The organism is Labilibaculum manganireducens (assembly GCF_002843385.1).
Lineage (GTDB): Bacteria > Bacteroidota > Bacteroidia > Bacteroidales > Marinifilaceae > Labilibaculum > Labilibaculum manganireducens.
The window spans coordinates 115,344-166,402 of the sequence record NZ_MVDE01000009.1 but is presented as its reverse complement, the minus strand read 5'-3'; the positions used below and the strand labels follow the sequence as shown (position 1 = coordinate 166,402).

Genomic DNA, 51,059 nt, shown 5'->3' with positions numbered 1-51,059 from the left:
GGATTTAGGTTTGTTTAATATGTCGAATAAATATGTACTGTTACAAAATTAATTTGAAATCGCCGTATACGAGAGTACGTACGGTGGTGTGAGAGGGCGAGGGAGTAATCCCTCTACCTACTCGATTAAAAGTGGAGAGTCCGACCTTAAAAATAAATTTGATTCCCGATCACATTCACATCTTATAAATTTTCACACAAAAAAAGGACACGCCATGGCGTGTCCCTGCGGTAAGGTATATTGTATTTTATATCCCCAACAACAATGAATCCGGATCTTTGCCTCCGAACAACATTTTCTGAGGATTCTCAATCATCTCTTTAATCTTCACCAAAAAACCAACCGAATCTTTTCCATCAATTACCCGGTGATCGTAGGATAGGGCGATGTACATCATGGGGCGGATTTCTACCTTGCCGTTTACAGCAACAGGTCGTTCCACAATATTGTGCATGCCCAGAATACCCGATTGCGGCGGATTGATAATTGGAGTACTCAACAGCGAACCAAACACGCCGCCGTTGGTAATGGTAAAAGTGCCGCCGGTCATTTCGTCCAGACTAATTTTACCCGAACGGGCTTTGTTGGCCAAATTCATCAGTTCCTTTTCTATTTCGGCTAAGCCCAGGGTTTCGATGTTTCGGATGACCGGAACCATCAAACCTTTTGGTGTTTGCACCGCAATGGCAATATCTGTGTATTCCGGACTTACAATTTCCTCACCATCCATCATCGAATTTACCGCAGGGTGCAGTTGTAATGCCTCCGAAGCTGCTTTGGTAAAGAAGGACATAAAACCCAGTTTAATATCGTGGGTTTCTACAAATTTCTTTTGATACTTGCTGCGCAGTGCCATTACTGCACTCATGTCAACTTCATTAAAAGTAGTCAGCATGGCCGTTTCATTTTTTACGGAAACCAAACGGGTGGCCAGCTTTTTCCGAAGATTCGACATTTTTGTGCGTTTCACTTCTCTCGAAATGCTTTTGCTTTGCGCCGGAATTACTGCCTGACTGCCCGGATTACTGACCACGGCCTGAATGTCTTTTTTCGACAAACGTTGAATGCCGGCAATTACATCATCAACCGAAAGGTGATTTTCTTCCATTAGTTTTTTAGCAATGGGCGAAATCTTAACATCCTTGTACGTTTCAGAATTTGCTGACTTAGATGCAGCAACAACTGCAGAAGCCGTTTTTTCAGCAGGAACTTCTTCTTTTTTAGCTTCCTTAGGAGCAGAGGAAGCAGATGCTTCTCCGGCAAAGCTGGTGTCTATGCTGCAGGCAACCGATCCAACAGCAACAGTATCGCCTTCCTGCGCCATAATCTGAATTTTACCACCTTCATCAGCAATAAGAGTCAGAGTGGCTTTATCCGATTCAATTTCTGCAATTTCCTGATCCTTTTCAACAATGTCACCATCTGCTACAAACCAGTTGGCTATTTCTACTTCGGAAATGGATTCTCCGGGACTAGGTATTTTTATTTCGATCATCTTTATTGTGTTATTGTTTTGTCATCGGGTAAGAGCAACTAAACCTGTTGCATGTCTTTATATTTTGTACTTTTTTCTTTGATCCTTTGTACTTTAATCCTTTTTACTTTTCACTTGGGTCTTTTGTACTTGGGTCTTTTGATTTACATCAGCAGCTTACTTTTCTTCTCTTCGAAATATTCGTGCTGAACAAGGATGTCTGCATGAGAACTGCCTTCCACACATTGTAATCCGCAATATTTCAATTTTAGATCGCAATTGCATTTTCGAAATACTTTGTTAATGATTTCGTTTTGCCCTGCCAGGTGAATTTTATTCAATCCGGTTGCCGGACTGCCGCTGGCCTGACGTGCTACAGGAACCAATTTAATATCTTTGTTTTTAAAGTTGTAGTTGATAAACTGCCAGGCGCCCATGTTTTCCGGTTCTTCCTGAACCCATAAATGAAGAAGAGCATTTGGATATCGATTCAAAATCTGATCAATCTGTTTATCAGGAAACGGATACAGCTGTTCCACCCGAACCAAGGCAATATCCTGAGCAAACAGTTCCTCTTTTCGGGCCAGCAAATCGTAATAGATCTTTCCGGAACAGAATACAACACGGCGAACTTCCTCAGCAATTATATTGTTGTCGTCAATCACTTCCTGAAACTGACCATTGGCCATGTCATCCATTTTCGAAACACATTTTGCATGGCGAAGCAGACTTTTTGGCGTAAAGCAAATTAACGGAACCCGTATGTCGCGTTTCACTTGTCTTCGTAACATGTGAAACAGGTTTGCAGGTGTAGTCGGGTTGATAATCTGCATGTTGTTGTTGGCGCATAGAGTAAGAAACCGCTCCATTCTTGCGCTCGAATGTTCTGCACCTTGTCCTTCATATCCATGAGGCAGATACATCACCAAGCCATTTTTTATGCCCCACTTGTCTTCGGCAGCACTAATGTACTGGTCGATAACCGCCTGAGCCACATTGTGGAAATCGCCAAACTGAGCTTCCCAAATGGTCAAGCCGGAAGGGTGTGCCAAGGCATATCCGTATTCAAATGCAAGTACACCATATTCGCTAAGCAATGAATTGTAGATATGGAAAGGGGCTTGCTTGCCGCTGATGTTTTTCAGAGGGAAATACTTCTCGTCTGAGTTCTCAATCACCAAAGCTGCATGCCGGTGCGAAAAAGTACCTCTTTCCGAATCCTGTCCGCTTACACGAACACTGTTTCCTTCTTCCAGCAGACTGGAATAGGCAAGCAGTTCTCCCATGGCCCAATCCAATTCATCATTCGCGATCATGTTTTTGCGATCGGTCATTAACTTCCCAATCTTTTTGAAGAAAGTAAGGTCGCCGGGCAAATTGGTAATGTTTCCGGCCAGCTCAAGCAAAGTCTTTTTCGCAACTCCTGTTTTAGGAGAAGATTCAAAATCTTCCTGGGTTGAGTATCGGATGTTTTTATAATAATCCTCCAAAAAAGGCTGTATAATTACCTTCTTAAATGTTTTGGATAATTCAAAATCTTTATCTAAAAGTTCGTTGTATTCGGAGTTAATCGTTGTAATTTCTTCTTTGGTATAAATTCCTTTTCCAATCAGGAATTCGGCATAAATATCCCGTGGGTTTTTGTGTTTGGCGATTTCTTTGTACAGAATTGGTTGGGTAAAACGGGGTTCATCCCCTTCGTTATGGCCAAATTTCCGGTACGAAAGAATATCTATGAAAACATCAGAATTAAATTCCTGACGGTATTCCATAGCCAGCTTGATTGTGAAAATCAAAGCTTCCACATCATCACCATTTACATGAAACACAGGAGAACGGGTTACTTTTGCCACGTCGGTGCAATAAGTGCTCGATCGGGCATCCAGATAATTGGTTGTGAAACCTACCTGATTGTTAATGACCAAATGGATGGTTCCTCCGGTTTTATATCCGGTTAACTGCGACATCTGAACTGTTTCGTACACAATTCCCTGTGCGGCAATCGCTGCATCTCCATGAATGATAACAGGAACCAATTTGTCCTGATCGCCGGCGTAGTCGTTGTCAATTTTCGAGCGAGAAATTCCTTCAACAACAGCACCAACGGTCTCCAAATGAGAAGGGTTGGGTGCCAAATGAAGTTTCACGTTACTGCCATCATCTGTTTTTACCGTATTTCCATATCCCAGATGATATTTTACATCCCCCAAAGCAATGTCTTCTTCGAATTCTTCGCCCATAAATTCTTTGAAAATATTGGCGTAAGGTTTCTCTAAAATATTGGCCAGTACATTTAATCTTCCCCGGTGAGCCATTCCGAAAATGAACTCCTGAACACCAAGCTCAGCACCACGTTCAATCATGGCATCCAAAGCAGGAATTAAGGTTTCTGTTCCTTCGAGGGAAAAGCGTTTTTGACCGACAAATTTTTTGTGGATATAGTTTTCGAAACCAACGGCAAGCTTTAAATGATAGTAGATGTGTTTGCGTTGCTCATGGTTAAAATCCGGAGTGTTTTTAGTGCCTTCCATCTTGTTCTGCAGCCATCGCATCATTTGAGGATGACGTACAAAAACATATTCTGCACCTATCGATTTGCAGTACGTTTCCTGCAAATGGGAGACAATATCTTTTAATTTGGAAGCACCCAATCCTATTTCAGTGCCGGCATGGAAAACAGTTTCTAAATCTGATTCTGACAGATCAAAGTTTTCGACGTCGAGTGTTGGGAAATATTTCCGTCGGGTCCGAACCGGATTTGTCTTGGTAAAAAGATGTCCGCGCTGACGATAGGCATGAATCAGATTCATAACATTGAATTCTTTACTCGTCGTATTTGCGGCAGGAATATTTTCGTTGGCCGTTTGTTCCTTAATTGGAAATTTGGCTGTTGCAAAATCAAATCCCCGAAAAAATTGTCTCCAGCTTTCTTCAACAGATTCAGGATCATTCTTATAGGATTGGTAAAGTTGGTCGATAGATTCGATTTCACTGTTACCTAAAAAGCTAAATTTATCCATGTAATTGTTCGTTGTACTTAGTCTGATTATCGTTGTTACTTAAACAAATGTATTAATTTTTAAGCCTTATGGTGATATCAAAAACGAATAAAAGATAAAAAGATCATTTTTTTTACAGATATCGATATAGAGTTTTTCTATAAGATGTTTTGGTTTAACATGACTAAAAATAAACAGCACAATTCTTTTATTTGATGCCTGTTCGAATTACTTTAGTTTTTTTAAGACAAACATGTAAAATCTCACAAATGTATTTTCTCCGTATTTTAATTGTTTTGGCACTTGGTGCTCAATTCACGGCCTGTAATAATTTACAAAAAAAACCTCGGTTTACTCTCGAAAAAGGAGATCTTCTTTTTCAGGATCTGGATGCTGATTCTATTTCAGATGCGATAGAATCAGTAACAGGAGGAGCTAAGAATTTGAGCTTTTCGCATGTTGGGATTGTGGATATTCATTCAAACGGCGATACTATGGTTTTAGAAGCCATCTCAAAAGGAGTTACCTACACCAAACTCACTGATTTTTTGCAGCGAAGCACAACTGCTGACCAAAAGCCAAAAGTTGAGGTGGGAAGGCTGAAGCCTGAATTTACTGCTTTTATTGACAAAGCTTTGGAGTTGGGAGAGAAGTTGATTGGAAAACCATACGATGATATTTACATCATGGGAGACTCAACTTACTATTGCTCTGAGCTGATTTATGACCTATTTGCAACTGCCGGAGATTCTATTGAAATCTTCCGGCTAAACCCGATGACTTTTAAGGATGATAAAACCGGTGGTTTTCTTCCTTTTTGGATTGAATATTACAAAAACTTAGGTGTGGATATCCCGGAAGGAAAACCGGGTTTGAATCCTAATGGGATGCACGAGTCTCCGAATATCGAGATTGTATTTTCCTACCTGCGGCAATAATTTCACATCTTTCATCTCATATCACAAATCTTACTTAAACAATGAACTCATTCTTACGCGAATTAACCAGCGAGCTGTACGAAAAATACGGCAGTAATTTATCCAATTGCATGTTGGTGTTTCCAAATCGCCGCGCCGGTTTATTCTTCTCAAAATATTTAAATGAATTGATTGAAAAACCAGTTTGGGCACCCAGGATTCTAACCATTAATGATTTTTTTAAAACTCATTCTCAGTTGCAGACAGAGGACAACCTGGGCTTGCTTTTTCGCTTGTATAAAATCTACATTCAAAAAATGGATGTGTCGGAAAGTTTCGATGAGTTTTACCATTGGGGAGAAATGCTTTTGGGCGATTTCGACGATTTGGACAAATACCGGGTGAATGCAAAGCATTTGTTTCAGAATTTAGCGGAGGAAAAAGAGATTGATAATCTGTTCGATTACTTAACGGAAGAACAGATTGCTGCGATACAATCATTTTGGAGTTCATTCCGTCCCGAGAAATATTCGGAGCATCAAAAGGAGTTTGTGAAGCTCTGGGAAAATTTGTATCCTATTTATTCTGATTTTCGGGATGTATTACAATCTGAAGGATTGGCATACGAAGGAATGGCTTCCCGAAAACTGGTTGATGAGTTGGAATCGGGGAAGATTACGATTAAAGAGGAGCGGATTATTTTTATCGGTTTTAATGCATTAAACCGTTGCGAACAGAATTTGTTTGATGAGTTGAAAAAGCAGGATAAAGCAGATTTTTATTGGGATTACGATGAATCCTATCTTCAGAATCCTTTTCATGAGGCGGGTTTGTTTTTACGCGAAAATATCAAGCGGTTTCCGTCGCCAAAAACGAATATTCGGTTCGATAATATCAAGAATAATCAAACCAAAGTTGAATTTGTTTCACTTTCCTCGGAAGTGGGACAGGCGAAGTATGCCCACGCTGTGGTTGAGGAATTCTGCAGGAATTCGGAGGATGCCTTAGAGGAAACGGCTATTGTTTTGGCTGATGAGGAGTTGCTTCTTCCGGTATTGCATTCCATTCCTAAAATTGCAGAGAATGTGAATGTAACCATGGGATATCCTGCCAAAAACACGCCTGTTGCCAGTTTGCTGCGTTTGGTGATCGATCTGCAGAAAAGTGTGAAAAAATCAAATGGAGAGGTATCGTTTCATCACAAACAGGTATTGTCTCTTCTTAATCACCAATATTTGAATTCTGTTAATCCTGAATTGGCACATTCCATAACACAGGATATTCTCACAACCAATAGAATTGAGGTTCCACAACGTTTAATTCAAGGTGATTCCGTTTTGGAAAAGCTTTTTTCTCCGGTGAGTAGTGTGGAGCAGTTTTCAATATATCTGCTTGAATTGCTTCAGGGAATTTATCAGAAATTAGAAACGACTGACGAGGAAAAAACCTTGGTTGATAAAATTGAACAGGAATACATCTATCATTTGTTTTTGGCAATAAAACGTCTCAATTCTTTACTGAATCAGCACAAAATTGAATTAAAACAGGATACTTTTTATAAGATTCTGGATAAAATGATTCAGAGTTTGAGTATTCCATTCGAAGGAGAACCTTTGGCAGGTTTGCAGGTAATGGGAATTTTGGAAACACGATTGCTCGATTTCAAAAAGATTGTGGTGCTTTCGATGAACGAAGGGAAATTGCCAAAAACAGGAGCTGCAAATTCGTTTGTTCCCTATCATTTGCGGAAAGGCTTTGGAATGCCGACAATCGACCATCAGGATGCAATTTTCGCCTACTATTTTTACCGGTTGATTCAGCGTGTTGAAGATCTTAAATTGCTGTACAGCACTCAAAGTGATGGGATTCGCACTGGTGAAATGAGTCGTTTTTTGTATCAGCTGAAATACGAATCAGATTTTGAGATTGTTGAGAACAGTCCGTCCTACAATATTTCTTTGCAGGAAACCAAGCCGGTTAGTGTGGCCAAAAACGAACGAATTCAAACCTGCCTAAGCGAATATTGTGGTGATGGGATAAAGAGTTTTTCGCCGTCAGCCTTAAATACTTATATGAATTGCAGCCTAAGCTTTTATTTTAAATATTTGGCTGGTTTAAAAGAACCCGATGTGGTTTTGGAAGAGATCGATCCGCCGACTTTCGGGAATTTATTTCACTCGGTTTTGGAAGAATTGTACAAGCCTTTTAGTGGCAAAACGATTCGGAAAGAAGATTTGGAGGGATTGCGGAAAAATAAAGTTTTACTGGATCAGGTTTTGAAAGATGCTTTTCGAAGCATCTACTTTCAGCTGAAAAAGGAGCAGCCAATGGAAATTGGCGGCAGAAACCTGCTCGTATTTGATATCCTGAAGAAGTTTATTGACCGGATATTGATTTTGGATCAGAAATTTGCACCTTTTGAAATTGTTTCTTTGGAGGGAAAATATAAAATTCAAATGCCAATAGGAGAGAAAGCCGATCGAAAGGTAAACATTAGCGGATTGATTGACAGAGTAGATAAATTGAATGATACCATTCGTATTTTAGATTACAAAACAGGCAAGGCCGATTTGATTTTTAAGGATATCGCTTCTCTTTTCGAAAAAGAAGGAAAGAATAAAAATAAAGCGGCATTTCAAACTTTGCTTTATTGCTTGTTTTACGATGAAAATTACAATCCAGGTGCAGCAATTTCTCCTGGAATATACAGCCTGAAAGAGTTTTTTAACGATGGGTTTGATTGCACCTTAGCTCAAAAAGAGGGGCGCGGAAATGCCGTTCGCGTTGATGATTACAGAATGTTTAAAGCTGAATTTGTTGAAGGCCTGCAAGAATTACTGGAAGAGATTTTTAATCAGGATATTCCTTTTTATCAGGTAGAAAATAAAGATATTTGCCGAACTTGTGTGTATGCCGAAATTTGCCATCGATAAGTTGTGGCTTCTTTTGTTTTTGTTACGAATGAAACGTCCATGTTGAAAGCGTTCAACACACAGGGGCATGATTATTCCAGCTTGGAAAGTTCTCCCGAAACAAGTTCGGGACAGGCTATATGGCAAAAACATAAAATTATAAACACTTGAAAAATATCAATACAATGTGTCGATCAGTTATTTTACTATTATTTTTCTTGTCCGTTGGTTTTACTTCCAATGCACAAAAAAAATACAGTATCAAGTCGAAGAGAGCCATCAAAAATTATGAGTTGGCTTCGGAGGCTTATCGGCAGATGGATAATTCCAAAGCTCTGAAATATTTAGATGCCGCAATTGAGCAAAGCCCTGATTTTATTGAAGCATGGCTTTTTAAAGCTGATGTTTTGCACGAAACGGGCAAGACTGAATCCGAAATTGAGGCCTATCAGGAGGCGATAAATATTGATGCCAAATTTTTCCCGAATGTGCATTTTAATTTGGGGAATGCCTACCTGAAAATAGGAGAATATCAAAAGGCATTAACGAAATATGAAGACTTTCTGTCACTTTCAAATAGCTCCGACAGAAATAGAAGGTTGGCAGCAAAAAGACTGGAAAGTTGCCGGTTTGCGATCAAGTCAATAGCAAATCCTGTCGATTTTAAACCGGTAAACCTTGGTGACAATGTGAATTCCGAATTTGATGAGTATTGGCCCAGTCTTACCGCAGATGAGAAATTGATGGTATTTACCCGATTGTTGATAGAAAAGAAAGAGGGAACGGAAGTGAAAATCAAAAGGCAGGAGGATTTTTATGTATCCCGCCAAAAAGATAGTTTATGGATGCCGGCGGAACCATTATCCTTAGTTATCAATACAGATAAGAACGAAGGAGCTCAAAGCATTACGGCAGATGGCAAATACATGTATTTTACGGCCTGTGATCGTCCCAACGGATATGGCCGGTGTGATATTTACTATTCAGTTCGGGAAGGAGATGTATGGTCGGCACCAATAAATGTTGGCAAACCAATTAATTCGAAAGCTTGGGAAGCTCAGCCAAGTATATCTGCTGACGGACGGGAATTGTATTTTGTGAGCAACCGAAAATCAGGAAAAGGGAAAATGGACATTTGGCATTCCAGATTAATTGAAACTTTGGAAGATGGAAAGCAAAGATGGACGCAGCCGGCGAACCTTTCTATTAATACAACAGATAATGAAATGTCGCCGTTTATTCATGCCGGAAACCGGTATCTGGTATTTTCTTCAGATGGTTTAACCGGAATGGGAGGATATGATTTGTTTAAGACAGAACGCGATAAAGATGGGAAATGGAGCGAACCTGAAAATTTGGGTTACCCAATTAATACATTTAACGATGAAATCGGATTGATTATTAATGCGAAAGGTGATAAAGCTTATTTTTCTTCGGATCGCCTAAAAGGCAAAGGGAAAGATATTTTTAGTTTTGAGATGCCTGTAGATTTGCAGCCACAGTCTGTGTCGTGGTTAAAAGGCAATGTGTTGGATGCTAAATCCAAAAATCCTGTGCTTGCTTCGCTTTTATTAATTGATTTAATGAGCAATGATACAATTATTCAGATTAAATCGGATCGGACGGATGGCAGCTATTTGGTTTGTTTGCCTTCGGGAAAAGAATATTTATTTTCGGCCTCAGCCGAAAATTATCTTTTTTATTCGGAGCATTTTGCAATGAAGAATGATCAGAAGAAATCGAACCCCCAACAATTAGATATCTTTTTAGATAAAATTGAAAAAGGAAAAGAAATCGTACTTCGGAATGTGTTTTTTGATATCGACTCCTGGGATATTTTGCCGAAATCTGAAATTGAATTGACCCGCTTGTATGATCTGTTGGCAGCTTATCCTAAATTAAAAATTGAAATTGCCGGTCATACCGATAATACCGGAACTGAAAATTACAATCTAAATCTTTCCAATAACCGGGCAAAGGCGGTTTGCGATTATTTAATTTCAAAAGGAATAGAAGCAAAACGGCTAAGCTTTAAAGGATACGGAGCTTCACATCCTATTGCAGCCAATGAAACCGAAGAGGGAAGAAGTTTAAATCGAAGAACAGAATTCAAAGTTGTTGAAAATCAATAATAATCAATAAAATGAAACCGATATATCTTGATTACAATGCGACTACACCTATCGCACCGGAAGTTGCAGATGCAATGATTCCCTATTTAAAAGGTTTTTTTGGCAATCCGTCAAGCTCACATTTTTATGGGCGCCAATGCAAAGAGGCTGTGGACAAGGCAAGAAATCAGGTAGCTTTATTGCTGAATTGTGATGCTGAAGAGTTGATATTTACCAGTGGCGGATCTGAATCGAATAATTATGCATTAAAAGGCTATGCTTTTGCAAATCAGGATAAAGGCAGGCATATTATCACTTCTTCTATCGAGCATCCTGCGGTTACAGAGGTTTGTAAATTTTTGGAGACACAAGGGTTCGAAGTTACCTATCTGCCTGTTGATGAAACCGGACAGGTACAATTGTCTGATTTGAAAAAGGCCATTCGACCAGATACTATTTTAATTTCGATCATGTATGCGAATAACGAGGTGGGAACTTTACAGCCAATTTCTGAAATTTCGAAATTGGCGAAGCAGAATAATATCATTGTCCATACTGATTGTGCTCAGGCTGTTGGTAAAGTACCTGTTAATGTTCAGGAACTGGGTGTTGATTTACTGACTCTTGCAGGTCATAAATTCTATGGTCCGAAAGGAATTGGAGCCTTGTATATTCGTGGGGGAATTAAATTGCAGAAATTGATTCATGGTGCAGATCATGAAAGGAATTTGCGGGCAGGAACCGAAAATGTATTGGAAATTGTTGGTTTGGGAAAAGCCGCCGAATTGGCCATGGAGGAGGAAGACAAACGAATGAGGCATGAAATGAATTTGATTCGGATTTTACGCAGGAACTTATCTAAACTTTCAGATGTTCAGTTTAATGGGAATAAGGATTTTTGTTTGCCAAATACCTTAAGTGTTTCCTTTAAGAAAATTCCGGTAAACGAGATTTTAAGTCGGTTAAAAAATGTGGCCGCATCGGCGGGTGCCGCATGTCACACTGATTGTGTGAGTGTTTCAGCAACCCTGGATGCTATGAAAGTTCCTTTGGAATATGCAATGGGCACAATTCGTTTTTCCGTAGGCAGATATACTACTAAAACTGAAATAGATTTAGCTTCAAATGAAATAATTGAGGTGATTAAAAGTTTACGCAGAGATGCCAATCAAAAGAAAAGCAATCCGGAATAAAGCCATTTAATTATTTGAAATCACCATGCCGGGCAATTTCGGAAAAGTATCTGTCAGAGTCGAACAATATCATGAAACGTTCATGCCGGGCAATTGCGGCACACAGAGAAAACAGTTAAAAATTATGAATTATAAATTGGGAAAGTCGCAGGTTTCAAGAAGCTTTTTCGGAAAAGACCTGACAGCGTTTTTTTTAACCTGTCAGAGTCGAACAATATCATGAAACGTCGGTAATTGCGGCACACAGGAAGATGATTATTCCGGCATGGTAATCCCGAAAACTTTCGGGACCATGTGACAAAACCTTACAATTATAAACACCTGAAAAACTCATTTCCACCAGCCAGCAATTCTTCAGCTTTGGAAATGGTGTTTTCTTTAACCAAGCTGTTTAGCCAAGGCAGATTGCCTGTTTTTTTGCGCAATTTTGCTTTGGAGTACCAATCTTTAGGATAGGAAATTATGGCTGGAGTTCCTTGCTTCCCATATTCCGGATAGGATTGATAATAGATATCACCAATGGCAACAATTAATTGGTCTTCCGCACTGTGAATTGAAAGTGTGAAATGCATTTCAATCTGGAAAACGGAAGGTCTTTCGCTTAAAGAAACAGGAACCCGGCCTTTGTATCGAAATTCGCCTGAATTTGAATTAATATATTCGATCTTACCATTTACTTGATCAGGAAATGAGGAAATCCAGTCTCGAATTTGCTGATCTGTTATTGCTGTTTGCAGATATTTTGTTTCCAAACTAATATTTCCATCATCATCTAAAAATAAGTCGATGTTCTTTGTTTGTTGGGCAATTATGAATGAGCTAAAAGTAAAGGACAGTAGAATAATGAAGATTTTTTTCATAATGTGTAGTTTAAGAATTGAACAGACTATTTGGCATCATCTCAATTTTTAATTTAATCCTTTTTATTGATTTTTCAAAAAGAATAGTTTTCCTTGCAATTAAGTTGCAAGCCCTTGTTTTCGGGTAATCAGACAAATAGGGACTTATATTTATGTTCAATATGAAGAAAATGGCACATTTGACACTTGTTTTATCATACCTATTGCAATATTTTTACTTGTGTAGTGAAGGTTTAAATTCCTTCAATTTTCATATTTGACTTGATAAGTTTCAGCTCTTTTTAAGTTTTAAGTATGGTTTTAGTTGTTAGTAATTAAAAGAGGGGCTTTGCCCCTTTTTTATGTTACTGTAAGTATTCTCTCCTAAATAATTTATTAATTTTTCATTTTAAGTGATGAATCATTCTGTTAATTGACAGGGTATTTATAATTTTGTTACACTTCACTGTTTTTATAGCCAAAGAAAGATTTTCATGACACATATATATTCTCTGAACAGATTGTTTATTATTCTTATTTTTCTTGTAAGTCATTTTTTTGTGTCTGCACAAAATATTGCTTTAGAAGAAGATAGGTTGGTTGACAGATTGTCTCAACCCAATGTTTGGGCAGATTCCGTTCTGTCGACTTTAAGTGATGACGAGAGAATTGCTCAATTGTTTATGCTTGCAGCCTATTCGAATAAAGGAGATGAAGAATCTGAGAGAATTGCGGGCTTAGTGAGTAAATATCAAATCGGAGGAATTATATTTTTTCAAGGAGAACCGGGGAAGCAAGCCGGGTTGACAAATAGGTATCAAGCTTTGGCAAAGGTTCCTCTTTGGATTGGAATGGATGCAGAGATTGGGCTCGGATCCAGATTAAAACAAACAATAAGTTACCCAAGGCAAATTATGCTGGGTGCAATTCAGGATAATGAATTGATTTTTCAGTTGGGGAAACAGATTGGGAAAGAGTGTGGCAGACTTGGTGTTCATGTGAATTTCTCACCCGTAATGGATGTGAATAATAATCCGCGAAATCCGGTAATTAACAGCCGTTCCTTTGGTGAGGATCGTTACAATGTAACCAACAAATCGTATGCTTTTGCCTCAGGAATGCAGAAATCAGGAATTATTGCTGTAGGCAAACATTTTCCAGGCCACGGAGATACCGAAACCGATTCGCATTTTGATCTTCCTTTGGTAGATCATCCTATTGAAAGACTTGATTCTATTGAACTATTTCCTTTCCGTCGTTTAATAAATAATGGTTTGGGGGGAATTATGGTTTCTCATTTAAATGTACCGGCGCTTGATCCTTTGCAAAAAGTAGCGACACTTTCCCGCCCTATCGTTTCTCAATTGCTGAAAGAGGAAATGGGTTTTAAAGGTTTGGTATTTACGGATGCTTTAAATATGGAAGGCGTTCGTAAATTTTATCCGAAGGGTGTGGTTGATGCTAAGGCTTTGGTTGCGGGTAATGATGTTCTTCTTTTTACTGAAGACGTCGCAATAGCAATTAAAGAGATTAAATTGGCACTTAAAAGCGGTGAGCTTTCCTGGGATGATATCAACGGGAAGTGTTTGAAAATTTTAAAAGCAAAGTATTGGCTCAATTTGAATGAGTACAAGCCAATTGATCAGAATAGACTGTGGTCAGGATTAAATACACAGCAAGGATTTATTTTAAGACGAAAGTTGACCGAGAAGGCAATTACATTAGTGAAAAATGATGATCAGTTGTTGCCGCTAAAAAGATTAGATACCCTTAAAATTGCTTCTGTTGCCATGGGTGTCCCTATCCGAAACAGATTTCAGGAATATCTTGGCAGGTATGCAGATATAGATTTTTTTCAGATCGGGAAAAGCGCTTCGATTGAAAGTTATTATCAATTATTGAAAAAGCTTGATAAATACAATTTGGTGATTGTAAGTAAGCACGACAGTGATATGCGGGCATCAAAGAATTTTGGAATTACGAGTCAAACTATTGAGTTTCTTTCTGAGCTTTCAAAAAACAAGAAGGTGATTTTTGATCTGTTTGCAAACCCTTATGGCTTGGATTTATATGAAGGGACTGATCGGCTAAATGGGATTTTGGTTTCGTATGAGGATAATATAGAAACTCACATGGCTTCTGCGCAAATAATTTTTGGTGGTTTGGCTTCTCAGGGACGATTACCAGTTACAGTTAATGGACATTTTCCGGTTGGTACTGGTTTTGAAACCAAACACAACCGTCTGGGATTCTCTTTGCCCGAACAAGTTGAATTAAATACACTTAAATTGAATGTTATTGATTCGATAGTAAATGATGCCATTAAAAAAAAAGCAACCCCAGGCTGTCAAATTCTGGTAGCTAGAAAAGGAAAGATTGTATTTCATAAATCATACGGTCATTATACCTACAAAGGAAAAGTAGAAGTTCGTAATCCTGATATTTACGATTTAGCATCACTAACAAAAATTACAGCTGCACTTCCGGCAATAATGCAGTTAAGCGACGAAGGGTGGATTAATGTGGATCATACATTGGGAGCGTATTTTTCAAAAGCCAAAGGCACCAATAAGGATACTCTTATTTTAAAGAAAATTTTAGCTCATGAAGCGAGATTGTTGAGTTATAAACCATTTCAATGGGAGGCTGTTGATTCGGCGAGCTTCGATGGAGATTTATTTAGTCGGAACTATTCGAAACGTTATAGTCTAAAAGTGGCTGATAAATTGTATCTCGATCGAAATTATAAATTTAGAGAGGGGATTTTTTCCAATCAAAGTTCTGAAGAATACCCGGTTCAAATTGCGAATAACCTTTTTATACATAAAGGTTATCACGATACGATAATCAATCAGATATTGGCAACCGAATTTAGAGAATCAAATGGTTATAAATACAGCGATCTTGGTTTTATAATGATGGGAGAGATGATTAAGGAGATTTCCGGCGAAAGTTTGGATGGCTATGTGAAAAGACATCTGTACGACATGTTGGGAGCCTCCAGTCTGGGGTATCATCCTTTGAAACGCTTTAGTGCCGATCGGATTGTGCCAACACAGGATGATAAGTTTTTTCGAAAACAATGGCTTGAAGCTTATGTGCACGATCCAACTGCAGCAATGCTTGGCGGCGTTTCGGGACATGCAGGAATGTTTGGTAATGCCGGCGATTTGGCAAAATTAGCGCAAATGTATCTTCAGGAAGGAACTTATGGCGGTGAAACCTACATAAGTGCTGAAACAATGAATCGATTTAGTGCACGTGCTTACCCAAATTCAGAAAACAGAAGAGGAATCGGCTTTGACAAACCTTTTTACAATCCCGAAGAAAAAGGTGGTCCAACATGCAGTGAGGCTTCCGAATTAAGTTATGGACACACCGGTTTTACCGGCACTATGATTTGGATTGATCCCAAATATGATTTGCTGTATATTTTTCTGTCGAACCGAATTTGTCCTGATGAGTCGAATACCAAATTGATAGAAATGGATGTACGAACTAAAATTCAGGAACAAATATATAAGTCAATAATTAAAGAGGAAAAAGTTGATCCTGAATTCATAAGCCTTCCTTTTTCACCATTTGGAAAAGGGATGTTTTATTAGTTCAACATTTAAAAATTTACTTTCATTTGTGACTTCCCGATCAATCCATTGCGGCAGTTCAAAGTTTTCATTTTCAGAGCTAAGCTCAATTTCGGCTACAATTAAACCCTTGTTGTTGCCTTCAAATACGTCTATTTCCCAGAATAAATTATTTTGAGGAATCACAAATCGAGTTTTTTCAATCTTCGAATCACAAAGAACTAAAAGATCCTGAGCATCTTTCATCGGAATTTCGTATTCAAATTCAGATCTGCTCAACGGATTATTTCCGGTTTTGATGGTTAAAAAAGATTGATCTCCCGCAATTCTAATTCGTAAACTTTTATCCGGATCACTCCAAATGTATCCTTGAATAAGTTTTTTTCCCTCTTTGGGAAGATCCAGTAAATTTGGTTTTATGAGGAATTTACGTTCTATTTCTAAAGGCATATGTTGCTGAGGCTTGTCTTATTTGTAAAATTTATTTCCAACGATTTTAAGTCCGTCGAGGGTTAACATTGGCTCATGATGATCGAAACTATCAAGAATAGGAAGCATCACAGTGGCCAACCCACCAGTGGCAATTACTGTAGTTTTTCCTTCCATTTCCTTTTTCATTTCAGTCAGAAGTGATTCAACAAGACCTTTGTAACCGATTACAATACCAGCCTGCATTGCATGAACCGTATTTTTTCCAATGCAGGAGGGAGGAACAACCAAATCGACATTTGGTAATTGAGCTGTTTTTTGAGAAAGCGATGCCATGGCAGTTTTAAGCCCGGGAGCAATTGTCACACCTAACAAATTTCCATCTGCTTTTATAACAGTAAAAGTAAGAGCAGTACCAAAATCAACAACAATGCAATTGCCCGAATATTTGTTGTGAGCTGCAACGGCATTGGCAACCAAATCTGTTCCTATTTCATAAGGATTACTGATTCCGATATCTAAGCGCGGATACAATTCCGGCCCCAGAACTAAAGGCTCTTGGTTGAACAGTTTTCGAATCATCTCACGGATAGGAAGTATCAGAGAGGGAACTACACTGCTCAGAACTACCCGGTTAATTTCTTTTAAATCGATATTCCGACTCGCAAGTAAAGTTCTGTAAATGACTTCGTATTCATCAGATGTTTTGTTGGCAACAGTATGAATTCTAAATTGTTCGGCCCAATGATTATTGCTGGATAAACCGCAGACCACATTTGAATTTCCTATGTCGATGGCTAAAAGCATATGTTGGATTGTATTTATTGCTTAACTAAAGATAAAGGTCGGCAAAAGCTTTAAAAGAAAAGCCTAATTAACCCTGTTTTTTGCAATTCCATTTTTTAAATACTCAATAATATTCTGACTGGCTTCGCGGCTCATTTCAATTCTGGTTTCGATTGTGGCAGTGCCAATATGTGGTACTGCAAGAGCTGTTTTCTGCTTTAATAATTTTGGATGAATAATAGGTTCATTCTCAAAAACATCCAGTGCGGCACCGGCAATTTCACCTTGTTCCAAAGCTATGGCCAAGTCAGCTTCATTAATAACTGCACCCCGGGATGTATTAATTAAAAAGGCCGTTTTTTTCATTTTCAGGAACTCCTTTTTACTTAATAAATGATGCGTTTCAGGAGTTAAGGGGCAGTGCAGGGAAATCACATCCGATTTTTCAAGTAGATCCGGCAAATTCATATAAACTGCATCCTTCCATTTAATCTCAGAAATGGGTTTTCTATTGTGATAAGCGATATTCATACCAAAAACCATTGCCTTTTCGGCAACCGATTTACCAATATTGCCCATGCCTACAATCCCTAAGGTCTTTCCCCGCAGTGTGCTTCCTAAATTTTTCATCACTCCCCATTCAAATTCCGGATTTGTTTTTAATCCATAATTGCACAACGAAATTTGTCTGCTCAGGGATAATAAAAGTCCCATACACAATTCGGCAGTTGGTTCGCAAACAGCTTCAGGAGTATTGCAAACAATAATTTTTTGCTCGTTTGCAGCATTCATATCGATATTATTAAAGCCGACTCCGTAATTACTGATAATTTTCAGATTTATTCCGGCTTTTATTATATCAGCAGAGACTTCCCGATTAAAAATAGACAACAAACCAACGCAGTGCGGAATCAGTTCAATTAATTCTTCTTTTGTGAAGAATTCCTTTTCGGGATAAATCAAATCAAAATGAGTTTCCAATTCACTAAGTCCTTCTTTAGGAATAGGGTAGGCGATAAGTATTTTGTTTTTCACAGACATGCGATTAATGATTTTAGAGCATAAAAGGTACGAATTTGAATCAATCATCCAAAGGGATAACCCGTTGCCATCAATGTTTGCAGATCATGATCAATGACCCCAAACATCTGGTGGTGGCCTACCCTGTGTACGCATGGCAGTCACTCACGTGCACACATGGCGGTCACTCACGTGTACGCATGGCGGTCACTCACGTGCACACATGGCGGTCACTCACGTGTACGCATGGCGGTTGGTCACCTGATAATCCATGAGTTGCCGCACCTTACATCAATCTTTCAGTAAAGGCTGACAGCTTGCCCGGGTTGCAGTGCAAACCTCAAATTCCCAGTGTCGGTTTGTGTTCCCTTATGTCGGTTCAGGGCAGCAAGCCTTTCTTGGTTTGATTGTGTTTCCCCGTCCTTTCTCAAAAGAGGATTTCCACAAACTTATTTTGTAGCTTTGTTTCAAATTTCAAATCCACCGAAACAACTAACACCGCCATTGCATGATTTTATTAGACAAACCTTACGTTTCCAAGTTTCTTAAAGAGACAATTGAAAAATATAATTTTCCAACTCTGGATACAGGTAATGTTATCGAAAAGGGGGAGCTTTCATTGATTGGTTCAGAGCAGATTGTTCAACATTTTCGTGATAATACAAATAGTCGAATTTATACTAATTCCGAGAATTCTATCAATTGGGTGCTGAACCATTTAAGTTTCACCAAACTACCTGAATACATTAATGTGTTTAAAAATAAAATAGAATTTCGAAAATTGATTCAGGGAATGTATCCTGATTTCTATTATAAGGAAGTGCTCCTTAAAGATTTGGATGAAGTTAAATTGGACGAATTACCAATGCCGTTTATAATTAAGCCGGCAGTAGGTTTTTTAAGTCTGGGAGTTCATAAGGTTGTTGATGAGAATGATTGGTTAAGAGTGAAACAATTAATTCGTGAGGAATTTACAGATGCTCAGGCTTTATTTCCCATCGAGGTAGTAAACGCATCTTCCTTTTTAATTGAGGAAGTAATTGCTGGTGAAGAGTTTGCTTTTGATGCTTATTTTGATGAGAATGGCGAAGCGGTTGTGTTGGGAGTGTTAAAGCACCTTTTTGCTTCCGAAAAGGATGTCAGCGATCGGGTTTATTACACTTCAAAGGAATTGATTAAGGCATACCTTCCACAATTTAAGCAGTTTGTACAGGATCTCGGAGAGCAGGTCGAATTGAAAAATTTTCCTGTTCATATCGAAGTTCGTGTGGATGAAGCGGGTAAATTAGTCCCGATTGAAGTGAATCCAATGAGGTTTGGTGGCTGGTGTACAACGGCAGATTTAACTCATTTGGCCACTAAATTGAATCCGTATCATTGTTTTTTAAGCAATATTAAACCCGATTGGGATCAGATCTTAAACGAAATGGATGATGAGATTTATTCTTTGATTATTTTGGACAATTCCACCAAAATACCATCAAGTCAAATTTCACATTTTGATTACGAAAAATTATTGAATCGATTTTGCAATCCATTGGAATTACGTAAAATTGATTATAAATTGTACTCCATTTTTGGGATGTTGTTTACCAAAACTCCAAGAGATGAATTCCATGAAATTGAAGAGATATTAGTTTCTGATTTATGTGATCTTGTCATTGAAGAGTCTCATTAAAATATCATTGCATCGATATGATTACCGATTTTATTATTCGTAGAGCCGAAACTTCAGATGCTCTTTGTATTGCGATGTTTAAAATTCAAGTTTGGCTTGATACCTATGCTTTGGGAGGAGTAAATAATGAATACGCGGAATATTTGGCTTCTGAAATTACCAAAGAAAAAACGGAAACTATACTTCAAAATCCGAATAAAAAAATATTTTTGGTCGAGAAGGATTCGTGCTTAATTGCTTGTTATCAACTGGATTACGATACTTCTTGTCCTGTAAAAGATATTACAGATCCAGAGCTATCCGTACTATATGTGTCAAGACATTTTCATAGACAGGGAATTGGTTATAAACTTTTGCTGCATGCTGAAAATGAGGTGAGAAAAAATAATGGTTCAGGTTTATGGCTCACAGCTTATTACCAAAACCAAAATGCTCTTGATTTTTATCATCGCCGGAATTATTTGGTGACCGGCAAGTGCTTTTTCGAAATGGGTGAAAATCAATATGAAAATTGGGTGTTCTATAAAAAGCTTGAAGTTTAGAAAAAGTGGAGAAATTAATCATTCTGGATTTTATTGATCCACTCGTCTTTAAGAATTGCATAAATTACATCGTCAATCCATTCTCCATCTACAAAGATGCTTTTTATAAAATGAGCTTCTTTTCGAAAGCCTAAACGTTCAAGCATAGCTATCGATTTTATATTTACCGGATCGACCGAAGCAGTAATACGATGTTTGTTTAAATCAGTAAAAAGAAATTTAATTACTTCTGATAAAGCTTCATTAGCAAAGCCTTTTCCATGATAGGATTTTGCCAGAGTACAACCCAATTCGACCTGTTCTTTGTTTTCATCTAAAAAATGAATTCCAATATCACCAATCACTTTCTGATCTTCTCTGCTGATAATTACGAATTGATACCATGTGTCAATCTGGTCGATGCTTTTGGAAACTGTATTGCGGATAAAATCATATACATCATCAATGTTTTTCGGAATCCAGCTTTGGTACTGATTGGTCTTAGCATCTGAACGATAATCGAATACTTCTTCAGCATGTTTATTTTGGATTGATTGTAAGCATAATCTTTTAGAGTGTAATTCCATAATAAATCTATTTGTTTCGAATACAGGAAAGATATTTTTTCTGGGGGAATTTTACAAATATGAATTTAAATCGTACAAATTTGTTTTTTTATATAAAATAGATGATTGAAATTACAGCTTAAATTTGTCATATTCAGGTGCATATTATACCCTTAAGGATAAATAATTAGCAATTTGTTGAGAATAATTCCGTACATTGCAGAACCTTTAAGAAATGATCAGATAGAAGTATTAATCATCGTGTTTAATTTTTGAAGGATTATAATGAATTTCGAATCTTAAAAAAGCTATGGCAAGACCAAAAGAAACTTACAACAAAAAAGAGAAAGAGAAGCAAAAACTCCAGAAAAGAAAAGAAAAAGAAGCGCGTAAAGAAGAACGTAAATCCAGTCCAGGTCGTACTTTCGAAGAAATGCTTGCCTATACAGATGAGTTTGGCAATTTGAGTGATACGCCACCAGATCCAACTAAAAAGAAGAAAGAGATTAACGAAGAAGACATAGTTCTTGGTGCACGAAATAGTGATGACGGTAACTTTGAACAACCTTTAAGAGAGGGTGTTGTATCTTTTTTCAATACTAGTAAAGGATATGGATTTATTAAGGATTTAGAAACCAAGGAGAGTATTTTTGTGCATATCAATGGTCTTGTAGATTCAGTAAGTGAAAATGATAAAGTTAACTTTGAAACAGAGCGTGGTCCTAAAGGGATGAATGCTGTAAATGTTACTTTAGTTAAAAAATAAACAGCCTTTTCGGTTGTTACAATTTTAAGAAATAAAAAACCACCCTTTTGGGGTGGTTTTTTATTTTGTATGAAAGTAATGTGAACTAGTCAATTACTCTTACATTTACTGCGTTCATACCTTTTCTTCCTTTTTCCATATCGTACTCAACTTTATCGTTTTCACGAATTTCGTCGATAAGACCCGATGAGTGTACGAAGATGTCTTCACTTGAATCTGCTGGTTTAATGAATCCAAAACCTTTAGATTCGTTAAAGAATTTTACTGTTCCTTCCATTGTAATGTTTTTTAAAATAATAAGATGTTTGTTTAAAGTCTGTATTCTTATTTAATTGCCAGTAACAGTTCTATTATTTTTATTCCTAAATGGAATGAATAGTAATGAATGGTATTGAAATTATTATTTAATAAGACTTTCGAACTAAACAAATATAAAAAAAACAATTTTTCAATCCAAAAATAACCGGCAAAGTTTTGAGTTCTGTAATGATACTTGTTGTGAGGTGATTATGGATTTAGTTTGGTTGGGTTTTCACTGTTTGGTCTATGTAGATTATTCGGGAGAAGGAGGGAAGTAGATCAGGAAAAGAGATAGTATTTATTTTTGCTGAAGTAATTCTAAAGCATAGAAATGCAAAGCTGATATTTGTAAAGAAGAGCTATTGAGATGTATTTATTGATTTATAGGCACAAAAAAAACCACCCTGTTGGATGGTTTTTTATTTTGTATAAAAGTAATACGAATTAGTCGATAACTCTTACGTTAACGGCATTCATACCTTTTTTTCCACGTTCTGAATCGTACTCAACTTTATCGTTTTCACGAATTTCGTCGATAAGACCTGTTGAATGTACAAAGATGTCTTCACTTGAATCGTCTGGTTTAATGAATCCAAAACCTTTAGATTCGTTAAAGAATTTTACTGTTCCTTCCATTGTAATGTTTTTTAAAAATAATAAATTAAACGTTTAAAGACTCTAATTTAGTAATTAACAGTAACAAACCTATTATTTTTATTCAAAAAGAAACAAATAGTAATGAATGATATTGAAATTATTGGTGGAGATAAATCTCCCTTAGTACTTTTAAACACTGCAAATCTATATAAAACTTTTATTCTATCCTAACTTCAGGCAAAATAGTTTTAGTTTGTGGCGTATAAATAACGAATACATCTTTTAAAGAATCATATCCTTGTATAATATGTCTGATTATTAGTTATATATGTGTTTATTAAAAAAAGATGTTTGTGAAATCAGTTGTGTTTAGATACGAGAAACCTGTATTATTATTTATCCAGTTCACCAAATACTCTTTTTAAGAGATCATTAACCCTCTTTAAAGGGTCTTTTCTGATTAGTTTTTCTTCATCTGCAACTTTAAGAAATAAAGCACTTAGTGCTTTTTCTGTCACATATTCATCAAGCTTGGTATTTATTGGCTCTAAACTGGCTAACTTTCCGGCAAAACTTCCTGCCACCGCATTGTAATTTTTGGTTAATAAACTCCACGATTCATTCGTAGATAAATTTGCAACCAGCTTTTTATCTAAGGACGCTTTTACTTTGGGCATAAACAACTCTTGTAATTTATTTTGAGTTTTGTTTTGAAGATATACGGTTGCAGCATCATTCCCTCCTTTAAGAATGCCGAATGCATCTGCAATTGTCATTTCTGTAATGGCTGAAATAAATATTGGTGTTGCTTCAGAAACTGCATCTTCAGCAGCACGGTTAAGTCTAAGAACAACTTTATCTACTAATTCAGCGCCTCCTGGTATCAGATTGATGTTCTTTGTAATGCTTTGTGCCTCCGGAGGTAACAGTATTTTAATCAACTCGTCTTTGTAGAAACCATCCTGCATGGATAACAGGTTTGACGCATTCTTACTGCCAATTTTTAATGCCTCTTTTAATCCAGAACTTACTTCAGCGCTGGATAAAGGTTTTGGTTGTGAGAGTGCATACTGATCCATGAAAGGCTGCAGTTCAGCGCAGGAAGCAAATAGGAAACAAATTAATAGGATTGAGATCGTCTTATTCATAAATTGTTGCTTTAATGAAGCTGTTTGTTTTTAAACGCAACAAGGTATCAAAAAATGATAGGAAATTCAATAATAAAAGCCTGCATAATTTTCTGCAGGCTTAACAATCTAAAGTTGTATTTATTCAGTTATTGCTTTCATAAAATCTTCCACATCCCCGGGTGTGCTCATTATTCTCATAAATGTTCCCATAGTTAGTTCTGGCCAATACAAGGCAAAACGATATTTGCCATGCAGCATACTTACCTCTTTTCCTTGCAGGATAATTTCATAAGGCATGGCGGCAATATGATCTTCTCCAATTATTGGAAGGAATTGTTTTTCCCCGTCTTCAGAGTCTAATAAACCAATTCCAAATACGGCTATGTTTTTGTTTTCAAATACTTGTTCGTAAATTAAATGGGCATTTCCTTTTTTTGCTTTTAAATTTTTACGGATAGTTGTTAGTCCTGCTTCAAATGATTCGAACTCATTTAAATTGACGGGATCGCTAAAATATGGCATCATCATTTTGTAATGATACTTTTTTAGAGAGCCTTCTTTTACTTCCCCGCCAAATGGAGTGAATTCATCACCTATTGCGGATAAGGATTTTTTCACATCAGAAGTAATCTTTGAAAACAAAGGTTTGTCCGTTTCGTAGTTACTTAAATAGGCGCAAAAAACATAGTCTGGGTTAAGCATACTTACTATAGTTCTTTCTCCTTTTTTAACCAAACCTATTTTAAGAACACTGGCCAAAGCACCTCTGTCTGATGATTTTAGGCACAATTCACTTAGATCATTTCGCGTGAAACAAATTACGTAGAGTTCTTGGCTGGCTTCAGGCTGGTATTCTCCTATTATTGAAAATTGATTTGTTTCAAGATTTTGTTTTATGTTTGAAATCAGTAAACTGATATCCGTTTGTGATGTTCCGGTTTTAAAGAACGGAGACATTTTTTTTTCTTGTGCATTGCTAATCTGCATCCAGGCAAAGCAAATCAGAACTAGGATTATTTTCTTCATAGTAATATTAGTTTGTAGTTATTAAGATGTTTAGAACTCCTAATATATAAATATGAAAATAGATAGACTGTGTTATGGGAATTGTTTTCTGTCTGAATTTTTTGAACTAAAGGTGTTTACGATCCGAAGCTTCAATCAATACACCACTTTTCATTCTATTTTAAATGATTGTAAATTGAGGCATTATTAATTTTGCGACGTCGAATCTTTTCCTGAAATTTGATTTTCTTTCAAAAAGGAAGTAGGAAGCGGATATTTAAACTGGATGATATGAAAAGACCATGTAAAAAGTGTTGCATACATGGAGAATGAGTGTAATTTGGGAGTTATATCTGACCTTAATCAAAATATTATAAACAGATGAAATGGATTTTATTGCTTGTGAGTTGGACTAAAGAGGAGAAGAAAAGATTTTCATCCGATAAGGAAGCAATTCATGAGTTTGCCAACTGGCTTTCTCACGGACTTGGCTTGATTTTTGGTATTCCGGCAGGCTTGTGGTTGTTAAGTGTGGCCTACGAAACTCAGAATATTTACGGATTTACTGCATGCGTACTCTTTGTGGTCGCATTTAATTTACTCTATGCTTCATCAGCTGTTTACCATTATGTGGTAGGAAGTCCAAATCGTAAATTGTTTCGAAAGTTCGATCATATCAGCATTTTCTTTATGATAGCAGGAACTTATACGCCTTTTCTTGTTATTTATTTGAATAATCAGGTTGGCAGACTTTATTTGATGATTTTGTGGGGATTGGTAGTTGTTGGAATATTTTATAAAATATTTTTGCTGGGCAGATACCGCTGGATTTCTCTCATGTTATACATATTTATGGGCTGGATTCTGTTTTTTAATTTCTCGGCATTTAGTTCATCTTTGCCTGCTTTGTGTTTGCAGTGGATAATTGCAGGTGGCATTTTTTATATGTTGGGTGTGGTTTTTTACATGTGGAGAAAGTTGCCGTTCAATCATTTTATATGGCATTTATTTGTATTTGCAGGTAGTATTTCTCACTTTATTGCAGTGTATTATTGCATTATATAGCAGAGGCTGACTCAAAATAAGAAGGGACATCTTTAATATACAGATGTTTCTATTTTTTGAATCAAAAAATGGTTTGTGCTTGAGACAGCCTCAGGATAATTTTATTTCTGTTGTTAGCAAATTCTGCAGTTCTTAACATACCAGGAAACAGAGTGCTCATTGTTGTCGACCAATTCTTTTATAATTTTTCGATCATCCCAAACAGCGCAGCAAGAGGTTGATTGATTTAGGGCCTTAGTCAATTTAGACCAACGATCCATGATTTCCATGGTTAGAAAACTTTCGTACTCTTTGAATACTTCGATAGCACATGAACCACAAAAATGTAATTGATCTTCAAGCGGTTTAAGATTTTCATTTTTTGTAAAAATGTGTTCGCCTACCTTAAAAAATTCATTCTCTTTTAATTGAAGAGTTAATTTTAAATCAATTGTAGTCATAGGTTTGGAGATTAGGGTTTGCTTCTTTTTTTCTCTATTTAAATATTTATAGTTTTTCTTTTATTGCCTGATAATCTGCTTATTCTAATGCACAATTAAAAATACGCAATTTTGAAGTCCCGAAAAAATAAAAAATCATTAAGGATAGAATTCTTTATTTAGATTAAAAAAAAGCTTCCCGAAGGAAGCTTTATTATCTGATGTTTTTTGATTTTTTATTAGTCTATTTTTTGCAGTTGAACAGTGAAATGTCTCATAATTGGAGCTTCGTCAATAATTTTAAACCCATGCTTAATTTCATTTCTTCGATCATAAACATTTTTCAGAGCTACTGCAACAACATCCATATGGTTGTTGGTGTAAGTTCTTCTTGGAATTGCCAAACGCAGCAACTCTAAGGCAGGATAACGGTTTTCTCTGGTTTCAGGATCTCTATCCGCTAAAATTGCACCGATTTCAACCCCACGAATTCCTGCTTCCAAGTACAATTCACAACCTAATGTTTGTGCCTGATATTCTTCCTTTGGTATGTGAGCCAAGATCTTTTTGGCGTCAACAAAAATTGCATGTCCTCCTATTGGTTTTTGGAACGGAACACCAAATTCCTCTAATCTGCCACCTAAATATTCTACTTGCTTAATACGTGTTTCAAGATATTCAAATTCAGTTCCTTCATCAAGGCCTTGTGCCAGTGCATTCATATCACGTCCCGACATACCTCCGTAGGTAACATATCCTTCAAACATGATATTGTAGGTAGATGCTTGCTTCCAAAGGTTTGCATCTTTCATCCCGATGAATCCACCCATGTTTACAATCGCATCTTTTTTGGAACTCATCGTTGCCATATCAGCATAAGTATACATTTCTTTAACAATCTCTTTAATTGTTTTATCCTGATATCCTTCTTCACGAGTTTTAATGAAGTAAGCATTTTCGGCAAAACGAGCAGAGTCAAAGCATACAGGAATTTCATATTTTTCGGCCAATTTTTTAACGGCTTTCATATTAGCCATTGAAACTGGCTGACCACCCGAAGTATTGCAGGTAACAGTCACAATAATCATTGGAACTTGTTCTTTTGGATAAGTAGAAAGAACCGATTCAAGCTTAACAAGGTCAAGGTTTCCTTTAAAAGGATGATCGATTACTGTATCAAAAGCTTCATCAATTGTGCAGTCAACAGCTTTTGCTTTTCTAAATTCAATGTGTCCTTTTGTTGTGTCAAAATGTGAGTTTCCCGGAACAATATTGCCTTCTTTAACCAATACCGAGAACAATACATTTTCCGCAGCCCGGCCTTGGTGAGTAGGTAGAAAATGATCAAATCCCATGATGTTTTTAATAGCTTCCTTCATTTTGTAGTAGGAGCGTGCACCAGCATAACTTTCATCTCCCAGCATCATTGCCGACCATTGTTTATCACTCATTGCACCTGTACCGGAATCGGTAAGCAGGTCAATAAATACCTGATCGCTTTTTAGATTAAAAAGGTTGTAATTCGCCTCTTTAAGCCATTGTTCCCTTTCTTCGCGAGTACTTCTTTTGATGGTTTCAACCATCTTGATTTTATATGATTCTGCGAATGGTAATTTCATAATGTTTCGTTGTTTATTTTATTGTGATATATAGCCGTGTAATTATCTATAGGATATAATTCTCCCATATCAATTATGTGCTTTTTGTAAATGTATACGTAAAAATTTGAGGCAGGATGCCTCAGGCGAATCTAGAAGTGAAACTCGTCTCTGTTTTTAATATTAAGGTAGACCTTGTGTGTCAGTTTTGGAAGTTGATATTTTGTTTCCATAGTTTCTGATTTTCTACTTTTGTCAAAAATAGAATAAATTCTGCTGAATAAAAAGGGAGGCGGGATATTTTATGCAAACGTTTGTTTTTGAGAGATGTTTGTTAGAGTTCCAAAAACTCACATTTTTTAACCTAAATGAACAGCATTATTCTTTTTATAAAGAAATAATTTCAACAAATTTGCATGTGCCGTATTTAGTTGGCGTTTTTCTTATTCAATAAGATTTTCCATTAGCCATTTAACTATTTAAAGAAGTAAAGATCATTGCCCTATGATTCGAGTTTTTTGTGTTTTGCTAATTTTGCTTCAGTCATTAATTTCTTTTTCTCAACGAAATGTTAAGAAAGATTTTGTTTTTCCTGACAAAATAAAATTGGATAAATCTGCTTATCGATTGAAGCAAAATAAGGCTGATTCAATCAAGTATTGTTCCAATGATACTGTTTTAAACGGACTCATTGATCCTTTGCACCATATAGATAATGTGGGTTTTCGATTTATCGTTCGTGAATTGGAAATGAATTATTCAAAAAAGAAACATCAGACTGATTCTGTGCAGGATGCAGTAAATACTTTATTACAATACGTAAAAAATGATAGTATTCGGGATATGGTTTACTATCTGAAGAAATATATTGAAACACGAAAGACTGAAGAAGCACTCCGAAAAGTAAAAAAACAAATGGAGTTGGAGAAGGTGTTGAGTTACCAGCCGGAATTATTAAAACCTGATGAGTTGGATACAGATGATTCTTGGAAGGCTCATGCATTGGAGGAGTTGTTTGAGTATGTTGAAAATGATTCCGTTCATCAATGGATCAGGGAAATCAGCAGAGATTCGGTTCTGTTAGGCGTGAAAAATTATCAGAACGATTCAATTAAATTCTGGATTAATAATGGAAAACAGGATTTTAAACGATTTTGGTTGAAGAAAAATAAAAGGGATTCTATCGGAATATGGGTTCAGAATACCAAAGATCGATCGGTTCGTATTCTTGTTGATGACGATGTATACCAGCAGTCAGTTCAGAAATCAAAAATGAGAGGAACGAGGGTGAAACTGGAAGAGAAAATTTCAAGTGATCAGTATAGTTTAGCGAAACTAGGTAAATATAAACGCTATTCTCAAAAATGGAAATTGGGTGCTACTATTGGATTCTATTTTAATCAAGGTCATGTAAGTGATAGTTGGGCCGGAGGAGGCGAAAGTTCAATTGCTACCATATCAACCATAGATGCATTCGCAAACTACAAAAACGGGAATCATACCTGGGACAATAAATTAGCTGTTAAGTATGGTCTTTTAAAGTCGGGAGACAATGGATTTCGAAAAAATGAGGATCGTATTGAATTTGAGACGAAGTATGGTCAAAAGGCAGTTAGGAAATGGTATTATTCAGCTCTGTTTAATCTGAAAACCCAGGCTGTAAGAGGATATACATACCCAAATAATGCTGAAAAAATATTAAAATCATCCTTTTTTGCACCTGCTTACATTATCGCATCGATTGGTATGGACTATAAACCAAGTAAAAAATTGTCGGTCTTATTGTCTCCGGTAGCAGCAAAATATACAATTGTAAGAGACACTGGTAATATTGATCAAACGGCCTATGGAGTAGATGCCGATAAAAAAGTTAAAAAAGAAGTCGGATCATATGTTAATGTCTATCACAAGTTTGTATTTTGGGATGAAATGAGTGTTGAAAATAAACTGACCTTATATTCCAATTACTCGGATAAGCCTAAAAATATTGATGTGGACTGGGAGATGATTCTGGTAATGCCAATTAATCAATACATATCTACAAAATTATCAACTCATTTGATATCAGATGATGATACAGGTTCAAAAGTTCAGTTCAAAGAAAATCTTGAGGTGGGAATAAGCTATCGTTTTTAGGGAAGTAATTACTGGTAATTATTTTTTTTGTATCGATATAAAAGATGTTTTAAAACCTTTTTTACTTACTATAAAAAATACTAATTTTCTGATCTAAATTTAAAGTATAAATCGATGAGTTTAATTTATAGAGTACCTGGTGTTGGAAAGATTGAGATTGACACATTAGTTGTTGATTCGAATGGAACATTAACGGTTAAGGGTGAAATTGTTTCTGGTGTGATTGAAAGAATACAGCGTTTACAATCCTTTGGAGTAAATGTTGTGATGATTTCTTCTGATCAAAGAGGAAACGCACGTGAATTATCTGATTCTACCGGAATTACCTACTACGAAGCTAATAACTCGAGAGAAAAAGAAGATATATTGCTTTCATTAGGAAGTAACAAGGTTGCTGCAATTGGAAATGCCCGTATCGATATTGGGCTGTTTGTGCAGTCGGTTGTTTCTATTGCTACATTGCAAGGCGAAGGAATTCATAAAGATGTGATTGATCATGTGGATGTAATTGTTCCATCTATTAATGATGCCTTAGACTTCTTTTTGGATGAAGACACATTTATAGCAACAATGAAACGTTAATAGTTTCGTGCTAAAATATTTAGAATCTCCTTATGGGAGATTTTTTTTTGTTTTGCTGAAAATAAGGGCTTCTTTTTGCGAAAATGATATTTATATAGATATGTTTTTATTAATTGTTTCAAGTGTGGCGATCGTTTTTGGAATTTATTGGTATTTTATTCATATTCCTGATTATACAGGATATATTTCGGTTGATGGCGGAGAATTAAAAAAATACAGCAAAGCTGAAGAATTATTTGCTTTAACTCAAAGTCCTGTTGATGATATCTGGATAGTAGATACCCGTGAGGAAGAATATTTTCTATTGGGACACATTCCAACGGCTGTTAATTATCCTTTTGATGAAATTGAAAATAGATATTCCGAAATGCCATTGGGAACCAAACTGATTTTTTATTGCGATTTAACATTGAAATCTCAAAATGTCATCAACTTTTTAGAGGAAAAAGGACATACCCAAATGCTGAATTGGGGCAAATACAAATACTGGACTTATCCTGAAATTGCAGAGGAAGATATATTTGTTTAAAGTAAATTCTGATAGATGTTAAAATTTTCATCATCGAAAATGCAAAAAATAATTTTGCGAATGGATTTTAGCTGTTTCGCTTCTTCCTGAATTGTTTTAATCGCTATCTCTGCGGCATCTTTTTTCGGGAAACCATAAACTCCAGTGCTGATATTTGGAAATGCAATGCTCTCTAAATTTAAATTTTCGGCCAATCGGATGCTGTTTTTGTAGCAATTCTTGAGGAGTTGTTTTTCATTGCAATTTCCTCCTTTCCAAATTGGGCCAACAGTATGAATAACATGCTTTGCCGGAAGATGGTATGCCTTTGTTATTTTTGCTTCACCCGTTGGACAACCATTTAATTTTTTACATTCTTGTAACAATTCAGGTCCTGCTGCCCGATGAATAGCCCCGTCAACACCGCCTCCGCCAAGCAGGCTTTCATTAGCTGCATTCACAATTGCATCAACATGTAATTTGGTCAGATCTGATTTTTCAATTAAAATTTCCATTATTGCAGAGGCTTTAAATCATGTTTTTTCAGCGAATAAATTCCAAAACAGGCTTTCAATTTTTAAATTTAGAGATTAGCTTAAAATTAATAATTCAAATTCATTATAAAAAATGATCCGAAATCGATTGCAATTCATTGATTGTGAAATTGTTTGTTCGAGATTGAAAAAATATTTTTACTTTAGCCGAGCTAGCCAAGCAAATTGATTGAAATATATTAAATTGACAATTATGAAAAGAGTATTAGTTGCAACCGGAGGTGGTGATTGCCCGGGGTTGAATGCTGTAATTCGCGCCGTTGTGAAACGTGCAGCTCAGGAAAAAGATTGGGAAGTAGTAGGAAGTATTCAGTCTTTCGATGGAATATTGAAAGAACCAACTGAGATAAAAATATTAGATGATGCTGCTGTAAAAGGAATCCACTACCAAGGTGGTACAATAATTGGAACTACCACAAAGGGTGGTCCATTTGCTTGGCCGGTTAAAAATAAAGATGGCTCTTGGGGTTCTGCCGATCGTTCAGACGAAATGATTCGCAAATTACAGTATTTGGGAATCGATGCTGTAATTAGTATTGGTGGTGATGGTTCCCAGAAAATTTCACAAGCTCTTTACGAAAAAGGACTGAACATTATTGGGGTACCTAAAACCATTGATAATGACCTTTCTGCAACAGATTTTACTTTCGGTTACCAAACTGCAGTTCAGATTTGTACAGAAGCTGTTGATAAGTTAAAAACTACTGCGGCATCTCATAACCGTGTTTTTATTTTGGAAGCTATGGGACGTGATGCGGGATGGATTGCTTTAAGTGCTGCTATTGCTGGTGGTGCAGAAGCTTGTTTAATTCCGGAGATTCCTTATGATATTAAAAAAATTAAGGAAAAGTTAGATACTCGTTTCCTAAAAGGGAAAGGTTTTGGTATTATCGTTGTTGCTGAAGGAGCTATGCCTAAAGGTGGTGCTGCTTTGGCTGCACAAAGTACCGAAGTAGGTAACCCTAACTTGAAATTAAGTGGTGCTGCCGATCGTTTGTTAGTTGAATTGAAAGAAGCAGGTGTTGAGGCTGATATTCGTACAACTGTATTGGGTCACTTACAACGTGGTGGTATTCCTTTGGCTTACGATCGCGTTTTGGCAACTCAATTTGGTGTTAAAGCATTCGAGATGGTGTTGGAAGGAAAATTCGGTCAAATGGTGGCGTATCGTCATCCTGAGGTTGTTGGAGTCCCTCTTCCTGAAGCTATCGGAAAACAAAACCTTGTTGATCCTAAAGCTAACTTGGTTAAAACAGCTAAAGGTGTTGGTATCGCATTTGGAGACTAATTCTTTTGCAAAAGATACAACCGGAGTCCTTATGGATTCCGGTTTTTTTATGCTTTAAGAGTTTTAATTGTACCAATTTAATTTCAAAACAGACTTTAATTAAAATGAATTAATTTTTAGCTGTATCGAGGCAAAAAAGTAAAGCACAGCCATGTTTTGATGTTAATTTGGGATTACTCAGAAAACCGATGTTTCCACTCCGGTTTTGGAACCATGCATTGGTTTTTTTTACCAAACCAATTGTATCGGTTTCTTGAAATTAGATTGTATACCCAGTCGGTAATCATTCTTGGTACGAACTTAAAGAAGTACAATGCTCTCCAAGGATAAATTAAGTGTTTCGTTAGTTCTAAAACAGCAGTGCTTTTTGTGTAAATTTGCTCGTTTTCGATGAAGATTATGGTGCTAAGTTCTTCATTGGTAAGTTTGTATTGAGCCAGTAAATCTTTCGCAAAATCAGACTGAAGGGATGCAAAATGAAGATTTTCTTTTCTGTTACAGGCAAGTAAAAATTGAACGGAAGTAGTGCATAAATTGCAAACCCCATCGAAAAGTACGATAGGGTTTGAATAATTTCGATCTGATTTGATATGTTGCATATTAACTATTCGTAAAACAGTTTGCAAGACAAATTGTTCATCCCTTAATAGATAAAATTAAAAATAAATCCGACACAAAGAATTCCTGCAGCAACTATTCCTACAAATGCCAGTATCAAAGGCATTTTTAAAACTTTTTTAAGGATAATGATTTCGGGTAAGGACAAACCAATTACCGACATCATAAAGGCAAGTGAAGTTCCCAGCGAAGCTCCTTTTTCGATTAAAACGCTCACAATTGGAATGATGCCTGCAGCATTTGAATACATGGGAATCCCGATAAGGATTGATAACGGAACAGAGTACCATGCTGATTTTCCCATTAATGCAGCCATGTAATCTTCAGGAACGTAACCGTGTGCAGCCGCGCCAATTGCAACACCAATAACTATGTAGAGCCAAATTTTACCGACAATTTCTTTAACTGTATCCAAACCAACCTTAATACGATGCGAAAAGTTCATTTTGGTTTCATCTGTTCCTGCTTGTCCGGTTTTCACCTCAAAAACCCAGGCTTGTACATATTTTTCAAGTTTTAAAACACCTATTAGGTAACCTGCGAATACTGCAATAAGTAAACCGGTTAAAGTATAGATAATTGCAGTTTTCCATCCAAATAAACCACCCAGCATAATGAGTGCTATTTCATTTACCATCGGAGCTGCAATCAGGAAACTGAAAGTAACTCCTAAGGGTACGCCAGCCTCAACAAATCCCAAAAACAAAGGAATTGCAGAACAAGAACAGAAAGGAGTCAGAACACCAAGCAGTGCTGCCAGAATATTTCCCATGAAAGTGGATTTTCCGGCCAAAGCATTTCGGGTTTTTTCAGGTGAGAAATAACTTCTGATAATACCAACACCAAAAATAATGAGGACTAATAACAGCAGAACCTTAGGAACTTCGAAAATAAAGAAGCGCAAGGTTTCTGAAAGGTGCGTGCCTTTTTGCATCTGAAAAACGGTATCGATTAAAAAATCGGATATATTTTGCAGATTGGCATACAATAAATACCATACGGGAAGTAAAAGAAAAGCCAGAAGAAGTTGCTTTCTATTTGTGATTTGTATTGATTTAATCATAGTGATTGATAGCCTTTAAGCAATAAAAAAGATGTAAGTGAAATAGAGACCGGATAGTATGAAAATGACAGCTGCCACTTTTCTAAACCAATACTCGAAACTTTTAACCTTGTTGTAAAAACTGCCTACACCCGATAGTGTGAAAGCAAGCAGATAAGCAATTATTATAACCGGAAGACCGGTTGCAATGGCATAGACTATTGGGAGAAACAATCCATCGGGTTGAGAAATGCTTAAAGGAATTAACATTCCGAAGTACAAAATGCCGCTATAAGGGCAGAACGCCAGTGCAAAAACAATACCTAAGAGCAATGCTCCCCAGTAGCTTCCTTTAATTTTTTCACCGTTAATTTTATTCGTTAGTTTTCCAACTCCTGGAAAATTGATCGAAATTATATCGAGCATAAATATTCCAACCAGAATTAAAATCGGACCCAATAATCGTTCCCCATAGGCGTTGAAGAATGAGGATATGTTAAATTTACTGGCCCCAAAATACAAAATGATGCCCAAAACAGTATAGCTAACGGCTCTGCCCAGTGTGTAAATCAGACCGCTGATAAAAATCTTTTTCCTGTTCCCCAAATCCTTACTGATATATGCAGTTGCAGTAATATTTGTGGCCAAAGGACATGGACTAATTGCAGTCATAAGGCCAAGCAGGAATGCTGAAAGAACGGGTAAGTTGCTTTGGGATAAAAGTTGATCTAAATATTCCATTTTGCAATTGTTTCTGAAAATAAAAACGGCAATATATCTTAATCACATCACAATTTATATTGCCGTGTGTCATCAATATTTCTTCAATCAAGTCGATATTGAATCGAAATTACATATCGGCTTTTAAAGTAGATTCCAGTTTTTCGACGTAAGCTTTGGTGTCGTTAATAGCAGTACGGAATGCAAAATTGGTTAAGTTTTCAATTTCACCTGATTTGCTGTGCTTAATGAAAAGGGAAGAGCCCGATGCCTGAAATTCTTTAGCCAAAGCTTCATTTCCTTCTTCATCCAGATTAATATCGAAGAATTTTGCATTCATTTTTTCTGCAATCTCCTTTGCTTTTTCGCCTACAGCTTTACACGTTTTGCATTTTCTGTCGCCATGAAAATAATAGATACCTGCGTTTTCAACGTTTTGCGCGGTTAATTTACTTTCTGCAGATTTTTCACATTTACTGCAATCATTTGTGCAGGCAACTTTAGTTTCTGCTTTTGCAGTTTCTTTTTTTGTATTCGATTGACAAGAAGCAAAGCTGATACCAATTGCCAGTAGACTATATAATGCCAGGTTTTTCATTTTAGAAATGTTTATGCGTTTTGAATAAATTCTTTGATTTCAGATACTGAAGGGACTTTTCCGCTCACTACCACTTTTTCGTTGATAACAAGAGCCGGAGTTGACATCACACCATAAGATAGAATCTTTACCATATCATCCACTTTCGTGATGTTTGCATCAATTGCAAGTTCTTCTACTGCTTTTTTGGCTGCTTCGGCTAATGTGCCGCATTTTTTACAGCCAGGACCTAATACTTTAATTTCCATAATAATGTTTTGTTTGTGATAATAGTAATTTGCTTTGACGAGAGCGGGAGAGGAGATGGAGTCTGAAATCTCATATCTGGTATCTCACATCTGTTACTTGAAAAATTCTGTAAATAATTTTTGAGCCATAGCCCAATTTTCCTTGTTCAGGCAGTATTTAATTTTAGGAGGGGTAATTTCGCCCTGAATTAAACCTGCATTTTTTAGTTCTTTTAAATGCTGAGAAAGGGTTGATCTGGCAATGGGAACTTCCTCTGCCAAATCGCCGCTGTAACAGCAGGTTTGTTTTGAAAGTAAATCGCAGATATAAATGCGCACCGGGTGCGACAAGGCTTTGGCAAATCGGGCCAATTGTTTTTCTTCAGTAGAATAGAACTCTTTTACTTCCATTTGTTTCGTATTTCGTAAAATTACGAAACGAAGGTAAAGGGAAATTTTAAAAGAGAAAAATTTTGATGGGAGAAATTAATGTTTATCTGTTGTTTTTTTTTGTCACAGTACTATAATATGTAGAAAATGATTAGCATACAGTAAAACTCCAGTGGGGCGAAATATTTTATTCTGTCAGGAATTTTAACAATGCAACTCCATAGGTTTACTTGCATCTCTTATTTATGCTGAGGCATTTAAATTTATGCCGATGTAAAACAGCAGTTATTTTTATAATTTTTCAGGTGAATATCTTTCAAGTATCTTATTAATTTCCGGATTTCGCTTTATTATTTTTTCATAAATAAAGTGCCAATATTCTGTTGCATCTATATTTCCCTGCATGTTGTTTCGAACAAAATAAGCTGTTTTAATAAATTTGTCTTTCCTTAAATCTTCCCAAAAAACAGGGCTTTCTAATTTGCAAACCCTTTTTATTTCGGCAAAGTAGGAAGTCCCTTTTCTCCATGAAGCTTTCTCTTTAACTAATTCGCCTGTTCTTACAAAAATATCAGTGATTGCTTTTGTGGGTGAAGCCCTATAGATTAATAATAAATCTCCAATAGAAGAATTGGCAGAAAGTCCCCAAGTCAATTTGTTTTTATTTAGGCCTTGAGTTTGGTCAGAGATGACTGGTTGAATCCATATTTTAGTTCCAAATCCAAAGTAGTGCTTTAATTCAATTATTCTTAGATTATCTGGGCAGTCTGGCCAATTATCTTCCCAACAGACAATCCAGTCACATGCTTCCGGTGAGTGTTTGTGTGTTTTAAAATTTCGGGATTTAAATTCAAATTCTATTCGAATTTTTTTTTCGCCATTTCCTGTTTTCTGATAAGCGATACAATCAGGGAAAGCAGCGCGAATTTCTTCTACTCTTATTCTGAATTTAGGTGCAATAGACGCAAAAAGATAAACGACGCCAAATTCATTTGTTGGGGCGTAATGAAGTGGTGCTTTTTCTAATATTTCGGATCTTTTGTCTGGCATAGGGATTTGTGTTTGGAGAAATTTTAAATAATGTACAAAATATCGGAGAGGGTATTGTCCTTTGTTTATGATATATGACCGATTTGTTGTTCATTGAGAAATTATATAAAAATAAAACCCCAAATTAAGAATAATACTTAACATCCTGTCAATATTATTTGAGCATTACATTGTGTAACTAATAATTAATGCCTGTTTCCGCCTCGCAGGGCAGTATTCCCGTTGCAGGAGGCATCTTCCTGGTAAATGGGCTATGTTTCCATCAGATTTGCCCATTTCGACACCCGCTTAACCAATTTTCCCATCAGATCAGTCTGTTTTACTGTTTACATAGGCATGTTTCCGTCGTGCCAGGCTATTTCCCTGCCTTACTTGTCAATTTTACCGCTTCCGAATGTATCTTTCCATCATTTGAATTAATTTTCCTGTCAAATCAATCAATTCTGTTCATTGCAGAGATACTTTACCATAACGAAAGTATCAGAAACAGTGTGTTTTGTGATAAAATTAAATTTATGTTCCGTGAAAATTTTATTTTATCATTCTTAATAGGTAATTTAAGTATTCTTTAAAAGTGAACGTAAATAATATTATTAATTTAAAGAACGAAAATTATGTGGTTAAGTCCATCAAGATCCGAATCTAAGTTTTTTGAACGAGTTCGTATTGCGCTAACTAACGCCGAATCGCATTCTGAAATAAAGGCTGCTTTAATTGAATACGGTGTAAATGAAACTTTTATTGCCGAAGGCTGGCAGATGTTTAATCGTGCCAAAGAAGCTTGGGAGCGTAATAAAATGGAGGTGTCGGAAACCAAATTGGCATCGAATGTTTACCATAAGGCGTATAACGAATTAGAAATGAAATTTAAGAGGCATCGCCATTTAAGTCTGATACTTTTCAGGAAAGATCCCGATATGCAAATTCTGTTAGGTTTAAAAGGGCGTTTTCCGGTTGTCTACAATAAATTTTTCGATAGTGTGAAATTGTATTATACCAGCATAATAACTATTCCTGAAGTGCAAAATAAAATGGCAGTAATTAAGATTACTCCCGAAGTTGCATCTTCCCAGCTTTCAGAATTGGATCACCTGCTTACTCTTCGTGCCGATTTCGATAAGGAAAAGGGAGAGTCTCAGGATACTACTGTATCTAAAAATACAGCCCTTCATGAACTTAGCGAATGGATGGATAATTTCGATATATTGGCTGAAATTGCACTTTACGACAATCCACAACGTCTCGAAGTGTTGGGCGTACTAGTTAAGAGCTAAGGATTATCTTTAAATTTCCTATTATAAAAAGCCGGTTTCCTTCAAAGGAAACCGGCTTGCACTCATCGTTTAATTTGTATTTATTCAGCAGTTTGCACTTCGCAGGAATTGCCCATGCAGTTTGGTCTTACTTCAGGTTGTTTCATCAATTTCAGTTTAACGGCCAGAAAATAAAGCTGGCAGCCAACACAAATACCAAATGCGGTTTCAACAAACATTAAAAGCATGCAGAGCAGGCAAAGCATGCAAACCGATTCGAAAATTGTGGGATCGCTTTGCAAAGGAATTGATAAAAAGAATACGACCGATGAAATGGCCAATCCTAAGCTCCATGCAAATCTTTTTTGCACAGCACCAATGTATATTGGTTCTTGTTTGATCACGATTAACCGGGCTATTATATTCGAAGGAGCGTATTTTGGATTAATGAACACGCTTATTAGGAAGCTTAGCATCATAAATCCCGATACGTAAGGGATTGGCGCATAATTTTGAAAAAATACTCCGGCAACAACAGCCACCAAGCCCATAATGAACATTATTCCTGCGCTTGCACGAACTTCTCTTTCGTTTAAAACTTTGTAGCTAATTCCGTCTACATATTCTCCAAAACTCACTATTGACATCTTCTTGTATTTTTATTTATAATCGATTGGCAAAATAATAAAAATACCTGTAGGTATTAAATGTAAATAGTTAAGCAAATGTTAAAGTAGGTTTTTCAATTGCCTCTGGATTTATCTTAGAAATAGGAATGAATGTTCCAGATTATTATTCATTCATGGAATAAAAAAAGCCGGCTCCCAAAAGGAAACCGGCTCTGTAGAATTTTTTGTGTCAGCTTATCTAATCTGAGCTCCCAATTGTTTTTCGTAGCTCTTAATCAGTTTCTGCATAATCTTATCAATCTGCTTGTCTTCCAATGTTTTTTCAGTGTCCTGAAGAATGAAACTTACTGCGTACGATTTTTTATCTGCACCCAGTTTTTCACCTTCGTAAATATCAAACAGAGAAACAGATTTCAGCATGCTCTTTTCACAGTTAAAAGCGATGGTTTTAATTTCAGCAAAGCTGGTTGCCTTGTCAATCAGTAAAGCCAAATCTCTTTTAACAGCAGGGTATTTAGGAATCTCGGTGTAAGCAACTTTGTTTTTAGTTGCCTCTCCAATTAAAGTTTCCCAATCGAAATCTGCATAGTAAACAGGAACATCAATGTCCATTGCTTTTAGAATTTTACCGCTTACCATTCCAACTTCAACCAATACTTTTTTCTTAACTCCGTAGCTTAAGCCTTCGGTAAACTGGTCGTTTTCGGTTTCGTTAATTCTTAATTTATCAATCTTGAATCCGAAACGTTTCAGTACATTTTCAGTAAATGCCTTTATGTGGAAGAAGTTTGTAGGTTCTTCTTTTAAATTCCAGTTTGCAGCTGTTTTGTTTCCACACATGAAAACACTCAGGTGCTCTTTTTCGAAATAGTTGTCAACCGGGTTTTCGTTTTCTTCATTCTTAAAGTGCTGGTACGATTTACCAAACTCATAGAATTTTAAATCTGAATTTCGGCGGTTGATATTGTAAGCAATACATTCCAGTCCACCAAAAAGGAGACTCTGACGCATCGCATTTAAATCGGAACTAAGCGGGTTGAAAATACGAACGGTATTCTCTGGTTTCAAGCTTTCCAGGTTATCGTAGTAAGATGCTTTGGTCAGCGAGTTGTTCATGATCTCGTTGAAACCAGAATACGATAACAGATCAGCAATGGTATTTCTTAGTTTGTGCTCGTCTGGTTTTGGAGCATAGCTTAATGATGCATTTACCTTACCGGGAACTTCAACATTGTTGAAACCATAAATACGCAATACTTCTTCTACAATATCGGCTTCACGTTTTACATCCACACGGTACGGAGGAACCAACAGGTTCAAAGTATCACCATCTTCTTTTTCGATACCGATTTCAAGAGCTGTTAAAATGTTTTTGATCGTTTCCTTTCCAATTTTCTTACCGATTAAACGCTCAATACGATCAACGCTTACCTCAACTTTAAAATCGGCAACCGGGTTTGGATAAATATCAATCACTTCTGATGAAATGCTGCCACCTGCAATCTCTTTAATTAAAAGAGCTGCACGTTTCATAGCATAAATGGTATTGTTAGGATCAGTTCCACGTTCAAAACGGAAAGATGCATCGGTATTTAAACCATAACGGCGGGCCGTTTTACGAACAGATACTGAATCGAAATAAGCACTTTCAAGAAATACAGAAGTAGTTGATGCGCTAACACCCGATTCTAATCCTCCGAATACACCTGCGATACACATTGGCTCTTCAGCGTTGCAAATCATCAGGTCGTTTTCGTTCAATTCCCTTTTTGTTTCGTCAAGAGTTGTGAATTGCGCTCCACCAGCCAGTGTTTTTACAATTACTTTATTCCCTGCAATTTTCGAGTAATCGAAAGCATGCAATGGCTGACCTGTTTCAAACAATACGAAATTGGTGATATCCACTACGTTGTTAATTGGTTTTAAGCCAATTGCTTTCAAACGGTTTTGCAGCCACTCCGGCGATTCTGCTATGGTAATACCGTTTACACAAACACCTGAATAACGGTGACAAGCTTCGGGGTTTTGAACCACAACTTCAATTGGAGTACTGTTGTTTTCAACTTTAAAAGCTTCAACCGAAGGCATTTTATATTCTATTGCTTTTTGTTGCTTTAAATAAGCAGCCAAATCTCTGGCAACACCAATGTGAGATGCGCCGTCAATTCGGTTAGGAGTCAAATCGATTTCTATGGCAATATCATCTTCCACATTGAAATATTTAGCGGCAGGAGTACCAACAACCGCTTCGGCAGGAAGAACCATAATTCCCTCGTGACCTGTGCCAACACCAATTTCGTCTTCGGCGCAAATCATACCCAATGAAACCTCGCCTCTTATCTTCGATTTTTTAATGGTAAAGCTTTCGTCTCCATCATACAAAACAGTACCAACAGTAGCTACCACCACTTTTTGTCCGGCTGCCACGTTGGATGCACCACAAACAATTGGTAATAATTCTTCGCCATTCACATCAACACTTGTTATGCTCAAATGATCCGAATTTGGATGGGGAATACAAGTTTTCACTTCACCTATAACCAAACCTTCCAAGCCACCTTTAATGGATTGGATTTTTTCGATTCCACCAACTTCCAAACCAATTTGAGTTAGAATGTCATCCATTTCAGCAGGCGTAAGATCAATATCAATGTAATCTTTAAGCCATTTGTACGATACCTTCATTGTATGTGTATTTTATCAGATAGTTTTCAAAATTATGGATAAAGTGATGCATTTGCTTCACCTTATTCTGCAAGCTTACAAAAGTAGAAATTTTACCTTCAAGTAACAAGCAGGATAGAAGCTTAAAATTGGCAAGCTTTAAGAAAATGAATTACGCACAAAGAGAAAAGTACAGCACCAGGTAACTCCAAGAATAAAGGAGTTTAAATCTAACAGAAAACTAAACACTGAGCACACCGGGGTTTATGAAGTTTTTCCTCAGTGCCTCTGTGGTTCTTCTTTTTATAAGTTGAGACATTTGACACCTTCTTTGTGTTTCTTTGTGAAATCCTTCGCGTTTCCTTTGTGGTTAAAATATTTATCGTTCCAGGAAATTGATTATTGCCCCTATTTCGAATATATTTGTAGAATTATCAAAACAGAATTATGAGCGAAGCTAAAGAGAAACCAATCATACTTGTAACGAATGACGATGGACTTAATGCCAAAGGGATAAAGGCTTTGGTTGCTATGGTTAAAGATTTTGGAGATATTTATGTGGTAGCGCCAAACCGAACAAATTCCGGTAAATCGAATTCCATAACTGTTGAGGTTCCTATTCGAATTAAAAAGGTTCGGGATGAAGAGAATCTTCATATTTACAGTTGTAAAGGAACACCTGTTGATTGTGTTAAGCTCGCATTGAATAAGATATTACCAGGAAAACCGGATTTTCTGGTTTCAGGGATTAATCATGGCGCAAATACATCGGTAAGTGTTTTATATTCCGGCACAATGGGCGCTGCTATCGAAGGCTGCATCAATGGAATTCCATCCATTGGATTTTCATTGAATGTATTTGATGCTGATGCTGATTTTACCCAATCAGTAAAGTATGGCCGTAAAATATTCGCTAATTTGTTGCAGCATGGCTTATCAACCGGTGTTTGTTTGAATGTGAATTTCCCTAAAGACGAGATCAAAGGCATTCGTGTGTGCCGACAGGCTGCCGGCAGATGGAATGAGGAATTTGATCACAGACAAGATCCTTTTGGAGGAGATTATTACTGGTTGACCGGACATTTTAAGAATGCAGAACCTCATAATGAGGAAACCGATGAGTGGGCCATTAAAAATGGATATGCATCGGTGGTTCCAACTCAAATTGATATGACAGCACACGATTTATTAGAGAATTTAAAAAAATGGAATTATGAAGTCCAGGATTAATTCAACTCCTTTGGGATTGATTATTGGGATTTTGGTTCCTATTCTCTCAATTTTTCTTGTCTTTGCTGTCAGATTTAAAGCCGAGATGAGCTTAGAGACGTTTATCGACAGTTTGCTGGTTCATAAAATTTACACAAAGGTAATGGCACTTGGAGTGTATTTTGGGAACATTGTTTTCTTTTTCCTTTTTATAAAAACAGATCTGTTGAAGGCAGCAAGAGGAGTGTTGCTGGCAACAATATTATATTCTCTGGCGATCATGGTGTTCCGTTTTGGAATGTAACAAGGGGAGTAGTTAGTAACTTGTTTTTAGTAATTAGTTTTGTGAAGGATCTTGAATTTGTAAATTGTTCAGTCTCCAGATTATAAAACTATAAACAATCTTTAATTACTACTCAAGGCTGTAAATTATCTAAGTACTATTTACTCTGTACTAATTGCTGAAAAAAATGAAACGTCCATGTAGAAAGCGTTCAACACACAGGGAAATGATTATAATGGTAAGTTCCATGTGGCAAAAACTTAAAATTATAAACACATGAAATACTATATCATCACCGGGGAGGCATCAGGAGATCTTCACGCATCGAATTTAATGAAAGAATTGAAAATTCAGGATCCGGAAGCTGAATTTCGATTTTGGGGAGGTGATTTAATGCTGGCACAGGGGGGCGAACTGGTAAAGCATTATCGCGAAACTGCTTTTATGGGTTTTTTGACTGTGGTGAAGAATCTGGGAAAGATAAAAGCGAATTTTTCTCTTTGTGAAACAGATTTGCTGAAATATAATCCGGATGTTTTGATTTTGGTTGATTACCCAGGATTTAATTTGCGTATGGCAAAATTTGCCAAAAAGCATGGATTCCGTGTTCATTACTACATTTCGCCTAAAATCTGGGCTTGGAAAGAATCCCGGGTGAAGAAGATTAAAGCCTATGTAGATAGGATGTTTACCATTTTTCCTTTCGAGACTGAATTTTATCAGAAGCACAATTTTGAGGTAAGTTTTGGTGGTAATCCACTTTTGGATGCGCTTGAGAATCGCCACAATAAAGAGGAAGGTTTCCCTGATTTTATTAAAAGAAACAAACTGAGTGAAAAACCAATTATTGCTTTACTTGCCGGATCGCGTAAGCAGGAAATTGAGCGGGTGTTGCCTGTAATGTTGGAATGTGCAGATTCTTTTCCTGATCATCAGTTTGTAGTTGCAGCCGCTCCATCAATTGATGCGGAATTTTATGCTTCTGTGGTTGGCGATCAAAATGTGCAATTTGTTTATGGGCAAACCTATGATTTGCTGCAGCAAGCGAAAGCCGCTGTTGTTACTTCGGGCACTGCAACTCTGGAAACGGCATTGCTTCGTATTCCTCAGGTAGTTTGTTATTTAACCGGAGGAGGGAAGCTGTTATTTACAATCGGGAAGCGGCTTTTAAAGGTGAAGTACATTTCGCTCGTTAATTTAATTATGGATCGCTTAATTGTAAAAGAGCTGATTCAGCATACCTGCAATAAAGAGATGATTACTCAGGAACTAAATCAAATTCTTTTCGATAAAGAGTACCGCATTCAAATGCTCTACGATTATCAGCTGTTAAACGAAAAATTAGGTGGTGCAGGAGCATCTGCACGCTTTGCTAAAATGATTTACGAAGATTTGCAGCGGTAGAAAAGCTGACAAATTGCAGCATGCTATTCCGGCAATATCTTTGCGGTTGGACTTTGGTTGTTTACCTGAACTCTACTAATTTCAATGTCCGGATTTCCAGTGTAATAAATATCTCCGCTGCTGTAAACGGTTACGTTTAGTTCATTTTCGGCCCAAACATGCGCTTCGCCTATTCCATTTTGTGCCAGATTTACTTTCTTGCTTTGTAACTCAGAAGCTTTAATGTTGATAATGCCGTTCAATACATAATTTGAAGTTGGGCAAATGCCTTTAAATTCATATCCTCCTGCTGCCGTTCCAAAAGAATGAAAATCGAGGAAATCATACTTTAAATCCAGCTTCATTTCTATCAATTCACTTTCTGAAGTGATGTCGATATCCAATCGATTTCCACTTAATACTCCTTTGCTGGAAAAAGAAGCCGGAGCATCTGCTGTAATTAGTTTGAGTTCTTTTAAATGAATTTCAGCTTCGATTAAATCAAAAATTTTAAGATTGTTTTTATGAGAATGATTAATAGTAAGGTTTTGATCGCTTATAACAACAGACGCTTTTGAAATAATGTTCTTACCACCTTTTAACAGAAGAAATTCTTCTTCATCTTTCACTAATGTTATTTTGAATGTGTTGAGATTTTTAATACTGGAAATCTCAGGCAGATCAATCCTTTTTACCATGTACTCTCCTTCATTTTCAAAAGGATTCAGAGTTTCACAAGATGTTAGTGTGAGAAGTAATAAAACGAATATGTAAATTTTATTTTTCACTTTTATCTCTTTTGATTCGATACCCGATTCCCCATTCTATATAATCGGCTTTTCCCATATGTGCTTTTAAACTCAAACTGGTTACTAAATGCTTATTAAGTCTGTAGCGAATGCCAAGTCGCGTATAAACAGGTTTCTCAGGCTCAGTTTTATAATAGGTGTAAACGCCAATGTTGGCAATAATACTAAATTTCTCTATAACAAGATCATGAGAAATAAAAATTGCTTGACTAAAACGATTTTCAAAGTCCGTCTCAGGTTCAAAATCCCATTTTCCTCTGTTGGCTGCTTTATTGTAAAATAAATCAATTCCAAAGCCTATTTTTTGTTTTGCATTAATTCCGAAAGAATAATTCCCTGTTACGCTGGATGTGTAATATTTATGATGATCTTTCTCCGAAGCCTGCTTAATTCCATTGCCATAAATCAATATAAATTCATTAGGTAATTTCTCTTCTCTTACTGCCGGGGTGAATGATTTTCTGCTTTTTTCATTCCAATAGTACTTTACCCCAAAATTACTTGTTAAAATATTTAGTCCTTTGTTGGGAGCACTAATTGAACCATTTGAAATGTGATTGAATCCAAGTCCCGCATTAATTCCCCATTTAGAATTGATTGAATAACTTCCCTGAGCAATTAATTTAAAAAAAGCATTGAATTTGGTTCCGATGGCCAGGTTTGTGTAGTTTCTAACCGGATCGAAGTGTTTTTTTGTATAACCAAGCCCAATGCCCAATTGTGCGTTAATTTCCCATTTATTACTTCGTGATAGGGGGAAGTTTATGTATGGAAAAATAGCGGTTACATTTCCCAGTACCTTATCGTTGCCCAAACTGCCATGATACAATCCAAGGCCAATTTCAGGTTGTTTGTACAACTTAGCCCAGTTTTTTTCATTCGATGGTATGTAACCCATATTTAATTCTACGGCAGAAATTTGATCATTTATTAAATAGCTGATGGATTTATGATGAGGCATAACCACTCCGTAATGATATCGAATAGTAGTTGTGAATATGTCCTTATTGTTCTTTCCTTGAGTAAATGCACTTTTACAGAAAACAAAAAATATAAAAAGGAGAAAGTAGTTTTTCATTTTATGGTATTGATTTCATCAAAGCTCATTGTTAAAATGTTAACTTAGAATTTATCTGAAAAAGTATCGTTTTCAATTGAATTTTGTAATCACGGATCAAATTTATGTAAGTTAAATTGATTTCGCAAAGAGTTTTTTTCAACTGGAATAATTTTGCAAATTTGTAGAATAAGAATTTTAACCAGAACTTAAATATATGTTGCCACTGCTTAGCAAGGAAATCAGGACTTTTTTCAGCTCAATTTCAGGGTACTTAATTCTCTCCATATTTTTAATTGCAACAGGATTATTTGTTTGGGTTTTTCCAGGCAATTCAAATCCTTTGGACTCAGGATATGCGAATTTGGATGTTCTTTTTGAAATGGCACCCTGGATTTATTTGTTTTTGATACCGGCAGTATGCATGCGATTTTTCGCAGAAGAGAAAAAGCAGGGTACAATTGAACTTTTAATGACTCGTCCAATATCCGATATGGGAGTTGTGTTGGCAAAATATTTTGCAGGTCTTGCTGTTGTTACATTTTCTCTATTGTTTTGTCTGGTTTACTACTACTCCATTTATTATTTGGGCAGTCCTGTTGGGAGTATTGATTCCGGAGCATTTTGGGGATCTTTTATTGGTCTGTTCTTATTGGCAGGAGTTTATGTTTCGATAGGTGTGTTTGCCAGTTCATTAACAGATAATCAGATTGTTGCTTTCTTATTGGCTTTGGTGTTTTGTTTCATTTTCTTTATTGGTTTCGATTATATAGGTGAGATTAACAGCATGCAATACTTGCAAAACCTGATTGTTTCGATGGGAATTAATGAACATTACAGATCCATTTCAAGAGGAATTGTTGATTCCCGGGACCTGCTGTATTTTATAGGGATTATAGTGGCTTTTCTTTTGCTGACACGGACAGTTCTTAAGAGTAGAAAATGGTAATTGAATTTAGATATGGTACAAAATAGAAAATTAAAAGACCTTTTTCAATTACTGATATCGCTGTTGGCTTTAGTAATTGTTATTCAAGTTTTACAAGTGTATTTTTTCCGTTTGGATTTGACTTCCGAAAAACGATATTCTTTATCGGATAATACAAAAGAGTTGGTGTCTCATTTAGAGAAGGACTTGTATTTTGAAGTATATCTCTCGGGAGATTTACCCTACGGATTCACAAAACTGCAAAAGGCCTGTTTGGAAATGATTGATGAATTTTCGTCCTGCTCCAATGTTAATATATCGTATTCTTTGATCAATCCTAATGATGTTTCTAATCCGAAAAAGCGAAAAGAATTTCTTGATCAATTGGTGAGTAGAGGCTTGAAACCAATTAATCTGCAGGAGAAAACCACTGATGGCAGCTTAAATCAGAAGTTGGTGGTTCCGGGAATTATTGTTCATGACAGAGAGAAGGAGACAAGTGTTCATTTATTAAAAAGTGTGGCTGGTTTATCATCCGACCAAAATTTAAATCATTCCATTGAAGAGTTGGAGTTTGAACTGACCTCGGCAATTAGGATGCTTCAGAATAATAAGCCAAAAGAAATAGCATTTCTTACCGGACATGGCGAATTGGGAGAGTATGAAGTTGCTGATTTTACAGCTTCTCTTCTGCAGCGTTATGAAGTAAAAAGAATTCATGCTCAGTCTTTAAATATTCAAAAAAATCGGTATTCAGCCTTGGTAATTGCGCAGCCGCGTAAGGAGTTTTCCGAAGAAGATAAATATCAGATCGATCAGTACGTGATGAATGGCGGACGTGTGATGTGGCTGGTTGATGAGGTGATTGCTTCGATGGATAGTTTGGTGACTAAGGAGAGTACAATGGCCTTTTTTCAGCCGTTAAATATGGAAGACCAATTGTTTAAATATGGTGTAAGAATTAATCCTGATTTGGTGATGGATGTTCAGAGTCAGCTGATTCCTGTGCAGACAGCTTTGCCTGGTCAGCCAGCCAAGTTTACACCGGCACCATGGTATTACTCACCACTTTTGGCAGCTCCCGATTCTCATCCAATTACACGAAAATTAAATGTGATAAAAGCTGAGTTTGCAAACTCGATTGATTTTGTAGGCGATAATAAACAGATAAAAAAACAGGTTTTATTGGCCAGTTCAGAATATACAAGACTTGAAAAAGTTCCTAAGCCAATTAGCCTGAATATTGTAAATCAAAAAATGGAGGCTGCCGATTTTCCTGCCGGCTCAAAAAATATTGCGGTTTTATTAGAAGGGGTATTTCCATCTGTTTTTCAGAATAGAATCTGGAAAGGAATCAATAAAAATGATTTTAAAACGGAAAGTGTTCCAACTAAAATGATTATAATATCGGATGGTGATGTAATTAAGAACAGAGTAAGAGGAGTGGGGAATAATCGCCAGATTGAAGCTCTGGGATACGATAGATATAGTAAATCAACATATGGCAACAGGAGCTTTCTGCTTAATTGTGTTGATTATTTGTGTGATGATAATGGGTGGATGGAATTGCGGTCGCGCGAGGTGAAATTAAGAATGCTGAACAAAACCAAAATTAGATCGGAAAGATTGTTTTGGCAGGTTGTGAATTTGTTGCTGCCTTTAATTCTACTTCTTGTTTTTGGGCTTGTTCGTTTCTATATCAGAAAACGAAAATTTGCGTCATCGGTTGACTCAAATATTGCTTAGAAATACTATTTTTGCCGCCACTAAAATAAAGTTTAAGAAGGTCTTCTTTTATTCTGAGTTTTATTTTTTTATGATTTTTATTGTGGTGCAATAAAGAGTAATAATGGTAAATAACATCCATTCAATCAAATAGTGATTTTATTTACTGGAACCAGCTTTGTTTTTTGAATGAAGATTGTCAGGATTCCTTAATAAATTTGTATATTCACCACTTATTATTTGCCCTTTGCCACAATTGAATATTTCCAGTGTAAGGGTTACTGATTTTGAATTTTTGGTTAATTTTAAAATATTATGCAAATGAAATTTGTAGTATCAAGTACAGAATTGTTAAGTCATTTACAGGCAATTAGTCGTGTTATTAGTAGTAAGAATACCTTACCTATTCTCGACAATTTTTTGTTTGAATTAAAAAATGATAAATTGGTAGCTACTGCTTCGGATTTAGAATCTACCTTAATTACTACAATTCCATTAGAGACTTCGGTAGGCGAAGGGGTAATTGCTTTTCCAGCTAAAATTTTGACTGATACTTTAAAAGAATTTCCAGAGCAACCACTTACATTCGATATCGATCTGACTTCTTTGGCAGTAAAAATTACTTCCGAAAACGGGGTGTTTAGTATTGTAGGACAGAACGGAGAAGATTTCCCAAAACTTCCTGTAAAACAGGAAACCAATTTGGTGAATATTTCGGTTGAAGGTTCAGTTCTGTTAACTGGTATCAATAAAACATTGTTTGCAACGGCTGATGATGAACTTCGTCCGGTGATGAACGGGATTTTTGTAGAATTGGGAAATAACGACCTTACTTTTGTAGCTTCGGATGCTCATAAATTAGTTCGTTACAAAAGACTGGACGGAAGATCAGAGGTTGAATCATCGTTTATTTTACCAAAGAAACCAGCATCGCTGTTGCGTAATATTCTTCCGAAAGAAACGAATCCTGTTCGCGTAGAGTTTGATGAGAAAAATGCCTTTTTTACTTTGTCGAATTATAAGTTGATTTGTCGTTTGGTTGAAGGAAACTATCCAAGTTACAACTCGGTTATTCCTAAAACCAATCCTAATAAATTAACGATCGACAGGGTTGAACTATATAATACATTAAGACGGGTTTCTGTATTTTCAAATCCGGCAAGTAACCTAATTAAATTTGAATTGAAAGCAAATGAACTGGTTGTTTCTGCTCAGGATATTGATTTTTCAATATCAGCAAGAGAAAGATTACAATGCCAGTATGAAGGACAGGATCTGGAAATCGGATTTAAATCGGTATTTTTGTTAGAGATTTTGTCTAATATTTCGTCCTCAAATGTTATGGTCGAATTATCTGATCCAACAAGAGCAGGTATTTTCCTGCCTTACGACAATGATAATGCCGACGAGGATGTGTTGATGTTGTTAATGCCAATGATGATTAATGCGTAAGCAAAGATTTATATGATTACGAAATAAAATAACCCAGCAGAACGT

General features: G+C 36.5%; 45 protein-coding genes. 20 read left to right on the top strand and 25 right to left on the bottom strand.

The annotated features are described in order from the left end of the window. Window positions 1-247 precede the first annotated feature (247 nt). Together odhB and BZG01_RS08240 are read right to left on the bottom strand one after the other, a co-directional pair. Entirely contained in the window at window positions 248-1,495 is a 1,248-nt protein-coding gene (gene odhB / locus BZG01_RS08245; protein WP_180327261.1) for a 2-oxoglutarate dehydrogenase complex dihydrolipoyllysine-residue succinyltransferase, read from the bottom strand. A 143-nt stretch (window positions 1,496-1,638) separates the two neighbouring features. Continuing rightward, window positions 1,639-4,494 carry a 2-oxoglutarate dehydrogenase E1 component gene (locus BZG01_RS08240; protein ID WP_101309349.1) on the bottom strand — a complete coding sequence of 952 codons (2,856 nt, stop codon included), beginning with the start codon at window positions 4,492-4,494 and terminating at the stop codon, window positions 1,639-1,641. 248 nt (window positions 4,495-4,742) lie between these two features. On the opposite strand from BZG01_RS08240, the gene BZG01_RS08235 reads away from it, so the two are divergent. From BZG01_RS08235 to BZG01_RS08220, 4 genes are all read left to right on the top strand, one after another. Continuing rightward, window positions 4,743-5,411 carry a YiiX/YebB-like N1pC/P60 family cysteine hydrolase gene (locus BZG01_RS08235; RefSeq protein ID WP_180327260.1) on the top strand — a complete coding sequence of 223 codons (669 nt, stop codon included), beginning with the start codon at window positions 4,743-4,745 and terminating at the stop codon, window positions 5,409-5,411. A 41-nt stretch (window positions 5,412-5,452) separates the two neighbouring features. Beyond that, window positions 5,453-8,323, top strand: coding sequence for a PD-(D/E)XK nuclease family protein (locus BZG01_RS08230; protein ID WP_101309347.1), 2,871 nt, complete (start codon window positions 5,453-5,455; stop codon window positions 8,321-8,323). A gap of 164 nt (window positions 8,324-8,487) precedes the next feature. Next, complete coding sequence (locus BZG01_RS08225; protein WP_101309346.1) at window positions 8,488-10,434, top strand: OmpA family protein; 1,947 nt, start codon at window positions 8,488-8,490, stop codon at window positions 10,432-10,434. A gap of 11 nt (window positions 10,435-10,445) precedes the next feature. Beyond that, window positions 10,446-11,606 (top strand): cysteine desulfurase family protein, encoded by a 1,161-nt coding sequence (locus tag BZG01_RS08220; protein ID WP_101309345.1) that lies wholly within the window; start codon window positions 10,446-10,448, stop codon window positions 11,604-11,606. A gap of 311 nt (window positions 11,607-11,917) precedes the next feature. Here the strand turns inward: BZG01_RS08220 and BZG01_RS08210 are convergent, their stop codons facing one another. After that, window positions 11,918-12,466, bottom strand: coding sequence for a DUF4468 domain-containing protein (locus BZG01_RS08210; protein ID WP_101309343.1), 549 nt, complete (start codon window positions 12,464-12,466; stop codon window positions 11,918-11,920). Between the two features lie 473 nt (window positions 12,467-12,939). Between BZG01_RS08210 and BZG01_RS08205 the strand changes: the two genes are divergently transcribed. Further along, window positions 12,940-16,050 (top strand): serine hydrolase domain-containing protein, encoded by a 3,111-nt coding sequence (locus BZG01_RS08205; protein ID WP_101309342.1) that lies wholly within the window; start codon window positions 12,940-12,942, stop codon window positions 16,048-16,050. Here BZG01_RS08205 and BZG01_RS08200 read toward each other — a convergent pair. The 3 genes from BZG01_RS08200 to BZG01_RS08190 all read right to left on the bottom strand — a co-directional run bounded on the left by BZG01_RS08200 (window position 16,021) and on the right by BZG01_RS08190 (window position 18,279). Beyond that, on the bottom strand, window positions 16,021-16,479 hold the full coding sequence (locus BZG01_RS08200) for a CYTH domain-containing protein (protein WP_101309341.1): 459 nt from the start codon (window positions 16,477-16,479) through the stop codon (window positions 16,021-16,023). The genes BZG01_RS08205 and BZG01_RS08200 overlap by 30 nt on opposite strands. A gap of 18 nt (window positions 16,480-16,497) precedes the next feature. After that, window positions 16,498-17,265, bottom strand: a complete 768-nt coding sequence (locus BZG01_RS08195) for a type III pantothenate kinase (protein ID WP_101309340.1) — start codon at window positions 17,263-17,265, stop codon at window positions 16,498-16,500. Between the two features lie 63 nt (window positions 17,266-17,328). Next, window positions 17,329-18,279: an NAD(P)-dependent oxidoreductase gene (locus BZG01_RS08190; protein ID WP_218973050.1), complete on the bottom strand. Its 951-nt coding sequence runs from the start codon at window positions 18,277-18,279 to the stop codon at window positions 17,329-17,331. A gap of 493 nt (window positions 18,280-18,772) precedes the next feature. Here BZG01_RS08190 and BZG01_RS08185 point away from each other — a divergent pair, with 493 nt between their 5' ends. Both BZG01_RS08185 and BZG01_RS08180 read left to right on the top strand, forming a co-directional pair. Further along, window positions 18,773-19,942: an ATP-grasp domain-containing protein gene (locus BZG01_RS08185; RefSeq protein ID WP_101309339.1), complete on the top strand. Its 1,170-nt coding sequence runs from the start codon at window positions 18,773-18,775 to the stop codon at window positions 19,940-19,942. A 17-nt stretch (window positions 19,943-19,959) separates the two neighbouring features. Beyond that, window positions 19,960-20,484, top strand: a complete 525-nt coding sequence (locus tag BZG01_RS08180) for a GNAT family N-acetyltransferase (protein ID WP_101309338.1) — start codon at window positions 19,960-19,962, stop codon at window positions 20,482-20,484. A gap of 14 nt (window positions 20,485-20,498) precedes the next feature. Here the strand turns inward: BZG01_RS08180 and BZG01_RS08175 are convergent, their stop codons facing one another. Then, a complete protein-coding gene (locus tag BZG01_RS08175; RefSeq protein WP_101309337.1) occupies window positions 20,499-21,050 on the bottom strand; it encodes a GNAT family N-acetyltransferase in 552 nt (183 codons plus the stop codon). Window positions 21,051-21,339: 289 nt separating this feature from the next. Here BZG01_RS08175 and BZG01_RS08170 point away from each other — a divergent pair, with 289 nt between their 5' ends. Then, the gene (locus tag BZG01_RS08170; RefSeq protein WP_101309336.1) at window positions 21,340-21,795 is read left to right on the top strand and encodes a cold-shock protein; all 456 of its coding nucleotides are present in this window, start codon (window positions 21,340-21,342) and stop codon (window positions 21,793-21,795) included. 85 nt (window positions 21,796-21,880) lie between these two features. Here BZG01_RS08170 and BZG01_RS08165 read toward each other — a convergent pair whose 3' ends face one another. From BZG01_RS08165 to BZG01_RS08150, 4 genes are all read right to left on the bottom strand, one after another. After that, window positions 21,881-22,072, bottom strand: coding sequence for a cold-shock protein (locus BZG01_RS08165; protein WP_101260024.1), 192 nt, complete (start codon window positions 22,070-22,072; stop codon window positions 21,881-21,883). 467 nt (window positions 22,073-22,539) lie between these two features. Continuing rightward, window positions 22,540-22,731 (bottom strand): cold-shock protein, encoded by a 192-nt coding sequence (locus BZG01_RS08160; RefSeq protein ID WP_101260022.1) that lies wholly within the window; start codon window positions 22,729-22,731, stop codon window positions 22,540-22,542. 353 nt (window positions 22,732-23,084) lie between these two features. Beyond that, the gene (locus BZG01_RS08155) at window positions 23,085-23,840 is read right to left on the bottom strand and encodes a DUF4197 domain-containing protein (RefSeq protein WP_101309335.1); all 756 of its coding nucleotides are present in this window, start codon (window positions 23,838-23,840) and stop codon (window positions 23,085-23,087) included. Between the two features lie 120 nt (window positions 23,841-23,960). Beyond that, window positions 23,961-24,848 carry a hypothetical protein gene (locus BZG01_RS08150; RefSeq protein ID WP_101309334.1) on the bottom strand — a complete coding sequence of 296 codons (888 nt, stop codon included), beginning with the start codon at window positions 24,846-24,848 and terminating at the stop codon, window positions 23,961-23,963. A 360-nt stretch (window positions 24,849-25,208) separates the two neighbouring features. On the opposite strand from BZG01_RS08150, the gene trhA reads away from it, so the two are divergent. Continuing rightward, window positions 25,209-25,892 carry a PAQR family membrane homeostasis protein TrhA gene (gene trhA, locus BZG01_RS08145; RefSeq protein WP_101309333.1) on the top strand — a complete coding sequence of 228 codons (684 nt, stop codon included), beginning with the start codon at window positions 25,209-25,211 and terminating at the stop codon, window positions 25,890-25,892. 113 nt (window positions 25,893-26,005) lie between these two features. Here trhA and BZG01_RS08140 read toward each other — a convergent pair whose 3' ends face one another. Together BZG01_RS08140 and tnaA are read right to left on the bottom strand one after the other, a co-directional pair. Beyond that, window positions 26,006-26,332 (bottom strand): hypothetical protein, encoded by a 327-nt coding sequence (locus BZG01_RS08140; RefSeq protein ID WP_101309332.1) that lies wholly within the window; start codon window positions 26,330-26,332, stop codon window positions 26,006-26,008. A 218-nt stretch (window positions 26,333-26,550) separates the two neighbouring features. Next, entirely contained in the window at window positions 26,551-27,930 is a 1,380-nt protein-coding gene (gene tnaA / locus BZG01_RS08135; protein WP_101309331.1) for a tryptophanase TnaA, read from the bottom strand. 483 nt (window positions 27,931-28,413) lie between these two features. On the opposite strand from tnaA, the gene BZG01_RS08130 reads away from it, so the two are divergent. The 3 genes from BZG01_RS08130 to BZG01_RS08120 all read left to right on the top strand — a co-directional run bounded on the left by BZG01_RS08130 (window position 28,414) and on the right by BZG01_RS08120 (window position 31,156). Next, on the top strand, window positions 28,414-30,045 hold the full coding sequence (locus BZG01_RS08130) for a DUF3078 domain-containing protein (protein WP_101309330.1): 1,632 nt from the start codon (window positions 28,414-28,416) through the stop codon (window positions 30,043-30,045). A 114-nt stretch (window positions 30,046-30,159) separates the two neighbouring features. Next, entirely contained in the window at window positions 30,160-30,627 is a 468-nt protein-coding gene (locus BZG01_RS08125) for an HAD family hydrolase (RefSeq protein WP_101309329.1), read from the top strand. A 100-nt stretch (window positions 30,628-30,727) separates the two neighbouring features. Continuing rightward, on the top strand, window positions 30,728-31,156 hold the full coding sequence (locus BZG01_RS08120; RefSeq protein WP_143470861.1) for a rhodanese-like domain-containing protein: 429 nt from the start codon (window positions 30,728-30,730) through the stop codon (window positions 31,154-31,156). On the opposite strand, the gene BZG01_RS08115 is transcribed toward BZG01_RS08120, so the two are convergent. Next, window positions 31,153-31,650 carry an O-acetyl-ADP-ribose deacetylase gene (locus tag BZG01_RS08115; RefSeq protein WP_101309327.1) on the bottom strand — a complete coding sequence of 166 codons (498 nt, stop codon included), beginning with the start codon at window positions 31,648-31,650 and terminating at the stop codon, window positions 31,153-31,155. The genes BZG01_RS08120 and BZG01_RS08115 overlap by 4 nt on opposite strands. A gap of 232 nt (window positions 31,651-31,882) precedes the next feature. Between BZG01_RS08115 and BZG01_RS08110 the strand changes: the two genes are divergently transcribed. Further along, on the top strand, window positions 31,883-32,977 hold the full coding sequence (locus BZG01_RS08110) for a 6-phosphofructokinase (protein ID WP_101309326.1): 1,095 nt from the start codon (window positions 31,883-31,885) through the stop codon (window positions 32,975-32,977). A gap of 173 nt (window positions 32,978-33,150) precedes the next feature. Here BZG01_RS08110 and BZG01_RS08105 read toward each other — a convergent pair whose 3' ends face one another. The 7 genes from BZG01_RS08105 to BZG01_RS08075 all read right to left on the bottom strand — a co-directional run bounded on the left by BZG01_RS08105 (window position 33,151) and on the right by BZG01_RS08075 (window position 37,622). Further along, the gene (locus tag BZG01_RS08105; protein WP_101309325.1) at window positions 33,151-33,576 is read right to left on the bottom strand and encodes a thiol-disulfide oxidoreductase DCC family protein; all 426 of its coding nucleotides are present in this window, start codon (window positions 33,574-33,576) and stop codon (window positions 33,151-33,153) included. A gap of 44 nt (window positions 33,577-33,620) precedes the next feature. Next, entirely contained in the window at window positions 33,621-34,658 is a 1,038-nt protein-coding gene (locus BZG01_RS08100) for a permease (protein WP_101309324.1), read from the bottom strand. Between the two features lie 15 nt (window positions 34,659-34,673). Continuing rightward, window positions 34,674-35,378, bottom strand: a complete 705-nt coding sequence (locus BZG01_RS08095) for an aromatic aminobenezylarsenical efflux permease ArsG family transporter (RefSeq protein WP_101309323.1) — start codon at window positions 35,376-35,378, stop codon at window positions 34,674-34,676. Window positions 35,379-35,487: 109 nt separating this feature from the next. Then, a complete protein-coding gene (locus BZG01_RS08090; protein WP_101309322.1) occupies window positions 35,488-35,955 on the bottom strand; it encodes a nitrophenyl compound nitroreductase subunit ArsF family protein in 468 nt (155 codons plus the stop codon). Window positions 35,956-35,966: 11 nt separating this feature from the next. Further along, window positions 35,967-36,203: a thioredoxin family protein gene (locus tag BZG01_RS08085; RefSeq protein WP_101309321.1), complete on the bottom strand. Its 237-nt coding sequence runs from the start codon at window positions 36,201-36,203 to the stop codon at window positions 35,967-35,969. 93 nt (window positions 36,204-36,296) lie between these two features. Next, entirely contained in the window at window positions 36,297-36,593 is a 297-nt protein-coding gene (locus BZG01_RS08080) for an ArsR/SmtB family transcription factor (RefSeq protein ID WP_101309320.1), read from the bottom strand. Between the two features lie 270 nt (window positions 36,594-36,863). Then, window positions 36,864-37,622 carry a hypothetical protein gene (locus tag BZG01_RS08075; RefSeq protein ID WP_101309319.1) on the bottom strand — a complete coding sequence of 253 codons (759 nt, stop codon included), beginning with the start codon at window positions 37,620-37,622 and terminating at the stop codon, window positions 36,864-36,866. A 614-nt stretch (window positions 37,623-38,236) separates the two neighbouring features. Here BZG01_RS08075 and BZG01_RS08070 point away from each other — a divergent pair. Next, complete coding sequence (locus BZG01_RS08070; RefSeq protein WP_101309318.1) at window positions 38,237-38,896, top strand: PQLLE family protein; 660 nt, start codon at window positions 38,237-38,239, stop codon at window positions 38,894-38,896. An 80-nt stretch (window positions 38,897-38,976) separates the two neighbouring features. On the opposite strand, the gene BZG01_RS08065 is transcribed toward BZG01_RS08070, so the two are convergent. Together BZG01_RS08065 and pheT are read right to left on the bottom strand one after the other, a co-directional pair. Further along, window positions 38,977-39,522 carry a DUF4395 domain-containing protein gene (locus BZG01_RS08065; RefSeq protein WP_101309317.1) on the bottom strand — a complete coding sequence of 182 codons (546 nt, stop codon included), beginning with the start codon at window positions 39,520-39,522 and terminating at the stop codon, window positions 38,977-38,979. A 216-nt stretch (window positions 39,523-39,738) separates the two neighbouring features. Continuing rightward, a complete protein-coding gene (gene pheT / locus BZG01_RS08060) occupies window positions 39,739-42,189 on the bottom strand; it encodes a phenylalanine--tRNA ligase subunit beta (protein WP_101309316.1) in 2,451 nt (816 codons plus the stop codon). A 426-nt stretch (window positions 42,190-42,615) separates the two neighbouring features. On the opposite strand from pheT, the gene surE reads away from it, so the two are divergent. From surE to lpxB, 3 genes are all read left to right on the top strand, one after another. Continuing rightward, window positions 42,616-43,398, top strand: coding sequence for a 5'/3'-nucleotidase SurE (surE, locus tag BZG01_RS08055; protein WP_101309315.1), 783 nt, complete (start codon window positions 42,616-42,618; stop codon window positions 43,396-43,398). Continuing rightward, entirely contained in the window at window positions 43,382-43,681 is a 300-nt protein-coding gene (locus BZG01_RS08050; RefSeq protein ID WP_101309314.1) for a hypothetical protein, read from the top strand. The genes surE and BZG01_RS08050 overlap by 17 nt, the downstream gene beginning before the upstream one ends. Before the next feature lie 255 nt (window positions 43,682-43,936). Then, window positions 43,937-45,064 carry a lipid-A-disaccharide synthase gene (lpxB, locus tag BZG01_RS08045; RefSeq protein ID WP_101309313.1) on the top strand — a complete coding sequence of 376 codons (1,128 nt, stop codon included), beginning with the start codon at window positions 43,937-43,939 and terminating at the stop codon, window positions 45,062-45,064. 23 nt (window positions 45,065-45,087) lie between these two features. Here the strand turns inward: lpxB and BZG01_RS08040 are convergent, their stop codons facing one another. Together BZG01_RS08040 and BZG01_RS08035 are read right to left on the bottom strand one after the other, a co-directional pair. Beyond that, on the bottom strand, window positions 45,088-45,831 hold the full coding sequence (locus BZG01_RS08040; protein ID WP_143470860.1) for a GIN domain-containing protein: 744 nt from the start codon (window positions 45,829-45,831) through the stop codon (window positions 45,088-45,090). After that, window positions 45,821-46,930 (bottom strand): acyloxyacyl hydrolase, encoded by a 1,110-nt coding sequence (locus BZG01_RS08035; protein ID WP_101309311.1) that lies wholly within the window; start codon window positions 46,928-46,930, stop codon window positions 45,821-45,823. The genes BZG01_RS08040 and BZG01_RS08035 overlap by 11 nt, the downstream gene beginning before the upstream one ends. A gap of 196 nt (window positions 46,931-47,126) precedes the next feature. Here BZG01_RS08035 and gldF point away from each other — a divergent pair, with 196 nt between their 5' ends. The 3 genes from gldF to dnaN all read left to right on the top strand — a co-directional run bounded on the left by gldF (window position 47,127) and on the right by dnaN (window position 51,014). Next, window positions 47,127-47,858 carry a gliding motility-associated ABC transporter permease subunit GldF gene (gldF, locus tag BZG01_RS08030; protein WP_101309310.1) on the top strand — a complete coding sequence of 244 codons (732 nt, stop codon included), beginning with the start codon at window positions 47,127-47,129 and terminating at the stop codon, window positions 47,856-47,858. Between the two features lie 12 nt (window positions 47,859-47,870). Beyond that, window positions 47,871-49,583, top strand: coding sequence for a gliding motility-associated ABC transporter substrate-binding protein GldG (gene gldG / locus BZG01_RS08025; RefSeq protein ID WP_143470859.1), 1,713 nt, complete (start codon window positions 47,871-47,873; stop codon window positions 49,581-49,583). Window positions 49,584-49,883: 300 nt separating this feature from the next. Continuing rightward, a complete protein-coding gene (gene dnaN / locus BZG01_RS08020) occupies window positions 49,884-51,014 on the top strand; it encodes a DNA polymerase III subunit beta (RefSeq protein ID WP_101309356.1) in 1,131 nt (376 codons plus the stop codon). Window positions 51,015-51,059 lie beyond the last annotated feature (45 nt).

Coding starts and splice junctions, on each gene's coding strand:
- BZG01_RS08080 (WP_101309320.1), bottom strand. CDS start 36,593: ATGGAAGTAAAAGAGTTCTATTCTACTGAAGAAAAACAATTGGCCCGA.
- BZG01_RS08160 (WP_101260022.1), bottom strand. CDS start 22,731: ATGGAAGGAACAGTAAAATTCTTTAACGAATCTAAAGGTTTTGGATTC.
- BZG01_RS08125 (WP_101309329.1), top strand. CDS start 30,160: ATGAGTTTAATTTATAGAGTACCTGGTGTTGGAAAGATTGAGATTGAC.
- BZG01_RS08235 (WP_180327260.1), top strand. CDS start 4,743: ATGTATTTTCTCCGTATTTTAATTGTTTTGGCACTTGGTGCTCAATTC.
- BZG01_RS08175 (WP_101309337.1), bottom strand. CDS start 21,050: ATGGAATTACACTCTAAAAGATTATGCTTACAATCAATCCAAAATAAA.
- BZG01_RS08110 (WP_101309326.1), top strand. CDS start 31,883: ATGAAAAGAGTATTAGTTGCAACCGGAGGTGGTGATTGCCCGGGGTTG.
- BZG01_RS08065 (WP_101309317.1), bottom strand. CDS start 39,522: ATGTCAATAGTGAGTTTTGGAGAATATGTAGACGGAATTAGCTACAAA.
- BZG01_RS08035 (WP_101309311.1), bottom strand. CDS start 46,930: ATGAAAAACTACTTTCTCCTTTTTATATTTTTTGTTTTCTGTAAAAGT.
- BZG01_RS08090 (WP_101309322.1), bottom strand. CDS start 35,955: ATGAAAAACCTGGCATTATATAGTCTACTGGCAATTGGTATCAGCTTT.
- gldG (WP_143470859.1), top strand. CDS start 47,871: ATGGTACAAAATAGAAAATTAAAAGACCTTTTTCAATTACTGATATCG.
- lpxB (WP_101309313.1), top strand. CDS start 43,937: ATGAAATACTATATCATCACCGGGGAGGCATCAGGAGATCTTCACGCA.
- BZG01_RS08210 (WP_101309343.1), bottom strand. CDS start 12,466: ATGAAAAAAATCTTCATTATTCTACTGTCCTTTACTTTTAGCTCATTC.
- BZG01_RS08200 (WP_101309341.1), bottom strand. CDS start 16,479: ATGCCTTTAGAAATAGAACGTAAATTCCTCATAAAACCAAATTTACTG.
- BZG01_RS08085 (WP_101309321.1), bottom strand. CDS start 36,203: ATGGAAATTAAAGTATTAGGTCCTGGCTGTAAAAAATGCGGCACATTA.
- BZG01_RS08230 (WP_101309347.1), top strand. CDS start 5,453: ATGAACTCATTCTTACGCGAATTAACCAGCGAGCTGTACGAAAAATAC.
- BZG01_RS08120 (WP_143470861.1), top strand. CDS start 30,728: ATGTTTTTATTAATTGTTTCAAGTGTGGCGATCGTTTTTGGAATTTAT.
- BZG01_RS08205 (WP_101309342.1), top strand. CDS start 12,940: ATGACACATATATATTCTCTGAACAGATTGTTTATTATTCTTATTTTT.
- BZG01_RS08100 (WP_101309324.1), bottom strand. CDS start 34,658: ATGATTAAATCAATACAAATCACAAATAGAAAGCAACTTCTTCTGGCT.
- tnaA (WP_101309331.1), bottom strand. CDS start 27,930: ATGAAATTACCATTCGCAGAATCATATAAAATCAAGATGGTTGAAACC.
- BZG01_RS08165 (WP_101260024.1), bottom strand. CDS start 22,072: ATGGAAGGAACAGTAAAATTCTTTAACGAATCTAAAGGTTTTGGATTC.
- BZG01_RS08115 (WP_101309327.1), bottom strand. CDS start 31,650: ATGGAAATTTTAATTGAAAAATCAGATCTGACCAAATTACATGTTGAT.
- BZG01_RS08195 (WP_101309340.1), bottom strand. CDS start 17,265: ATGCTTTTAGCCATCGACATAGGAAATTCAAATGTGGTCTGCGGTTTA.
- BZG01_RS08140 (WP_101309332.1), bottom strand. CDS start 26,332: ATGACTACAATTGATTTAAAATTAACTCTTCAATTAAAAGAGAATGAA.
- surE (WP_101309315.1), top strand. CDS start 42,616: ATGAGCGAAGCTAAAGAGAAACCAATCATACTTGTAACGAATGACGAT.
- BZG01_RS08155 (WP_101309335.1), bottom strand. CDS start 23,840: ATGAATAAGACGATCTCAATCCTATTAATTTGTTTCCTATTTGCTTCC.
- BZG01_RS08240 (WP_101309349.1), bottom strand. CDS start 4,494: ATGGATAAATTTAGCTTTTTAGGTAACAGTGAAATCGAATCTATCGAC.
- BZG01_RS08130 (WP_101309330.1), top strand. CDS start 28,414: ATGATTCGAGTTTTTTGTGTTTTGCTAATTTTGCTTCAGTCATTAATT.
- pheT (WP_101309316.1), bottom strand. CDS start 42,189: ATGAAGGTATCGTACAAATGGCTTAAAGATTACATTGATATTGATCTT.
- BZG01_RS08075 (WP_101309319.1), bottom strand. CDS start 37,622: ATGCCAGACAAAAGATCCGAAATATTAGAAAAAGCACCACTTCATTAC.
- BZG01_RS08220 (WP_101309345.1), top strand. CDS start 10,446: ATGAAACCGATATATCTTGATTACAATGCGACTACACCTATCGCACCG.
- BZG01_RS08095 (WP_101309323.1), bottom strand. CDS start 35,378: ATGGAATATTTAGATCAACTTTTATCCCAAAGCAACTTACCCGTTCTT.
- dnaN (WP_101309356.1), top strand. CDS start 49,884: ATGAAATTTGTAGTATCAAGTACAGAATTGTTAAGTCATTTACAGGCA.
- BZG01_RS08225 (WP_101309346.1), top strand. CDS start 8,488: ATGTGTCGATCAGTTATTTTACTATTATTTTTCTTGTCCGTTGGTTTT.
- BZG01_RS08050 (WP_101309314.1), top strand. CDS start 43,382: ATGAAGTCCAGGATTAATTCAACTCCTTTGGGATTGATTATTGGGATT.
- trhA (WP_101309333.1), top strand. CDS start 25,209: ATGAAATGGATTTTATTGCTTGTGAGTTGGACTAAAGAGGAGAAGAAA.
- gldF (WP_101309310.1), top strand. CDS start 47,127: ATGTTGCCACTGCTTAGCAAGGAAATCAGGACTTTTTTCAGCTCAATT.
- odhB (WP_180327261.1), bottom strand. CDS start 1,495: ATGATCGAAATAAAAATACCTAGTCCCGGAGAATCCATTTCCGAAGTA.
- BZG01_RS08070 (WP_101309318.1), top strand. CDS start 38,237: ATGTGGTTAAGTCCATCAAGATCCGAATCTAAGTTTTTTGAACGAGTT.
- BZG01_RS08185 (WP_101309339.1), top strand. CDS start 18,773: ATGATTTTATTAGACAAACCTTACGTTTCCAAGTTTCTTAAAGAGACA.
- BZG01_RS08105 (WP_101309325.1), bottom strand. CDS start 33,576: ATGCAACATATCAAATCAGATCGAAATTATTCAAACCCTATCGTACTT.
- BZG01_RS08180 (WP_101309338.1), top strand. CDS start 19,960: ATGATTACCGATTTTATTATTCGTAGAGCCGAAACTTCAGATGCTCTT.
- BZG01_RS08150 (WP_101309334.1), bottom strand. CDS start 24,848: ATGAAGAAAATAATCCTAGTTCTGATTTGCTTTGCCTGGATGCAGATT.
- BZG01_RS08170 (WP_101309336.1), top strand. CDS start 21,340: ATGGCAAGACCAAAAGAAACTTACAACAAAAAAGAGAAAGAGAAGCAA.